Raw genomic sequence first — 55,979 nt, forward strand, 5'->3', positions numbered from 1 at the left:
CCGGCGCGCGCGCGGGTGGCGCCGCGCGGGGCGCGGGCATCGGCCCGGCCCCCCCCCCGGGCCGCGGGCGCTCGCCGACCCCCGGGGGGGGGGCGGGGCGGCGGGGGGGGGGGGCCCCCCGGGGCCCCCCCCCACCACGGTTACGTCCGGAAAGCGTGACCGGTCCCGAAAACAGCGAAGCCGGTCCATCCGAGGATGAACCGACTCACTGGAGGACCGGCATGCCGGTCTGCGCGTCAGCGCGAGACCTTACCGGCCTTGATGCACGAGGTGCAGACGTTGAGCCGCTTCGGCGTCCGCCCAATCACAGCGCGCACCGTCTGGATGTTGGGGTTCCAACGACGGGGGGTACGGCGGTGCGAGAAGGAGATGCTGTTGCCGAAGCCCGGCCCCTTGCCGCAGACGTCGCAGTTGGCAGCCACAGGAGTCACTCCAAGACTTCAGATCAGATACTTTCGAAAACCCCACTCACCCACCGGAGCACTCGCGTGAACCAGACCGGACAAGGGGGTGAGCCTGGACGGTTCCAGGCAACCGGAAGAGCATACAACGCTTGCTTCCGTCCCACGAAACTACCATGAGCGGCCGAGTGATCGCTCCGGTCGCCGGACCGGGCGACCCCGCCCGGCCCCGATAACCTGCCGGTATCACCCCATGCCGCTGCCCGTCAGGCCATATCGGCGTCCCATCCGGAGGAGACCTGGTGCTGCACACGCTCGACGCCCCGGCCGTGCGCACCTGGTGCCAGCTCGCCCTGCGCGCGCTCGGCCAGGCCCGCGAGGAGATCGACGCGCTCAACGTCTATCCGGTCCCGGACGGCGACACCGGCACCAACCTCTACCTGACCGTCGAGTCCGCCGCCGCCGAGGTGGAGAGCCGCTTCGCCGACCCCGCCGCCGGCCCGGCCCCCGGACTGGCCGACGCGGTCCGGGCGATGGCCCGCGGCGCCCTGGTCGGCGCCCGCGGCAACTCCGGGGTGATCCTCGCCCAGTGGCTGCGCGGCACCGCCGAGACGCTCGCCGACGGCGGCGGCGCCGAACAGCTGCGGGCCGCCCTCCAGCGGGCCGCCGACTCCGCCTACCAGGCCGTCGCCGAGCCCGTCGAGGGCACCCTGCTGACCGTCGCCCGGGTCGCCGCCCGGGAGGCCGTCCGGGCCGGGGACGGGCTCGCGCAGGTCGCCGACACCGCCTACCGGGCCGCCCGGGACGCGCTGCGGCACACCCCCGAGCAGCTCGCCGTACTGGCCGAGAACGGGGTGGTGGACGCCGGCGGGCGCGGCCTGGTGGCCGTGCTCGGCGCGCTCGCCGACGCCGTCGCCGGGCAGCAGCCGATGGGGCCGGTCGCGTTGCGCGGGGACGTCCGGGCCGTCGAGAGCTGCGAGGTCCACCTGCGGCCGCCCGGCCCGGGCCACCCCGCCTTCGAGGTCATCTACCTGCTGGACGCCCCCGACCAGGCGCTGCCCGCGCTGCGCGAGCGGCTCGGCGGGCTCGGCGACTCCCTGGTGATCGGCGGCGGCGACGGCCTGTGGAACGTGCACGTCCACGTGGACGACGCGGGCGCCGCCGTGGAGGCCGGCGTCCGGGCCGGGCGCCCGCACCAGATCCGGATCACCCACTTCGCCGAGGCCGCCGCCCGGGCCGGCAGCACCGCCGCCGAGCGCGGCGAGTGCGAGGAGCGGGCCCGTACGGTGCTCTGCGTGGTCTCCGGCGAGGGCCTGGCCGAACTGTGCGAGCAGGCCGGCGCCGTCGCCCTGCACACCGACCCGGACCGCCGTCCGGCCAGCGCCGAACTCGCCGCCGCGGTCCGCCGCTCGGCCGCCCGCGAGGTGGTGCTGCTGCTCAACGACCCCGAACTGCGCGCCGCCGCCGGGGCCGCCGCCGACCAGCTGCGCGAGGAGGGCGTGCGGATCGCCGTCCTGCCCACCCGCTCGCCGGTCCAGGGGCTCGCGGCGCTCGCGGTGCACGAGGGCGGCCGCCGCTTCGACGAGGACGTGGTCGCCATGACCTCCGCCGCCGGGGCCACCCGGTACGCCGAACTCGCCGTCGCCGAGGGGGAGTCCTGGACCATGGCCGGGGTCTGCCAGGCCGGGGACGTGCTCGGCCTGATCGACGGCGACGTCGCGGTGATCGGCGGCGCACTGGCCGAGGTCGGCGAGAGCGTGCTGGACCGGATGCTCGGCGCCGGCGGCGAACTCGTCACCCTGATCCTCGGCGAGGGCGCCGACCGGACGCTCGCCGACCGGCTGGTCGCGCACGTGCGCCACCAGCGGCCGGAGGTGGACGCGGTGGTCTTCCACGGCGGGCAGGAGTCCACGCCCCTGCTCATCGGAGTGGAGTAGGGCCCGGTTTGTCGGTCCCGTGGTGTAAACAGGGGCCTGATGGGCGCTCTCGATGAACCACTGACCAAGCTCGTCGGCGACCGTACCGCGAAGGTGCTCGCCGACAGCCTCAAGCTGCGCACGGTCGGGGACCTGCTGCACCACTATCCCCGCCGGTACGTCGAACGCGGCCAGCTCACCAGCCTGGACGAGCTGGAGATCGACGAGCACGTCACCGTGCTGGCCCGGATCGAGAAGGTCACGCTCATCCCGTTCCGCGGCCGCAAGGGCGACCGCCTGGAGGTCGTGGTCACCGACGGCCGCAGCCGGCTCTCCCTGGTGTTCTTCAACCAGGGCTGGCGGCAGAAGGAGCTCAAGGCCGGCGCCCAGGGCCTGTTCGCGGGGAAGGTCGGCGTCTTCAACCGCACCCGCCAACTGGTCTCGCCCGACTACCAACTGCTCGACGACGCCGCCGGATCCGACGCCGCCCGGCAGTTCGCCGGCCGGCTCATCCCGGTCTACGGCGCCAGCGCCCAGATGCCCAGCTGGAAGCTGTCGATCTGCATCGAGACCGCGCTCACCAAGCACCTCGGCGATGTCGGCGAACCGCTGCCCGCCGAACTGCGCGAGCGGCACGACCTGATCCCGCTGCCCGAGGCGCTGGAGCTGATCCACCGCCCGCTCGGCCAGGCGGACCGCGAGCGCGCCCAGAGCCGGCTGCGCTGGGACGAGGCCTTCGTGCTGCAGGTCGCCCTCGCCCAGCGTCGCGCCGCCGACTCCGCCCTGCCCGCCAAGCCGCGCAAGGCCCGCGAGGGCGGCCTGCTGGACGCCTTCGACGCCCGGCTGCCGTTCACCCTCACCGAGGGCCAGCAGAAGGTGTCCGGCGAGATCGCCGCCGACCTGGCGACCGAGCACCCGATGCACCGCCTGCTCCAGGGCGAGGTCGGCTCCGGGAAGACCCTGGTCGCGCTGCGCGCGATGCTCGCCGTGGTGGACGCGGGCGGCCAGGCCGTCCTGCTCGCGCCCACCGAGGTGCTGGCCCAGCAGCACCACCGCTCGATCGTCGAGATGATGGGAGACCTGGCCGAGGGCGGCATGCTCGGCGGCTCCGACCTCGGCACCCGGGTGGTGCTGCTGACCGGCTCGATGGGCGTTCCCGCCCGTCGGCAGGCGCTGCTCGACATGGCCTGCGGGGACGCCGGGATCGCCATCGGCACCCACGCGCTGATCGAGGACAAGGTCCAGTTCCAGGACCTCGGCCTGGTCGTGGTGGACGAGCAGCACCGCTTCGGCGTCGAGCAGCGGGACGCGCTGCGCGCCAAGGGCGAGCAGCCGCCGCACCTGCTGGTGATGACCGCCACCCCGATCCCGCGCACCGTCGCGATGACCGTCTTCGGCGATCTGGAGACCTCCGTCCTGGACCAGCTCCCGGCCGGGCGCTCGCCGATCTCCACCCACGTCGTCCCCGCGCTGGAGAAGCCCAACTTCCTCACCCGGGCCTGGGAACGGGTCCGCGAGGAGGTCACCAAGGGCCACCAGGCGTACGTGGTCTGCCCCCGGATCGGGGACGAGGAGCCCGCGGCCGCCACCAAGGGCGAGTCGAAGAAGAAGCGCAAGGCGGCCGAGGAGGACTTCGAGGAGGTCGCCGACATCGGCGCCGCCAGTGACGAACGGCGGCCGCCGCTCTCGGTGGTGGAGACCGCCGAGAAGCTCGTCGAGGGCCCGCTGAGCGGCCTGCGGGTGGAGATCCTGCACGGCCGGCTCGCCCCGGAGGCCAAGGACGAGGTGATGCGCCGGTTCGCGGCCGGGGAGGTGGACGTGCTGGTCGCCACCACGGTCATCGAGGTCGGCGTCAACGTCCCCAACTCCACCGTGATGGTCATCATGGACGCGGACCGCTTCGGCGTCTCCCAGCTCCACCAGCTGCGCGGTCGGGTCGGCCGTGGCAGCGCGGCGGGCCTGTGCCTGCTGGTCAGCGACATGCCCGGGGGCAGCGCCGCCCGGGCCCGGCTGGACGCGGTGGCCGGCACCCTGGACGGCTTCGAGCTGTCCCGGATCGACCTCGAACAGCGCCGCGAGGGCGACGTGCTGGGCCAGGCGCAGTCCGGGGTGAAGTCCTCGCTCAAGGTGCTCTCGGTGCTGGAGGACGAGGAGGTCATCCTCACCGCCCGGACCGAGGCCACCCGGCTGGTCGCCGAGGACCCGGACCTCGCCGCCCACCCGGAGCTGCGCACCGCACTGGAGAGCCTGCTCGACGAGGACCGCGCGGCCTACATGGAGAAGGGCTGAGCGGGCCCTCGGGGAGGCCGGACTGTCAGACCCCCGCGAGAGAATGAAGGTGTTCAGGACGCACCCTCAAGGTGCGTACCTGGCGCGACACTTGGGGGTCCTGCCATGGCATTCCGTCATCTCAACGAGCTCCCGCTCGGCGACAAGGTCTTCCGGATCGAACTCGCCAGCGACGACGACCGCGAGGTCACCCTCACCCTGACCGGCTGGCGCGAGGGGGCGGCCGCCGCGCCGCTCGCCTCGGGCAAGCTCCGCCTGCCGGTCGAGGACGTCGCCTCGCTGCGGATCGCGCTCAACCGCGCGCTGCGGGCGCTGGCGATCGTCGCCGACGTCTCCGAGCCCATCCCCGACCGCGACGTGCTGCGCGAGCTGTACCCGGGTCACGGTGCCCCCTGGGTGCCGCAGCACGAGGAGGAGCTGGTCCGGCGCTTCCACGACGGCGAGACCGTCGCCCGGATCGCCGCTCGCTTCGGCCGTACGCCCGACTCCGTCCGGACCAAGCTGCGCGAGCTCGGGCACGACCCGCGCCGCCCCGAGTTCTGCCCGCCCGACGGCTGCCTGTCCTGGTCCCGCTACGCCTCGCCGGCCCTGCTCGGCGCGGCGGTCCCGGCCCAGGGGGCGGGCTCCGAGGCGAGCTGACCGCCCTGGTGTGCGGGTGCGGTCCGTCGGGCCGCACCCGCTCGGCGTGAGCGCGGCGGGGTGACTCGCCACTCGCCGCTCGCCTCCGGGGCGCTCGGATCCGGTGCCGACGGTCGGCGCTCCGGCGCTCCTTCGTCGCTTGTCGCTTCTCCCTTTCGGCACCGGCGCGCCCCTTCGGCTCGGGGCGGGATAGCGTGGTCGGGCAGCGACGAAAGGACCCTTCACCACCATGACCCGCGTGATCGCCGGGTCGGCCGGCGGCCGCCGGCTGGCCGTACCGCCCGGCCGGGGCACTCGCCCGACCTCCGACAAGGCCCGGGAGGCGATGTTCTCCACCCTGGAGGCGTTCCGCGGCACCCTGCACGGGGCCCGGATGCTGGACCTGTTCGGCGGATCGGGCGCGGTCGGCCTGGAGGCCCTGTCGCGCGGGGCCGAGCACGTCCTGCTGGTCGAGGCGGACGGCCAGGCGGCCCGGGTGATCCGGGAGAACGTCCGCACCATCGGGCTGCCGGGCGCCGAGGTGCGGGCCGCCAAGGCGGAGAAGGTGATCGTCGGCCCGCCCCCGCAGACCCCCTACGACCTGGTGTTCCTCGATCCGCCGTACGCCGTGACGGACGGGGAGCTGCGGGAGATGCTGATCACACTGTTGGCTGGGGGCTGGCTCGCGGAGGACGCACTCGTCACCGTGGAGCGCAGCACCCGTGGCGGCGAGTTCGGCTGGCCCGAGGGCTTCGAGGTGCTGCGCTCCCGCCGCTACGGCGAGGGCACGCTCTGGTACGGTCGCGCCGCCGCCGAGGCCAGCGACCACGAGTAGCGGGCCGCGGCCCGCAGCAGCCGTCACCCCACGAGGGAGCACACGCCATGCGCCGAGCCGTCTGTCCCGGTTCGTTCGACCCGATCCACAACGGCCACCTCGACATCATCGAGCGCGCCTCGAAGCTGTACGACGTGGTGCACGTCGCGGTCCTGGTCAACCCGAACAAGCAGGGCATGTTCACCATCGGGGAGCGGATCGGCCTGATCGAGGACGTCACCGCGGAGTTCGGCAACGTGGTGGTCGAGTCGCACCAGGGCCTGCTGGTGGACTACTGCCGGGAGCGCGGGATCCCGGCGATCGTCAAGGGCCTGCGCGCGGTCAGCGACTTCGACTACGAGCTGCAGATGGCGCACATGAACAACGGCCTGACCGGCGTGGAGACGCTGTTCCTGCCGACCTCGCCGACGTACAGCTTCCTCTCCTCGACGCTGGCCAAGGAGGTGGCCTCGTACGGCGGTGACGTCTCGCACCTGCTGCCGGAGACGGTGCACCGCCGGCTGGTCGAGCGGATCGCGGAGCGCAAGGCCGAGCAGTAGTCGACCTTTAGTCCGTTTCTGCCGGTTCGTCATGGATTGTCCAGGGCAGTGGAGGCCGGTTCGGCTCAGGCGTTGTGAGCTCGCCGCGCGGGGGCCGTACAGTCTGTATCCCTGCCCCGCGGTGAGGTACGCCGCACCGGGCCTGCCTCCGCCGGACCGTCGGCGGCACACGGAAAGACGAAGCCCCGTGGACGTGCAGAACAAGGTCGACGAGATCGTGGCGGCGGTCGAGAACGCCCGCTCGATGCCGATGTCGGCCTCCTGCGTGGTGAACCGGGCCGAGCTGATCGGCCTGCTCAACGACCTCAAGGCGGCCCTGCCCGCCGAACTCGCCCAGGCGCAGTCGGTGATGGCCGACCACGAGCAGGTGGTGGCGGACGCCGAGGCCGAGGCCGAGCGGATCATCCAGGGCGCGCACGCCGAGCGCGGCTCGCTCATCTCGGACACCGAGGTGGTCCGCCGGGCGCAGGCCGAGGCGGACCGGATCCTGGCCGAGGCCCGGGGCGAGGTCGAGACCAAGCGGGCCGAGGCGGACGACTACGTGGACAGCAAGCTGGCCAACTTCGAGGTCGTGCTGACCAAGACGCTCGGCGCGGTCGGCCGCGGCCGGACCAAGCTGCGCGGCGACTCCAGCGTCTTCGAGGCTGACCACGAGGGCGAGACCGACGGCGAGGAGTTCCAGCCGCAGCGGATCAGCCCGAGCCCCGAGGTCGACGAGTACGTCGATGTGAAGCTCGCCACGTTGGAGAACGTGCTCGGCGCCACCCTGGAGGCGGTCGGCAAGGGCCGCGACAAGCTCCTCGGCAAGCGGCCGATCGACGAGCTGGGCGCCTACCTGGCCGCCGCCGACGAGGCGCAGCAGGCCAAGGAGCGGGCCGAGGCGGTGGCCGCCGGCTTCGCCGCGGACGCCGACGGCGACGACATCGCCTGGTACCGCGAGGACGTCCCGCAGCAGCAGACCTGGCCCGAGCAGACCCCGGCCGCGGCCGGCTGGCAGGACTCCGGCGCCGACCAGTACGCGGCCGCCGCCCACCAGCAGGGCGGGCAGTACGCCGAGGTGTACGGCGGCGGCTTCGACCCGGCCGGCCAGGGCGACCCGTACAGCGCCCAGTGGGGCCAGCAGCAGGGCGGCTACCCGCAGCAGCAGGGCTACCAGGACCAGCAGGGCGGCGCCTACGGGTATCCCCAGCAGCAGGACGGCTACGGGGCCCAGTCGTACGACGGCTACACCTACCCGCAGCAGCAGGCTCTGCCCCCGGCCGTGCCGCACCACCAGCAGCCCGCCCTGCCCCCGGCGGTGCCGCACCAGCAGCAAGGCCTGGACGAGACCAGCTTCTTCGACACCAGCATGATCGACATGACCCGGCTGCGGGAGCTCGGCGGTCGCTGAGCCGGCCCCCGGTGGGGCTGCCGGGAGTCTCCTGACGGGACCGAAGTTGGGCCTGACGGGAGACTCCGGTAGTCTGACCACTCCGGCATCCCCATGTCCGGCCGTCGGCTTGCCCTCGCAATGCCCGATTCGAATGGGGACACAGAGCATTGATTCCGATGGAAGTCAGGACACCTTGAACCGCCTCGACCACCGCGACCCCCTCGTGTTCGACACGCACGAGCTGGGCCGTCGTGCGGGCGCCATGCGCAAGGTGAGTCGGACCCTGGAGGCCCCCGAGGGCTTCGGGATCATCGACGTGATCGGCGTCCCGGAGAAGAGCCCGATCGAGCTGGAGCTCCGCCTGGAGTCCGTGGTCGAGGGCGTGCTGGTCACCGGCACCGCCGACGCCCACGTCGAGGGTGAGTGCGTCCGGTGCCTGGAGCCCGTCGAGTTCGACATCGACGTGGACTTCCAGGAGCTGTACTACTACCCGGAGTCCGACGAGCGCCACCGCGCCCGGACCACCGGGACCGAGGACCTCGACGAGGACTCGGAGGAAGAGACTTACCGCCTGGAGGGCGACTTCTTCGACCTCCAGCCGGTGCTGCGTGACGCGGTGGTGCTCGCACTGCCGCTGCAGCCGGTGTGCCAGGACGACTGCCTGGGCCTGTGCTCCGAGTGCGGAGCACGCCTGAGCGACGACCCGACGCACCACCACGACGCCGCCGACCCCCGGTGGGCGGCTCTGCAGGGACTCTCCGCCGCCCCCGGCGACGAGGGTGACGGGATCAAGAACAGCGACACCCGTGAGGGTGCCGCCGAGAACCAGGAGAAGTAGCCGTGGCTGTTCCGAAGCGGAAGATGTCGCGCAGCAACACGCGCCACCGCCGTTCCAACTGGAAGGCCGTCGTTCCGGCCCTCGTGGCGTGCGACCGCTGCCACGAGCCGAAGCTCGGCCACATCGCGTGCCCCAGCTGCGGCACGTACAACCGCCGCCAGGTCCTCTCGGTCTGATCGGCGGGGTGTACGGATCGATGTCGGACGGTAACTCCACCCGCAAGGCGTCCTCTGCCTCGAAGGGTTCTTCGGGTAGCGGCAAGGCCGGCGGGCCGGCTTCGACCGAATACGACGTCCTGGAAGGGCGCCTCGGGTACACGCTTGAGCGCGCCCTTCTGGTACGTGCCCTGACCCACCGCTCGTACGCGTACGAGAACGGGGGTCTGCCCACCAACGAGCGCCTGGAGTTCCTCGGCGACTCGGTGCTGGGCCTGGTGGTGACCGACACCCTCTACCGCGTCCACCCGGACGTCCCGGAGGGCACGCTCGCCAAACTGCGCGCCGCGGTCGTCAACTCCCGCGCGCTCGCGGACGTCGGCCGGGGCCTGGACCTCGGCGCGTTCATCCGGCTCGGCAAGGGCGAGGAGGGCACCGGCGGCCGCGACAAGTCGTCGATCCTCGCCGACACGGTCGAGGCCGTGATCGGGGCCGTCTACCTGGACCGCGGTCTGGAGGCGGCGACCGAGTTCGTCCACCGGCTGTTCGACCCGCTGATCGAGGAGTCCTCTCAGCTGGGAGCCGGCCTGGACTGGAAGACCAGCCTCCAGGAGCTCACCGCCTCGGTGGGCATCGGGGTGCCCGAGTACGTGGTCATGGAGTCCGGTCCGGACCACGAGAAGACCTTCACCGCGGCGGCCCGGGTGGCCGGCGAGGACTTCGGCAGCGGCGTCGGCCGCTCCAAGAAGGAAGCCGAGCAGAAGGCCGCCGAGAGCGCCTGGCGCGCGATCAAGGAGAAGTACGCGGACCGGCTGCCCGCCGGGGCGTGACCTCGAAGTAGCCTTCACTCCTGCCGACATCTTCTTCGCAGGAGGCCTGTTCCCGTGCCCGAACTTCCCGAGGTCGAGGTCGTCCGCCGCGGTCTGGCGAACTGGGTCGCCGGGCGGACCGTCGCCGACGTCCAGGTGCTGCACCCGCGCGCGGTGCGCCGCCAGCCGGCCGGCGCGGCCGACTTCACGGCCCGGCTGACCGGCACCACCCTCGGCACCGCGCAGCGGCGCGGCAAGTACCTCTGGCTGCCGCTGACCGGCACCGGCGCGGGTTTCTCGCTGATCGGCCACCTCGGGATGAGCGGCCAGCTCCTCGTCCAGGACCCGTCGACGCCGGACGAGACCCATCTGCGGGTCCGGCTGCGCTTCACCGACGGCGGGCGCGAGCTGCGCTTCGTCGACCAGCGGACCTTCGGCGGCCTGGCGGTCGAGGAGGCCGAGGAGGGCGACCCGGAGGGCACGCCGGTCTCCATCGCGCACATCGCCCGCGACCCGCTCGACCCGCGCTTCGACGACGAGGCCTTCGCGGCCGCGCTCCGGGCCAAGCGCACCACGGTCAAGCGGGCGCTGCTGGACCAGACCCTGATCAGCGGCGTCGGCAACATCTACGCCGACGAGGCGCTGTGGCGCTCCAAGCTGCACTACGACCGCCCGACCGGGACGCTCACCCGCCCCCAGGCCGCCCTGCTGCTGGCCAACGCCCGGGACGTGATGACCGCGGCGCTCGCCGTCGGCGGCACCAGCTTCGACAGCCTGTACGTCAACGTGAACGGCGAGAGCGGCTACTTCTCCCGGGACCTCGACGCCTACGGCCGCGAACAGGAGCCCTGCCGCCGCTGCGGCACCCCGATCCGGCGGGCCGCCTGGATGAACCGTTCCAGCTACTTCTGCCCCCGCTGCCAGCGCGTGCCGCGGACCCGCAGCGGGGGCTGAGCCGCTACTTCCCGGCGAGTTCCGGCTGCCCGGCGGGCTCCTCGGCCGGGGCGCCGTGGGTGTCCTGGCCGAAGTAGGCGACGCCGACCGCGGAAACCACCGCGAGCAGGAAGCCGACCACGCCGAGCCAGCCCAGGCCGGCCTTGGAGGAGTCGCCGAGCCAGAGCACGCCGACCGCGCCGGGCAGCACCGTCTCGCCGACCACCAGCGCGGCGGTCGCGCCGTTCACCGAGCCGATCTGCAGCGCCACGGTGTGCACGTACATGCCGCCGAGGCCGCCGATCAGGATCGCGTACAGCGCCGGGTCGGAGAGCAGCTGCCCGAGGTCGAAGGGCTCCAGGCCGTTGAGGATGCGCACGCCCACGCCCAGGCCGCCGAAGCCGAGGCCGGAGAGCAGACCGGCGACGATCGCGCCCTTGGAGCCCATCCGGCGCACCAGCAGGCCGCCGCCGACCAGCAGCACGGTGGTGATGATCAGCAGCCACCAGTGGAAGGCCATCTCCGCGTGGTGGCCGCCCTCCGGCCCGGCCGAGACGGCCAGCAGCACCAGCGCCGAGCAGAGCACGCCGATCGAGGCCCACTCCAGCTGCTTGAGCCGGATGCCCAGCAGCTTGATGCTGAGCAGCGCGGTGATCACCAGGTTGGCGCTGATGATGGTCTGGGAGAGGAACAGCGGCAGCAGCCGCGCGGCCAGCGCGCCCAGCCCGAAGCCGATCAGGTCGAGCACCGAACCGGTGATGAACTCCCAGGTGACGGCGGCCTTGGCGGTGGAGGACAGACTCGGTCCGCCGTGCTCGGTGGTCGAGGTGGTGGCGCCCTTGGCCGCCTCCTCCTGGGCGGAGCGGCGGGATCCGACGGCCTGCAGGACCGAGCCGGTGCCGTAGCAGGCGGATGCCGCAACGGCTGTGACGAGGCCGATGATCACCGAGCGCTCCGATCGGGAGTTGGGTCAAGAACAGGTAATGGGACCAGCGGTCCGGGACCCACTATGCCCGTTCGCGCGGTACGGTCGGGACGCCCCCCGGGCCGCCGCAGGGCTGCCCCCGCACCACCCCGGGCCCGCCGGGACGTACGTCCGGGCGCCTCCGCTGGTTCCCGTGCCCCACCCGTCTCAGGGGCGACTGGGGGAAATCTCATCCGCGAGAAGGGGTACCGCCCCGGCGGTCGGCGGGGGTCTTGTCATAACCAGTATGCGAAGGGTATGCCGTGCTCTGCCGCTGGTCGCGGTAGCGTCGGGGACATGAGAACCCTTGCACGACGTACCCGGGGCACCGGGCCGCTTGCCCTGGTGGCGGCGCTGCTCGGGCTGATGCTCCTCCTGGCGCCCTCGGCCTCCGCGGCCGGCGGCCTGAGCGACGCCGCCGCCACCCTGAAGAAGGGGCAGGTCTACGTCGCCCCGACGATGCTGGACCGCTTCAGCCAGGCCCAGGCCGACGCCCTGACCAAGAAGATCGAGAAGGCCGACAAGCCGATCTTCATCGCGGTCGTCCCCGACGCCGCCAACAAGGACACCGTCCTCACGGACCTGCGCACCCTGGTGGGCATCGACGGCGTCTACGGCGTCTGGCGGGGCAACAGCGGCTTCCTGGCCCGCGCCGACCGCGGCGCGATGGGCGTCGGCGTCGCGGACCGGATCGGGGGCGCCGTCTCCCGTGCCGACAAGGGTGACATCAACGCGACCCTGAACGACTTCGTCGACCAGGCCGCCCCGCAGACCAAGGGCACCGGGGTCAACCACAGCACCTCGATCGCCTGGGTGGTCATCCCGGTCGTGCTGGTGGTGCTGGCCGGCGCCGGCGTCTTCTTCCTCTTCCGCCGCGCCAAGAAGCGCAAGGAGGAGCAGGCCCGCGCCGAGCTGGAGCAGCTGCGCCGCGTCGTCGACGAGGACATCACCGCCTTCGGCACCGAGCTGGAGCGGCTGGACTTCAGCCCCGGCGCGTCGGACGCCGACGACGCCCAGCGCGCCGACTACAGCCGCGCCCTGGACTCGTACGAGACCTCCAAGCGGCTGATGAACGAGGCCAAGAAGCCGGACGACGTCAAGCAGGTCACCGAGGCGATCGAGGAGGGCCGGTTCGCGCTGGCCACCCTGGCCGCCCGGCGGGAGAAGCGCCCGCTGCCCGAGCGTCGTCCCCCGTGCTTCATGGACCCGCGGCACGGTCCGTCCGTCAAGGACGTCGACTGGGCCCCGGCCGGCGGCGCCGCCCGCTCCGTCCCGGTCTGCCAGGCCGACGCCGACCGGGTCGCGGCCGGCCTCGACCCGGCGGTCCGCACCGTCGACACCGAGTACGGCCCGCAGCCCTACTGGAACGCCGGCCCGGCCTACGCGCCGTACGCGGGCGGGTACTACAGCAGCTTCGGCGGCGGCCTGCTGCCGGGCCTGCTGGTCGGCACCGTGCTCGGCTCGATGATGAGCGAGCCCGCCTACGCCGCGGCGCCGATGATGGAGAGCCACCACGGCTACCAGGACCAGTACGACGGCGGCGACTACACCGGGGCCGACTTCAACGCCGCGGACTTCAGCGGCAGCGACTGGAGCGGTGGCGGCGACTTCGGTGGCGGTGGCGACGACTGGTGACCCGCTGATCCGAGCCTGACCCCACGGCCCCGCCGGTTCTTCCGGCGGGGCCGTTCGCCGTCCTCGGGCGGGGCCGAGCGACGCGGTTTGAGAAGCCAACCCGGTGTGGCAGGCTGGCGCTGTGACCTCCGACACCACCGGCACCGCCGACACCCCTGCGACCGCTCGGGCCGCCGTTCCCGGCCGACCGTGCTCGATGGCGGCGGCGCTCCAGGTGGTGGGCGAGAAGTGGGCGCTGCTGGCGGTGCGCGAGCTGTTCTACGGTAACCACCGCTTCGACCGGATCGCCCGCAACACCGGCGCCCCGCGCGACCGGCTGACCGCGCGGCTGCGGGCGCTGGAGGAGGCCGGGGTGGTCGAGCGCCGCCCGTACAGCGAGCGGCCGCCGCGCTACGAGTACCACCTCACCGAGGCCGGCCGGGACCTCGCCCCGCTCGCCCACGCGCTGCGCGTCTGGGGCGACCGCTGGCTGGGGCCGGATTCCCCGGTGACCTTCGCCCACGAGCCCGAGGGACACCAGTCGCACCCCTTCGACCCGGCCTGGGTCTGCCGCACCTGCGGCCGGGAGGTCCGCCGTGGCGAACTGCACGCCGAGGTGCACACCCCGGGCTGGACGGTCGAGGGCCCCGTGGAGCTGTGACCGGCCGCACCGCCGGTTAGGGTCGGGGCATGCACGGTCGCGACGCCCACAGTGATGAACCGGTCCGGGTGACCGCCTGGGTCCGGGGGAAGGTCCAGGAGGTCGGGTTCCGCTGGTGGACCAGGGCGCGGGCGCTGGAGATCGGCCTGACCGGCTACGCCAGCAACCTCGGCGACGGCCGGGTGCAGGTGGTGGCCGAGGGGCAGGCCGCCGACTGCGAGGAGCTGCTGGCCCTGCTGCGGGGCCCCGACACGCCCGGCGCGGTGAGCGGTGTGACCGAGATCTGGACCGCCGTCGGCGCGGGTTACGAGGGCTTCGAGATCCGCTGAGCCCCCGTTTCCCGGCCTGCTGCCGTCGCGTTCCGGAAATGATCCGCAACCGTCGGTGTCAGACGGTTGCCATTCGGGCAGACTCGTGGTTGACTCCGCATCGAACGATGATCCACGAGCACGTGATGGAACCGGCCCGAGACCCCCAGGCGTGACGACACCGCCAGGCAGGTGACAGGGGCGCGGTAGCGTGCGGTGATCGTGTTGACCCGTACCGTCTTTGGTGAGACGCTTGAAGCCCGCGCACACGATCGCGTATCCCGGCAGGCGCATGCCGTCGTGAGCCCAGCTCACGGTGGTTGTGTCGTAGTGCCCAGCCAGCACTTCCGGTGCGCGCCGCGCGTGCGTCCCCCTTCCCCCTAGACCTGTACCGTTCCGGTTCGGTCACTCAGCGTGGAGGACCATTCATCATGGCAAAGGCGCTTCTCGGGTACGTCGGCGGCCCCGACCCGCGAATGCTCTCCGAGATGCGACGGCTTCAGCAGCGCGTCCAGGACCTTGAAGCCGAGCTCCTTCGGATGCAGGCTGAGAACGACGCGCTCACCGCTGTCGCTGACGAGCACTCGCTGCTCAACAGCATCGATCTGGACCAGCGGGAGCCGGCTCTGACCTGAGCCCCGCCCCGGTCCTCACAGATCGACGCCGCTGTGCACTGAGCCGCCCCGAAAGGGACGCAGCTTTGCAAGGGACGCCCGGATGTGGCGTCCCTTCGTCGTGTCGGACTCCGGATACAGTCGGTTCCCGTCGTGAGCGATTGAGGGGACCGGCCGCGTGCACCTGAAGAGTCTGACGCTGCGCGGGTTCAAGTCCTTCGCCTCCAGCACCACTCTGCGCTTCGAGCCGGGCATCACCTGCGTCGTCGGCCCGAACGGCTCCGGCAAGTCGAACGTGGTCGACGCGCTGTCCTGGGTGATGGGCGAGCAGGGCGCCAAGTCGCTGCGCGGCGGCAAGATGGAGGACGTCATCTTCGCCGGGACCAGCGGGCGCGCCCCGCTCGGCCGCGCCGAGGTCAGCCTCACCATCGACAACGCCGACGGCGCCCTGCCGATCGACTACTCCGAGCTGACGATCACCCGGACCATGTTCCGCAACGGCGGCAGCGAGTACGCGCTCAACGGCGAGACCTGCCGCCTGCTGGACATCCAGGAGCTGCTCTCCGACTCCGGCATCGGCCGCGAGATGCACGTCATCGTCGGCCAGGGCCAGCTCGACTCCGTCCTGCACGCCGACCCGACGGGCCGCCGCGCCTTCATCGAGGAGGCGGCCGGCGTCCTCAAGCACCGCAAGCGCAAGGAGAAGGCGCTGCGGAAGCTGGACGCGATGCAGGCCAACCTCAACCGCGTCCAGGACTTGGTGGCCGAACTGCGCCGCCAACTCGGACCGCTCGGCCGACAGGCCAGGATCGCCCGCCGCGCCGCCGGCATCCAGGCCGACCTGCGCGACGCCCGGCTGCGGCTGCTCGCCGACGACCTGCTCACCCTGCGCCAGGCCGTCGAGGCCGAGATCGCCGACGAACTCGCGCTGCGACTGCGCCGCACCACCGTCGAACAGGAACTGGCCCGCGCCGTGCAGCGCGAACGGGTGCTGGATGCGCAGGTCCAGCAGCTCGGCCCGAGCCTGGAGACCGCCCGGCAGACCTGGTACCGGCTCTCCGCGCTCGCCGAACGCACCCGCGGCACCATCGGACTGGCCGAGGCCCGGGTCCGGCACGCCGCCGCCGGGGGGCAGGCCGAGGAGCGGCGCGGTCGTGACCCGGAGGAACTGGAACGGGAGGCCGAACGGGTCCGCGAGGAGGAGGCCGCCCTCGCCGAGGCACTGGAGGAGGCCCAGTACGCGCTGGCCGAGACAGTCGAGCGCAAGAGCGAGCTGGAACGCGAGCTGGCCGCCGAGGAACGCCGGCTGCGGGACGCCGCCCGGGCCATCGCGGACCGCCGGGAGGGCCTGGCCCGGTTGCAGGGGCAGGCGGTCGCGGCCCGCTCCAAGGCCGCCTCGGCCGAGGCCGAGATCGGCCGCCTCACCGAAGCCCGGGACGAGGCGCTGCTGCGCGCCGAGGCCGCCCAGGGTGAACTGGACGAGCTCCAGCAGCAGGTCGACGGCCTGACCGGGGACGACGAGCAGGCAGAGGCCGGGCACCGGCAGGCCCGGGAACGGCTGGCCGCGGTGGAACGGGAGCTGGCTGCCGCCCGGGAGACGGCCGGGGCCGCCGAGCGCGAACGGGCCGGGCTCACCGCGCGGCACGAGGCGCTCTCGCTCGGACTGCGCCGCAAGGACGGCACCGGCGCGCTGCTGGACGCGGGGGAGCGGCTGACCGGGCTGCTGGGTCCGGCGGCCGCGCTGCTGCGGATCGAGGCCGGGTGCGAGGTACCCGTCGCCGCAGCGCTCGGGGCGGCGGCCGACGCGGTGGCCGTGGACTCGCCGTCCGCCGCCGCCGGGGCGCTGCGGTTGCTGCGCGACCAGGACGCCGGGCGGGCCGCGCTGCTGATCGCCGGGGCCGCGGAAGTTCCGCATCCGGCCGGGGAGTTGCCGGACGGGGCCCGCTGGGCCGGTGAACTGGTGGACGGCCCGGCCGAGTTGCTCGCCGCCGTCCGCAACCTGCTGGCCGGGGTGGCGGTGGTCGCCGACCTGGACTCGGCGCTGCGACTGGTCGCCGAACGCCCCGGACTGTCCGCCGTCACCGCCGAGGGGGACCGGCTGGGCACCGGCTTCGCCCACGGCGGCTCCGGCGGCGCGCCCAGCCTGCTGGAGACCCAGGCGGCCGTGGACGAGGCGGCCCGGGCGATCGGGGAACTCACCCTGCGCTGCACCGAGTCGGCCGAGCGGTTGGCCGAACTCACCGAGCTGCGCCGGGAGTCGGCCACCGAGGTGGAGCAACTCGCCGAGCTGCGGAGGCAGGCGGAGAAGGAGCGGGCCCAGGTGGCCGGTGCGCTCGGCCGCCTCGGCGGACAGGCCCGCGCCGCCGCCGGGGAGGCCGAACGGTTGTCGGCCGCCGCCGCCCGGGCCGAACAGGGCCTGGCCGAACTGCTCGCCACCGCCGAGGAGCTGGCCGAACGGCTCGCCGTGGCCGAGGAGTCGGCGGACGCCGGGGAGGACGAGCCGGACCCCGCCGAGCAGCAGCGACTGGCCGAGGCCGCCTCCGCCGCCCGGCAGGCCGAGCTGGAGGCCCGGCTCGCGGTGCGCACCCACGAGGAGCGGGTCCGCGCCCTGGCCGGCCGGGCCGACCAGCTGGACCGGGCCGCCCGCGCCGAACGGGAGGCGCGCGCCCGGGCCGCCGAGCGCCGTCGCCGCGCCGAGCACGACGCCGGGGTGGCGACGGCCGTCGCTGCGGGCGCCCGGCAGCTGCTGGCCTGCCTGGAGGTGTCGCTGTCCCGCGCGGACGCCGGGCGCGCGGCGGTCGAACAGGCGCGTGCCGAGCGCGAGGACGAACTGCGGGAGCACCGGGAGCACGGCCGCGGCCTCAAGGAGGAGCTGGACAAGCTGGTCGACGCCGGGCACCGGGACGAGGTGCTGCGGGCGGAGAAGCGGCTGCGGATCGAGCAGCTGGAGGCCCGGGCGCTGGAGGAGTTCGGCATCGACGGGGGCGAACTGCTCGCCTCGTACGGGCCGGACCAGCCCGTCCCGCCGTCGACGCCCGAGGAAGGGCAGGATCCGGGGGAGCCGTACCCGTACGTCCGGGCCGAGCAGGAGAGGCGGCTGAAGGCCGCCGAGAAGGCGTACCAGCAGCTCGGCAAGGTCAACCCGCTGGCGCTGGAGGAGTTCGCCGCGCTGGAGGAGCGCCACCAGTTTCTCGGCGAGCAACTGGACGACCTCAAGCGCAGCCGGCGCGACCTGCTGGACATCGTCCGGGACGTGGACCAGCGGGTCGAGCAGCTGTTCACCTCGGCGTACCACGACACCGCGGCCCAGTTCGAGGGCGTCTTCGCCCGGCTCTTCCCGGGCGGCGAGGGACGGCTGGTGCTGACCGACCCGGACAACATGCTCACCACCGGGGTCGAGGTGGAGGCCCGCCCGCCCGGCAAGAAGGTCAAGCGGCTGTCGCTGCTGTCCGGCGGCGAGCGTTCGCTGACCGCGGTGGCGCTGCTGGTGGCGATCTTCAAGGCCCGGCCCAGCCCCTTCTACGTGATGGACGAGGTGGAGGCGGCGCTGGACGAGACCAACCTGCGCCGGCTGATCGGGATCATGGAGGAGCTGCGGGAGAGCTCCCAGTTGATCGTGATCACCCACCAGAAACTGACCATGGAGTCCGCCGACGCCCTGTACGGCGTGACCATGAAGGGCGACGGGATCTCCCAGGTGATCAGCCAGCGGCTGCGGGAGGAGCACAAGGAGCGGCGGCCGGCAGGCGTCCGAACGGTGACGGTCTAGGGCGGCTGCGGTCCATCCGGGCTCCGGTCGCGGATACTGGACGGGTTATGGAATACGTGATCCTTGCCGTAGTCATCGCCGTGATCGCCATCGGCGCGATCGCGGGCCTCGTCGTTTCCGGCAGACGACGCCAGCAGCTGCCCCCGAAGTCGCAGGCGCCGGTCATCACGGCGCCGAAGACCACCCCGCAGGAGCCTCAGGTCGGCGAGGAGGCCGCGCCGCCCACCGAGGCGCCGCGCCGCACCGTCGAGGAGGTTCCGCTTCCCGAGGCCCCCGCGGCCCCCGAAGCCCCCGAGGTCGTCGAGGCCGTCGAGGTCGAGGCTCCCGAAGCGGCCGAGGCGGCGCCCGCCGTCGAGGTCCCCGAGCCCACCGCCGGCCGGCTGGTCCGGCTGCGCTCCCGGCTCTCCCGCTCGCAGAACTCGATCGGCAAGGGCCTGCTCTCGCTGCTCTCCCGCGAGCACCTGGACGAGGACACCTGGGAGGAGATCGAGGACACCCTGCTCACCGCCGACGTCGGTGTCACCCCGACCCAGGAGCTGGTCGAGCGGCTGCGCACCCGGGTGAAGGTGCTCGGCACCCGGACGCCCGACGAGCTGCGCGCGCTGCTGCGCGAGGAACTGGTCGAGCTGATCGGCAAGGACTCCGACCGCACCGTCCGCTCCGTCAAGCACGAGGAGGGCCCGGCCGTGGTCCTGGTCGTCGGCGTCAACGGCGTCGGCAAGACCACCACCACCGGCAAGCTGGCCCGCGTCCTGGTCGCCGACGGCCGCAGGGTGGTGCTCGGCGCCGCCGACACCTTCCGGGCCGCCGCCGCGGACCAGCTGCAGACCTGGGGCGAGCGGGTCGGTGCGCACACCGTGCGCGGCCCGGAGGGCGGGGACCCGGCCTCGATCGCCTTCGACGCGGTCAAGGAGGGCATCGCCGAGGGCGTGGACACCGTGCTGATCGACACGGCCGGCCGACTGCACACCAAGACCGGCCTGATGGACGAGCTGGGCAAGGTCAAGCGGGTCGTCGAGAAGCACGGCCCGGTGGACGAGGTGCTGCTGGTGCTGGACGCCACTACCGGTCAGAACGGCCTGATCCAGGCCCGGGTGTTCGCCGAGGTGGTGGACATCACCGGCATCGTGCTGACCAAGCTGGACGGCACCGCCAAGGGCGGCATCGTGGTCGCGGTGCAGCGCGAGCTGGGCGTGCCGGTCAAGCTGATCGGTCTGGGCGAGGGCGCGGACGACCTGGCGCCGTTCGAGCCGGGTGCGTTCGTGGACGCGTTGATCGGGGACTGACCGGGGCTCCCCGTCGGTCGAAGGGTCCGTTCCTGCGGGAGCGGGCCCTTTCGCGTGCCCCGGGAGGGCCCGCCCCGAGCCGAAGGGGCGCGCCGGTGCCGGAGCGAAGGGCGTCGGCGCCGGGTCAGAGCGCCCCGGAGGCGAACGGGCGAGTCGCGACGAGCGGGCGAGTCACGAGGCGATCCAGGCGGGCTCGGCGGTGCGCTCGCGGCTGCGGTGGCAGGCGTAGGCGAGGGTCCCGAGCAGCAGTCGGGCCTCGGGCGGGCAGCCGGCGTTGTCGCGGGTGGGGCGGCGCAGCCAGCGGACCGGGCCGAGCCCGCCGAGGACGGTGGGCGGGGCGGCGACGTAGCCGCCCTCGCCGTGGCAGGCCAGGTCGAGCGCGGCGTCGTCCCAGCCCATCCGGTAGAGCAGGTCGGGCAGTCGACGGGCGGTCCCGGCGGCGACCAGGAACTGCAGCCGGCCGGTGGGCGGGGCGAGCACCGGGCCGACCTGGGTGCCCATCCGCTCCAGCCGGACCAGCGCCTGCAGGCCGGCCTGTTCGGGGACGTCCAGGACGTCGAAGGCGCGGCCGGTGGGGAACAGGACGGAGCCCTCGGCGCCGACGGCCCGGGCCCGGCTCCCGGTGCCCGGCACGGGGTGCAGGCCGGGCGCGGCGCAGCGGTGGGCGCCGCAGGGACAGCGGGTCGGGGCAGGGGCGCCACCGGCCGATGCGCCGGTGGCCGGGTCGCCGGTGGCGACCGCCCAGCCCCAGCGGCCGGTGTACTCCGCGGCGGCCTGGGACGCGGTGACCTTGGTGCGGCGGCGCGCGCCCAGCGGTGCCAGCCGCAGGTGCCCCAGTCGAAGTTCGCCGAACAGGTTGTCCATGCCTCCCCCAACAGGTTCTCGTTGCCGATGGTTACGGGATGGTGACTGTGTGTTGATTGTCCGTTGCGTGGTGCGTTGTGCGGTGGCGGCGCGCAGCGCTTGGCGTGCGCCTGTTGCGGTGGTGCGCCTCGGGCGCCGCCTTGTGGGGGCGGCGCCGATGCCGGATCGTCGGGTGCGCGAGGCTGTTGCTGTCCCGAGTGGGCGGCGAACTCGCTTGTGACTGCGGTGGATTGCGGGGTCCGCCGGGTCCGTCGGCGTTGGCCGGAGGACTTGGCGGTCCGCATATGCCGGACCGTCGGGCCTATCCAGTGAAGCGTGTGCCCCCTGGCTTCGGTTCACTCCTGGGGGTGGCGAAAGGTGGCGTTTCGCCAGGGCCGCTCCCACGGGTACCTCGCGGGGCACTACGTTCAGCACACGGACGTCGCCATGGAGTCTGCTCCGGGCCGCCGGGGAACGGGAGTTGGGGATCTGATGCACCGTCCGGGGCGATGGCACACCAGTACGACGAGGCGGTACCGCAACACCTCAGGCACGGCACGTCTGGCAAGAGCCCGCAACCGTCGGGCGGTCACGATCGGGGGCCCCGAAGGGGCCGGGCGGGATGGGGACATTACCCATGGCAGAGAAGCAACCCAATGAGAAACTGACCACGTGGTTCGCCCGCAGTGGCTGGTCAAAGGGGGAGTTGGCCCGCCAGGTCAACCGCCGGGCCCGGCAGATCGGCGCCCACCACGTGTCGACCGACACCTCGCGGGTGCGCCGCTGGCTCGACGGCGAGCAGCCCCGCGAGCCGATCCCCAAGATCATGTCGGAGCTGTTCTCCGAGCGCTTCGGCTCCGTGGTCTCGATCGAGGACCTCGGCCTGCGCGCCGCGATCCCGGTCTCCACCGTCGGCGGCGGCGTGGACCTGCCCTGGAGCGCCCCGCAGACCGTCCAGCTGATCAGTGAATACTCCCGCAGCGACCTGATGCTCAACCGCCGGGGCTTCCTCGGCACCTCGCTCGCGCTGACCGCCGGCGCCGCGCTGATCGAGCCGATGCAGCGCTGGCTCGCCCCCGGCCCGACCGGCGTGCCCACCCCGATCCTCACCGCGGCCAACGGCGGCGAGGCGTTCACCGGCCGGCTCTCCGAGCCCGAGCTGGAACTGCTGGAGCAGACCACGGTCATGTTCCGCCAGTGGGACGCCCAGAACGGCGGCGGGCTGCGCCGCAAGGCCGTGGTCGGCCAGCTCCACGAGGTCACCGACCTGCTCCAGGAGACGTACACCGAGAACACCACCAAGCGGCTGTTCCGGCTCACCGCCGAGCTCGCCCACCTGGCCGGCTGGATGTCCTACGACGTCGGGATGCACCCGAGCGCGCAGAAGTACTACGTGCTCGCCCTGCACGCGGCCAAGGAGGCCGGCGACCGCCCGTTCGGCGCCCTGATCCTCACCGACATGAGCCGCCAGATGATCCACCTCAACCGGGGCGAGGACGCCCTGGAACTGATCCACCTGGCGCAGTACGGCAGCCGGGACACGGCCACCCCGCGCCAGCAGTCCCTGCTGTACGCGATGGAGGCGCGCGCCTACGCCACCATCGGCGAGGTGAACCGCTGCGCCAGGGCGATCCGGCTGGCCGAGGACACCTTCACCGACATCCGGGAAGGGGACGGCGATCCGGACTGGCTGAAGTTCTTCTCGCCGGCCGAGCTGAACGCCGAGAACGCGCACTCCTTCCGCGACCTCGCGTACCACTCGGACAACGCCCAGCTGTACGCCTCGCTGTCCGCGCCGGTGATGGAGCGCGCGGTCGACCTGTTCCGGCAGGACGAGGACCACGTGCGCTCGTACGCCTTCAACCTGATCGGCATGGCCAGCGTGCACCTGCTGCAGAAGGAGGCCGAGGAGGCGGTGGTGTACGCCGAGCAGGCGGTGGACATCGCGACCAAGGTGCGCTCGGAGCGGCTGAACTCCCGGGTGCGCAAGACCACGGAGGCCGCCTCCGCCCGGTTCAAGGGCGTGGACGCGGTGAGCCGGCTCAAGGAGCGGGTGGTCCAGGACATCCCGGAGTACGTCTCGGTGGTCTGAGCGACCCCCCGCACCGGACTCCACCGACCGCGACGGCCGCCGCCGCCGCGGTCGGTGGCTTCTGGGCCACCGGTGGTGACGTGCGGCGGCACGGTAGCCCATCCGGCCCTGGGACGGGGCCGCGGTTCACATGCCCGTAACCCGCGCGACGCACGCGTCACGGCCGCGAAACAACCGACCGCACTGGCCGAAACCAGTCTTCGGCACTCTCCTCTTCATCGCCGCCACCCCGGGGGGCACGGGACAGGTGCCCGGGGTGTGGAGCGGCTTTCACGCAGAGGAGACGCCGATGCCGGACGGCTTCAGCGCGGGCGACACCGCCTTCGTGCTCATCAGTGCGGCCCTGGTCATGGTGATGACCCCGGGCCTGGCCTTCTTCTACGGGGGCATGGTCAGGGCCAAGAGCACACTGAACATGCTGGCGATGAGCTTCCTCTCGCTCGGCATCGTCAGCGTGCTCTGGGTCCTCTACGGGTACTCACTCAGCTTCGGGCCCGACTCCTTCGCCGGACTCATCGGCAACCTGGACTTCCTCGGGATGCGCGGGATCGGGTTGAACGAGCTGACCGGGTCCATCCCGGTGACCGCGTTCGCGGTCTTCCAGCTGATGTTCGCGATCATCACCCCGGCGCTGATCAGCGGCGCCATCGCGGACCGGGCCAAGTTCGCCGCCTGGGGCCTGTTCATCGCGCTCTGGGTGACGATCGTCTACTTCCCGGTGGCGCACTGGGTGTTCTTCTTCGACAACGGCCACGGCGGCTGGCTCGGCGACAGAAACGGCGTGATCGACTTCGCCGGCGGGACGGCCGTGCACATCAACGCCGGTGTCGCGGGCCTCGCACTCTGCCTGGTGCTGGGCAAGCGGGTCGGCTTCAAGAAGGACCCGATGCGCCCGCACAGCCTGCCGCTGGTGATGCTCGGCTCCGGGCTGCTGTGGTTCGGCTGGTTCGGCTTCAACGCCGGCTCGGCGCTGGCCGCCAACGGCGTGGCCGCGATGGCGATGGTCAACACCCAGGTCGCCACAGGTGCGGCGCTGGTCGGCTGGCTGATCTACGAGAAGCTCAAGCACGGCGCGTTCACCACGCTGGGCGCCGCCTCCGGCGCGGTGGCCGGACTCGTCGCGATCACCCCGGCCTGCGGCTCGGTCAGCCCGCTCGGCGCCGTGGCGATCGGCCTGATCGCGGGCGCGGCCTGCGCAGCCGCCGTCTCGCTGAAGTACCGCTGGGGCTTCGACGACTCCCTCGACGTGGTGGGCGTACACGCGGTCGGCGGGGCGATCGGCTCGCTGCTGATCGGCCTGTTCGCCACCGGCGGGGTCGGCCAGACCGCCAAGGGCCTGTTCTACGGCGGCGGGCTGGGCCAGCTCGGCAAGCAGGCGATGGGCGTGGCGGTGGTCGCGGCGTACTCGTTCGTGCTGTCCTGGCTGCTGGCGAAGGCGGTCGACAAGCTGGTCGGCTTCCGGGTCACCGAGGAGGTCGAGGTGGCCGGCATCGACCAGGCCGAACACGCCGAGTCCGCCTACGATTTCAGCGCCGTGGGCGCCGGCCTGGCCCGGGCCCTGCCGAGCCTGGGCGGTGTCGCCCCCGAGCCGGTTGCCGTGTCCGTCGAGAAGCCCGTTGAGAAGACCGAGGTCGACGCCTGATGAAGCTCATCACCGCTGTGATCAAGCCGTACCGCCTGGACGAGGTGAAGGCCGCCCTGCAGGCCTTCGGGGTCCACGGCCTGACCGTCACCGAGGCCAGCGGCTACGGCCGCCAGCGCGGCCACACCGAGGTCTACCGGGGCGCCGAGTACACCGTGGACCTGGTGCCGAAGATCCGGATCGAGGTCCTGGTCGAGGACGAGGACGCCGACGGCCTCATCGACGCCCTGGTGAAGGCCGCCCGGACCGGGAAGATCGGCGACGGCAAGGTGTGGAGCATCCCGGTCGACACCGCCGTCCGGGTCCGCACCGGCGAACGCGGGCCGGACGCCCTGTGACGCCCTGACCGATCGGCGGGCCCGCACCCCTCCCGGGGGCGCGGGCCCGCCGACGGCGTACCGGCGCCCGGCCGGGCCGCAGGCCGTACGGCGCCGACGACCGACCGCTCGGCGGCCCACCTGACGGACGGGACCCACGCGCATGACCACCGAGACCAGCCCCTCCGACTCCTCCGACCACGCCGCCGCCCGGGCCCAGCTGCTCGACCGGCCCGGCCTGACCGGCCGCGACCGTCGGGCCGCGCTCGCCCGGCTCACCGACGACTGGCTGGCCGGGCTGCTCGCCGCCGCCGGCGCCCCCGCCTCCGGCGTCGCCCTGGTGGCCGTCGGCGGCTACGGGCGCGGCGAACTGTCCCCGCGCAGCGACCTGGACGTCCTGCTGCTGCACGACGGCCCGATCGCCCGCGAGTTGCCCGAGCGGATCTGGTACCCGGTCTGGGACGCGGGCGCCAAGCTCGACCACTCGGTGCGCACCGTCGCCGAGGCCCGCTCCGTCGCCGCCTCCGACCTCAAGGCCCAGCTCGGCCTGCTGGACGCCCGCCACCTCGCCGGGGACGCGGCGCTCACCGCCGCGCTGCGCTCCGCGGTGCTCACCGACTGGCGCGCCGGTGCCCCCGCGCGCCTGCCCGAGCTGCGCGAGCTGGGCCGGGAGCGGGCCGAACGCCACGGTGAGCTCTCCTTCCTGCTGGAGCCCGACCTCAAGGAGGCCCGCGGCGGGCTGCGCGACCTGGTCGCGCTGGACGCGATCGCCGCCACCTGGCTCGCCGACGCGCCCCGGGACGGCCTGGAGGCCGCCGCGCTGCGGCTCGCCGACGTCCGCGACGCGCTGCACCTGGCCACCGGACGGGCCACCGAGCGGCTCAGCCTCCAGGACCAGGACCAGGTCGCCGAGCGGCTCGGTGTGCTGGACGCCGACACCCTGCTGCGCCAGGTCTACGAGGCCGCCCGGACCATCGCCTACGCGAGCGACGTCACCTGGCGGGCGGTGGACCGGGTCCTGGCCGCCCGCTCCGGCCGGGGCCGCCGGACGGGCCGGCGGGGCTTCCCGTTCACCGGCGTCGGCCGCGGCACCGGTGCGGTGGCCCGCGGCGCGGTCGAGCGCCGCCCGCTCGCCGAGGGCGTGGTCGAGCAGGACGGCGAGGCGGTGCTCGCCCAGGCCGCCCGCCCGGCCACCGACCCGGTGCTGCCGCTGCGCGCCGCGGCCGCCGCCGCCCAGAACGGGCTGACCGTCTCGTACGCGACGGTGCGCCGGCTGGCCGCCGAGTGCCGACCGCTGCCGGTGCCCTGGCCGGACGAGGCACGCGCACAACTGGTCACCCTGCTCGGCGCGGGGGAGGCCGCCGTCCCCGTGTGGGAGGCGCTGGAGGCGGAAGGGCTGGTCACCCGGCTGCTGCCGGACTGGGAGCGGGTGCGCTGCCGTCCGCAGCGCAACGCGGTGCACCGCTGGACGGTGGACCGGCACCTGGTGGAGACGGCGGTGCGGGCCGCCGCGATGACCCGCCGGGTAGCCCGGCCGGACCTGCTGCTGGTCGCCGCGCTGCTGCACGACATCGGCAAGGGCTGGCCCGGTGACCACAGCGAGGCGGGTGAGGTGATCGTCCGCGACGTGGCCGCCCGGATGGGCTTCGGGGCCGAGGACACCGAGACCCTGGCGGTGCTGGTCCGCCACCACCTGACCCTGGTGGACACCGCGACCCGGCGCGACCCGGACGACCCGGCCACCGTCGAAGCGATCACCAAGGCGGTCGGCACCCTGCCGGAGCTGGAACTGCTGCACGCGCTCACCGAGGCGGACGCGCTGGCCACCGGCCCGGCCGCGTGGAGCAGCTGGCGGGCCTCACTGGTGGACGGCCTGGTGGCCCGGGCCGCCGCCCGGCTCGCCGGGGCCGGCGGCGAGCCCGCAGAGGGGGCGCCCACCGCCGGGCAGGAGCGGCTCGCGGTCGAGGCCGCCCGCACCGGCGAGCCGGCGCTGTCGCTGCTGGCCCAGGCCGCGGGGGCGGACCCGGGCACCGAACCGATGGGCGTCGAGCTGACCCTGGCGGTCCCGGACCGCCCGGGGCTGCTCGGCACGGTCGCCGGGGTGCTCGCGCTGCACCGGCTGACGGTCCGCTCGGCCGGCCTGCGCGAACTGGACCCGATCGGCGCGGGCCCGGTGCTGCTGCTGTCCTGGCGGGTGGCCGCCGAGTTCGGCGAGCTGCCGGAGGCCGCCAGGCTGCGCGCCGACCTGCGCCGGGCGCTGGACGGCTCGCTGGACGTCTCCCGCCGCCTCACCGAGCGGGACGCCGCCGCCCCGCGCCGCAAGGGCATCCCCACCCCGCCGCCGCTGGTCGCGGTGGCGCCCGCGGTGGCCTCGGCGACCGCGACCGTGCTGGAGGTCCGCGCGCACGACGCCCCCGGACTGCTGCACCGGATCGGTCGGGCGCTGGACGGGGCGGGGGTGCGGGTGCGCACCGCGCACGTCTCCACGCTGGGCGCGGAGGCCGTCGACTCGTTCTACCTGACCGACGCGGCGGGCCGTCCGCTCACCGCCGAGCGGGCCGGAGAGGTGGCGGCGGCGGTGCGGGCGGCGCTGGACTGAGAACCGGTCGGGGCGGGGGTTTCGGCAGGGGTGGAGACCGTACCCGGGGCGGCCGGATACCCTGGGGGACGACGACCGTACCGATACCGATGCCGCAGAGGACCCGCGCCGACGTGTTCGACACCCTTTCCGATCGCCTCGCAGCGACGTTCAAGAACCTCCGGGGCAAGGGCCGCCTGAGCGAGGCGGACATCGACGCCACCGCCCGCGAGATCCGCATCGCGCTGCTGGAGGCGGACGTCGCGCTGCCGGTCGTCCGGGCCTTCATCAAGCAGGTCAAGGAGCGGGCGCTCGGCGCCGAGGTCTCCGGCGCGCTGAACCCGGCGCAGCAGATCATCAAGATCGTCAACGAGGAGCTCATCGCGATCCTCGGTGGCGAGACCCGCCGGGTGCGGTTCGCCAAGAACGGCCCGACGGTCATCATGCTCGCCGGTCTGCAGGGTGCCGGTAAGACCACCCTCGCGGGCAAGCTCGGCTTCTGGCTGAAGAGCCAGAAGCACACCCCGCTGCTGGTCGCCTGTGACCTCCAGCGCCCCAACGCGGTCAACCAGCTCCAGGTGGTCGCCGAGCGGGCTGGCGTGGCCTTCTACGGCCCGCAGCCGGGCAACGGCGTCGGCGACCCGGTGCAGGTCGCCAAGGACTCGATCGAGTACGCCAAGCAGAAGCAGTACGACGTCGTCATCGTCGACACCGCCGGCCGCCTGGGCATCGATGCCGAGCTGATGCAGCAGGCCGCCGACATCCGCGCCGCGGTCAACCCGGACGAGGTCCTCTTCGTCGTCGACGCGATGATCGGTCAGGACGCGGTCACCACCGCGCAGGCCTTCCTCGACGGCGTCGACTTCACCGGTGTGGTGCTCTCCAAGCTCGACGGCGACGCCCGCGGCGGTGCCGCCCTGTCGGTCGCGCACGTCACCGGCCGGCAGGTCATGTTCGCCTCCAACGGCGAGAAGGTCGACGACTTCGACGCCTTCCACCCGGACCGGATGGCCTCGCGCATCCTGGGCATGGGTGACGTCCTCTCGCTGATCGAGAAGGCCGAGCAGACCTTCTCGCAGGCCGAGGCCGAGAAGATCGCCGCCAAGCTGCGCGGCGGCCCGAAGCAGTTCACCCTGGACGACTTCCTGTCGCAGCTGGAGCAGGTCCAGAAGATGGGCTCGATCTCCAAGCTGCTCGGCATGCTGCCCGGCATGGGCCAGATCCGCGAGCAGATCAACAACATCGACGACAAGGACGTCAACCGGGTCGGCGCGATCATCAAGTCGATGACCCCGGCCGAGCGCGCCGAGCCGGAGCTGATCAACGGCTCGCGCCGGGCCCGCATCGCCAAGGGTTCGGGTGTCCAGGTCGGCGAGGTGAAGAACCTGGTCGAGCGGTTCTTCGACGCCCGCAAGATGATGTCCGCGATGGCCTCCGGCAAGGGCATGCCCGGCATGCCGGGGATCCCGGGCATGGGCGGCGGCGCGAAGAAGTCCGCCAAGAAGGCCCCGCAGGCCAAGGGCAAGCGCAAGAGCGGCAACCCGCTGAAGCGTGCGCAGGAGGAGGCCGCAGCCGCCGAGCGCCGGGCGCTCGGCCCGGGCGCCGGCCAGGGTCCGGCCGACGGCGGCGCGTTCGGCCTCGGTGCGGGCAAGGGCCCGGCCGACTTCGAGCTGCCCAAGGAGTTCAAGGACCTGCTGTAGTCCTCGGCCCTCGGCCCGGCCTGCCCGGCCTGAGCGCTTCTGATCGGCTTCGGTCGGTCCTGAGCCGTTGTGATCGGCCCGTCGTCCGGTGTTCTCCGGACGGCGGGCCGTTCATATGTCCGATGATGCTGCCATGTCCGATGATGTTGGCGTGCGAGTGATGATCAGGGCCCCGAGGGCCGAGGACGAGGTTGTGTACGCCGAGGCGGTCCGTCGGTCCGCCGAGCACATCGGGCGGTGGAACCCGGTCGAGCCGGACGGGCTGCCGGAACTGCTGGAGCGCCAGGGACCGGGCCTGCGCACCTTCCTGATCTTCGACCGGGACTCCGGCGGGCTGGTCGGCAAGGTGAACGTCGCCAACATCGTGATGGGCCGGTTCTGCAACGGCGCGCTGGGCTACGACTCGTACCTGCCGTTCGCCGGCACCGGGCGGATGACCGAGGGCCTGCGGCTGGTCCTGGACCGCTGCTTCGCCCCGCAGTCGGCCGACGGGCTGGGCCTGCACCGGCTGGAGATCAACGTGCAGCCGGAGAACGAGCGCTCGATCGCGATGGCCAAGCGGCTGGGTTTCCGGCACGAGGGCTTCACGCCGCGGATGCTGTTCCTGCAGGGGGACTGGCGCGACCACGAGCGCTTCGCGTTGACCGCCGAGGAATGGCCGGGCACCGCGGCGTAGCCACCGGGAGCGCGGACCCCGGCGCGGCCGTACGGCCGGTGGGGCGCGGCGTTGCGGTTGGCTCGTCCGAGCACCTGTCCGTATCGTCCGGTGGGTGACCGAACCCGCGCCGCCGCGCCAAACCCCCGACCAGCCCTGGCGGTCCGAGGGCGCCCCGCCCCCGCCGCCGCCCCGCCGCCGGATGCCTGGCGGCTGGGCGGGCCTCGTCCTCACCGCACTCGTGGTGTTCCTGATCTCCGACCTGCTGCTGTCGTTCTTCGGCAACGAGGGCACCACCACGATCTCCTACACCGAGTTCAACAACCAGTTGAACAAGGGCAACATCACCAAGATCTACTCCAAGGGCGACGCGATCGAGGGCACCCTCAAGAGCGCCCAGCCCAAACCGGACGGCGGCAAGGGCAGCTACACCGAGTTCGACACCCAGCGCCCCTCCTTCGCGGGTGACAACCTGTGGGCCACCCTGCAGCAGCACGGCGTCGAGGTGACCGCGACCTCGCCGGTGCAGCAGCGCAGCTTCCTCACCAACCTGCTGCTCTCGCTCGCCCCGATGCTGCTGCTGGTCTTCATCTGGGTGCTGCTCGCCCGCCGGATGGCCGGCGGCCTCGGCGCCGGGCCGCTCGGCCGCAAGGCCCCGCCCAAGCCGGTCACCGCCGAGCAGGGCAAGCGAACCACCTTCGCCGACGTGGCCGGCATCGACGAGGTCGAGGCCGAACTCACCGAGGTGGTCGACTACTTGAAGAACCCCGACCGGTACCGCAGGCTCGGCGCCAAGATGCCGCGCGGGGTGCTGCTCAGCGGCCCGCCCGGGACCGGCAAGACCCTGCTGGCCCGGGCCGTGGCCGGCGAGGCGGACGTACCGTTCTTCTCCGCCTCCGCCTCCGAGTTCATCGAGATGATCGTCGGCGTCGGCGCCAGCCGGGTGCGCGAACTGTTCGCCGAGGCCCGCAAGGTCGCCCCGGCGATCATCTTCATCGACGAGATCGACACCATCGGCCGCCAGCGCGGCGCCGGCGGCGGCATGGGCGGGCACGACGAGCGCGAGCAGACGCTCAACCAGATCCTCACCGAGATGGACGGCTTCTCCGGCTCCGAGGGCGTCATCGTGATCGCCGCGACCAACCGGGCGGACGTGCTCGACCCGGCGCTGCTGCGCCCCGGCCGCTTCGACCGGCGGATCACCGTCAGCCCGCCCGACCGGGAGGGCCGCGCCGCCATCCTGCGCATCCACACCCGGACCGTCCCGCTGGCCGGCGGCACCGACCTCACCCAGCTGGCCAAGGTCACCCCCGGGATGACCGGCGCCGAACTCGCCAACCTGGTCAACGAGGCCGCCCTGCTGGCCGTCAAGCGCCAGCAGGACGCGGTCAACGAGCGGGACCTCTCGGACGCCCTGGAGAAGGTCCAACTCGGCGCCGTGCGGCCGCTGGTGATGCCCCAGGAGGAGCGCGAGCGGACGGCGTACCACGAGAGCGGACACGCGCTGCTGGGCATGCTCCAGCCCGGCGCGGACCCGGTCCGCAAGATCACCATCGTGCCGCGCGGCCGCGCGCTCGGCGTGACCCTCTCCACCCCGGAGAACGACCGCTACTCGTACACCGAGCCTTACCTGCGCGGCCGGATCATCGGCGCGCTCGGCGGGATGGCGGCCGAGCAGGTCGTCTACGGCGTGATCACCACCGGCGCGGAGAGCGACCTGGAGCAGGTCACCAGCATCGCGCGGGGGATGGCCGGGCGCTGGGGGATGAGCGAGCGGGTCGGGCGGCTCACCGCCGTGCCCGCGGACGTGCAGGGCGCCGGTGCCTACGGGCTCTCCGCGGCGCCGACCACGCTGGACGCGGTGGACGAGGAGGCCCGGCGGATCGTCGCCGAGTGCTACGAGGACGCGGTGCGGATCCTGACCGAGCAGCGGCACCGGTTGGACGCGCTGGCGGCGGCGCTGCTGGAGGCGGAGACGCTGGACGAGGAGGCGGCGTACCGGGCGGCGGGGGTGCCGCGGGAGGCCTCGGACTCGGAAGCGGAGCCGGGCTCGGGCTCGGCTTCCGCCTCGGGCTCCGCCTCGGGCTCGGGTGGGGACGGGGACGGCGGGTCGGACGGGAAGTCGCTCGACCAGGCGTGAAGTCGGTGCCGGGGGCGCTCGCCGAGATGGCGGGCGCCCCCGGTTTCCGTTGTCCGGCTTCCGTTTCCGATCGGTTCTGTTCGTGCCCGGTGCCGTCTCCGCCTGGTCCTGGCACGGTCGTTCTCTGTGAACGCCCTACCGCGGCCGTTCGGCGACCAGGTAGCGGAAGACGTTCTCCATCCGGACCGTGCCGTCCGGGCGCAGGTACGGCTGCAGCGCCTCCTCCAGCTCCTTGGCCACCAGCGAGGCGCCGGAGAACTCCTCGGCCGCCTCGAACAGCCCGGTGGAGAGCAGGCCGCGGACCGCGCTGTCGAGGTCCGGGTAGGCGAACGGGCAGCTCACCCGGCCGCTGCCGGCCGGGCGCAGGCCGGCCGGGGCGAGCAGGTCCTCCAGCGTGCCGGGCGCGCTCAGCTCGAACGGGTCGCGCGCGGTGGTCCGGCCCGCCCTCCGGCGGGCCACGTCCAGCACCGGGGCGCTCTGGCAGCGCTCCGGCGGGCCCCAGGCGGCGAGCACCACGTGCCCGCCCGGAAGGGTGAGCCCGGCCGCCTCGGCGACCACCGCGCGGGGCTCGGCGGCGCCGGGCAGCTGCTCGAAAACGGTCACCAGGGAATGGGCCGAGCGGGGGACGGCCGCGGTCGGCCGGGCCCCGGCGCACACCCGCAGTCGACGGTTGCGGGCCAGCTCACGCAGCTCGTCCCGCGGCTCCTGCCCGGCGACCTGGGCGCCCCGTCCGGCCGCCAGCAGCAGGGCCAGTCCGGACCGGCAGCCCAGTCCCAGCACGCTGCTGGCCGGGCCGACCTCCAGGCGGTCGTACACCGCCTCGTAGAGGGGTACCAGCATGCGTTCCTGGATCTCCGCCCAGTCGCGCGCCCGCGCGGGCGCGGCGGCCCCGGGCTGCGGGTGGTGCGATCGTGCGCCTGTTGGTCGTACGGTCGTGCCGGTCGTCCGAGCTGAAGCCATCGCGGCCTCCCATCCGGTCCTTCGGTGTGCTGCTACGGCTCCCCCAAAGTCCCGCCCCACTCCAGCGAACAGCGGGTCGGGCCCGGCGTCCAGAGGGGTGCAGGGTGGTGCGCGCGTGTCGCGGTCGTGCGCCCCCTGCGGGGGCCGTAACCACTGCCGCGGGTGCGATACCGATTCGAAACCGGAGGGCCGCGCCCCGTACGATTCGGCCATGGCTAAGGCACCCGTTCTCACCCCCCAGGCGGAAGACTTCCCCCGCTGGTACCAGGACCTCATCAACAAGGCCGAGCTGGCCGACAACGGTCCGGTGCGCGGCACCATGGTCATCCGACCGTACGGCTACGGCCTGTGGGAGCGGATGCAGCAGGAGATGGACGCGCGCATCAAGAAGGCGGGCGCGCAGAACGCCTACTTCCCGATGTTCATCCCGCAGTCCTACCTGACCAAGGAAGCCGAGCACGTCGAGGGCTTCGCGCCCGAGCTCGCGGTGGTCACCCACGGTGGCGGCAAGCAGCTGGAGGAGCCGGTCGTCGTCCGGCCGACTTCCGAGACGATCATCAACGAGTACTTCTCCAAGTGGGTGCAGAGCCACCGCGACCTGCCGCTGCTGATCAACCAGTGGGCCAACGTGGTCCGCTGGGAGCTGCGTCCGCGTGTCTTCCTGCGCACCACCGAGTTCCTCTGGCAGGAGGGCCACACCGCCCACGCCACCTACGAGGACGCCCGTGAGTACGCGTCGATGATCCACACCCAGGTCTACGGCGACTTCATGACCAATGTGCTCGGCATCGACGTCGTGCTCGGCCGCAAGACCGCCAAGGAGCGCTTCGCCGGCGCCATCAACACCCTCACCCTGGAGGGCATGATGGGCGACGGCAAGGCCCTGCAGATGGGCACCAGCCACGAGCTGGGCCAGAACTTCGCCAAGGCGTTCAACACCACCTACCAGCTGCAGGGCGCCGAGCGCGAGCACGTCTGGCAGACCTCCTGGGGCGTCTCGACCCGCATGGTCGGCGGCCTGATCATGTCCCACGGCGACGACAACGGCCTGCGGGTGCCCCCGCGCCTGGCCGCGGTCCAGGCCGTCGTGCTGGCCATCAAGGGCGACGACGCCGTCATTGCCAAGGTCCGCGAGATCGGCGCCGCGCTGGAGGCGGCCGGCATCCGGACCGTCGTCGACGACCGCACCGACACCCCGTTCGGCCGCCGCGCCGTCGACTGGGAGCTCAAGGGCGTTCCGCTGCGCATCGAGGTCGGCCCGCGCGACCTGGAGAACGGCACCGCGATGCTGGCCCGCCGCATCCCGGGCGGCAAGGAGCCGGTCTCCATCGACGCCCTGGCCGCGCTGCTGCCGGGCATCCTGGAGGAGGACCAGGCGCTGCTGCTGCGCCAGTCCCGCGAGCGTCGCGAGGCCCGCACCGTCGACGTCAAGACCCTCGACGAGGCCGTCGAGGCCGCCGCGACCGGCTGGGGCCGGATCTCCTGGGCCGACCTCGGCCCGGAGGGCGAGGCCAAGCTGTCCGAGCAGGGCGTCACGGTGCGCTGCATCGTCGCGGCCGACGGTTCGGTGCCGCAGTCGGACGACCAGGACGGCAATATCGCGATCGTCGCGCGTGCGTACTGATGCCTGTTACCCGCAGGCGATGACCGTTAGCGGCGACATTCGCCCGGAATGCGGGTTGGTAAGAATCCGGTAACTCTCTCGGGGGACTACCGACACCCGACATCCCTACTGGCCGGTCAACTGCCGGTATTAACGGAATAGCGGTACGGTGTACGGCCCGTGGCCCTGTCAACTTCGGCGGGTCCACGGGCCGTACGTCCCTGGGGCGACAGCCCGTCCCTCGGACGGAATTCACGAGGCCCGCCGACTCTGCGACGGGCCGAAACCGGCAGGGGGTTGGTCTTGCGTCAGATCCGGAACGCGCAATTCGCGCACAGTCGCGCATTCCTGGGAGTTCCCTGGGAATTCCCGGAGAACGGGAACATGCGGAACATCGGCTCGCCCTGCATCGTTGGTCTAGCGTGAGCACGACACAGCCCCTCGTCCTCGCGGCCGAACTGGCCGCCGCCTGGAGTGACATCCAGGCCTACCACCAGGACCTCCCGGACCTGGCCTCGCCCGAGGCCCTGATCGGCGAGTCCTCCTCGGCCTGTGGCACGCGGCTCGGTTTCGAGCGGCTCCTCCACGAGGCTGCCCACGGTCTGGCCGCGGCCCGGGACATCCGGGACACCTCGCGCGCGGGCCGCTACCACAACCGGCGCTTCCTGATGCTCGCCTCCGAGCTGGGCCTGGCGCACCCGGTCGAGCCGCACGCGAGCAGCGGCTTCTCCCAGGTGACCATGCTCAAGGAGACGCAGGAGCGCTACGCCGAAACCATCGAGCGCCTGGACCGCGCCCTTGGCGCGCACCAGGAAGCGGTGGCCGGCGACGGCACCAACCGAGCCTTCCGCGGCCCGGCCGCCCGGCACGGGTCCTCCGGCGGCGGCGTTCGGGTCAAGGCGGTCTGCGGCTGCGGACGCAACGTCCGGGTCGTGCCGTCCGTGCTGGCGCAGGCGTCCATCGTCTGCGGCGCGTGCCAGCAGCCGTTCAAGATCGCGTAACCGGTCGTCCGGGACCGGTCGGCGACTGTGCGGGCAGTCGGCGCGACCGGGGTGATCGGACGATCGGAGTCGGTGAGTCTGTGGGCTGACCGGGAGCGGGGGCTCCCGGTCGAGCCCTGAACCGTGTGTTCCGGGCCTTGGGCGCCGCGGTCCCCGGCGGTCTGAGCAGCTCGGTCCGCAGAGGTCGGGTGAAGGCCGTCCTCGCCGGTATGGCAGAATGGACAGCTGAGTACTCGGCAGCCGAGCAGGACCCCTCTCTCCTACGGCTGGCGTGTCCCTTGAACGCCCCGCCCCGCAACCCCACGCGGATGGCGAGGACGCTCACCCACGTCAACACCAGGAGAATCCACTCCCGTGGCAGTCAAGATCAAGCTGAAGCGTCTCGGCAAGATTCGCTCCCCGCACTACCGCATCGTCGTCGCCGACGCCCGCACCAAGCGTGACGGTCGCGCGATCGAGGAGATCGGCATCTACCAGCCGACCTACAACCCCTCGAAGATCGAGGTCGACAGCGACCGCGCCCAGTACTGGCTGTCCGTCGGCGCCCAGCCGACCGAGCCGGTGCTCGCCATCCTGAAGCTGACCGGCGACTGGCAGAAGTTCAAGGGCCTGCCGGCTCCGGCGCCGCTGAAGGTCGCCGAGCCGAAGGTCGAGGACTTCTCGCACCTGTTCGCCAAGGCCGTCGCCGGCTTCGAGGACGCCACCACCGGTGTCGCCATCACCCCGAAGGCCAAGAAGTCGGACAAGGCCGAGGCCGACGCCGACGCCGCCGCCGAGGCCTGATCGTGATCGAGGACGCCCTCGACCACTTGGTGAAGGGCATCGTCGAGCACCCCGACGAGGTGCAGGTGCGCTCGCGCAACCTGCGTCGGGGCAACACCATCGAGGTGCGAGTGCACCCCGATGACCTCGGCAAGGTGATCGGCCGGGGCGGCCGCACGGCGCGCGCTCTGCGCACCGTGGTCGGCGCCCTCGGCGGTCGCAACGTCCGGGTCGACCTGGTCGACGTGGACAACATTCGCTGACGCAGCTGCTCGTTCAGCCGTCGGGCTTGAGGCCGACCGGGACGCATGTCGTCCCGGTCGGCCTTTTTTTGCTGGCTCCCGCGGCGCGTGTGCCACGCGCCGCCACGTGCCGGCTGCTCTGCTTACCTGTCTCTGCCCTCTCGCTCAGCAACTCCAGGAGAACGATCACCGTGCAGCTCGTCGTCGGCAGGATCGGCCGCGCCCACGGCATCAGGGGGGACGTCAGTGTCGAGGTCCGCACCGACGAGCCGGAACTCCGGCTCGGCCCCGGTGCCGTCCTGCTCACCGACCCGGCCTCGGCCGGACCGCTGACCATCGAGTCCGGCCGGGTGCACAGCGGCCGACTGCTGCTGCGCTTCGCCGGCGTCAAGGACCGCAACGCGGCCGAGGCGCTGCGGGGCACCCTGCTCATCTCCGAGGTCGACCCGGAGGAGCGGCCCGAGGACCCGGAGGAGTACTACGACCACCAGCTGATCGGCCTCGACGTGGTGCTGCTCGACGGCACCCCGGTCGGCGAGCTGACCGAGGTGGTCCACCTCCCGTACCAGGACCTGCTCACGGTGAAGAAGGCCGACGGGACGGAGGTGCTGGTGCCCTTCGTCAGCCAGATCGTGCCGACCATCGACCTGGAGAACCAGCGTGCCGTGATCACCCCGCCGGCCGGGCTGATCGACCCCGAGCAGGCCGAGGTCGCCGGTGCGGCGGGCGGGGCCGGCGAGTCCGGTGAGTCCGGTGATTCGGCGAAGTCGGGGGAGTCGGCGTGACCGCTGAGCAGACCCCCCAGGTCGACGGTCCGGGTGTCGTTCCCGATGCCGGTCCGGGCGTCGGTCCGGCCGTCGGCCGGGATGCCGCCGCGGGCGTCCAGTCCGGGATGCGGATCGACGTCGTCACGATCTTCCCCGAGTACCTGGAGCCGCTGAACATCTCGCTGGTCGGCAAGGCCCGCGCCCGCGGCCAGCTGGACGTGCACGTCCACGACCTGCGCGAGTGGACCCACGACGTGCACCGCACGGTGGACGACAGCCCGTACGGCGGCGGCCCCGGCATGGTGATGAAGCCCGAACCGTGGGGCGAGGCGCTGGACGCGGTCGTCGCCGGCGGACCCGAGGGCGAGCTGCCCACGCTCGTCGTGCCCACTCCGAGCGGGCGCCCGTTCACCCAGGAGCTCGCCCAGGAGCTGGCCGGCCGCCCCTGGCTGGCGTTCACCCCCGCGCGGTACGAGGGCATCGACCGCCGGGTGATCGAGGAGGCGGCCACCCGGATGCCGGTGGTCGAGGCCTCGATCGGTGACTACGTGCTGGCCGGCGGCGAGGTCGCGGTGCTGGTGATGGTCGAGGCGATCGCCCGGCTGCTGCCCGGCGTGCTCGGCAACGCCGAGTCCCACCGGGACGACTCCTTCGCCCCCGGCGCGATGGCCGACCTGCTGGAGGGCCCGGTCTTCACCAAGCCCGCCGAGTGGCGCGGCCGGACCGTGCCGGACGTGCTGCTCAGCGGCAACCACGGCAAGATCGCCCGCTGGCGCCGGGAGCAGGCCTTCGCCCGCACCCTGGCCAACCGGCCCGACCTGGTCGAGCGCTGGCAGTACGGCGCCTTCGACAAGAAGGACCGCCAGGCGCTCAGCGTCCTGGGCCTGGCCTGGGACGAGGAGCTCGGCCGATTTCGGTCCGTGGCCGGTGGTGTGGAAGAATAGGCGGCTGCTGTCTGTCGCTGGTCCCCTCCCGTAGGGGGCACGTGGACCGGCGCCCCCGCCACGGGGGGATCGCCGTCAGCCGACGCGGCCCGCAGCAGACCCCATTGTGACGAACTTCCGTGGGCGGCCCGTGGCGCCTGCGATGGAGAGCAACATGAGCAACAAGCTCGCTGCTGTCGACGCGGCCTCGCTGCGTAGCGACATTCCGGCCTTCCGCGCCGGTGACACCCTGAAGGTTCACGTCCGGGTCATCGAGGGCAACCGCTCCCGTGTCCAGGTCTTCCAGGGCGTCGTCATCCGCCGCCACGGCGCCGGCGTCGGTGAGACCTTCACCGTCCGCAAGGTCAGCTTCAACGTCGGCGTGGAGCGCACCTTCCCGGTGCACACCCCGGTCGTCGAGAAGATCGAGGTCGTGACCCGCGGTGCGGTTCGCCGCGCCAAGCTGTACTACCTGCGTGACCTCCGCGGCAAGGCCGCGAAGATCAAGGAGAAGCGCGACCGCTGATCCACCGGCCCCCGGCCACGCCGGGGGATCGGAGCGCTCTGAAGGGCCGGGCGGCCGCAAGGTAAGCTCAGCCCCCGATGAGCACGCACGAACCACCCGCGGACCGCGACAGCAGTCCCGCACCCTTCGGTGCGGACTCGCTGTCGCGGTCCGCGGCCGTTTCTGGGGGTGTTTCGGGGGAGGGTTCCGCGGCAGTTTCTGCTGCGGGTGCGGATGTCGGTGCGGATGTCGGTGCCGGCGTGGGTGCCGGTGTCCTCGCTGAGGAGCTGCGCGACGGCGAGGAGCCGCACGAGGGTGCGGAGCCGAGCGAAGGCGAGGGCGAGGAGCCGGACGAGGGGTCCGGGCACTCGCGGTCGCGGGACCTGTTGCTGTTGGTCGGGACCTGCCTGGCGGCCGTGCTCCTGGTGAACGCCTTCGTCGCCCGTCCGTTCACGGTGCCCTCCGGCTCGATGGAGGACACCCTGCGGCCCGGCGACCGGCTGATCGCCAACCAACTCGCCTACGCCTTCGGTGGCCACCCCCAGCGGGGCGATGTCGTGGTCTTCGACGGGACGGGCTCCTTCCTCCCCGAGTCGGCCGAGCAGCCGGGCTTCTGGGACAACCTTCGTTCGCTCGGCCGGGACCTCGGGCTCGCCCCGGCCGGGGACACGGTCTACGTCAAGCGCGTGATCGGAGTCGGCGGGGACCGGGTGACCAGCACCGGCCCGGGCAAGTCGATCACCGTCAACGGCGTGCCGGTCGACGAGACCTCCTACCTGGACCCGGGCGACCAACCGTCCGGCGTGGCCTTCGACATCGTGGTGCCGGCCGGCAAGCTGTTCGTGCTGGGCGACCACCGGAGCGCCTCCCGGGACTCCCGCGACCACCTCGGCGAGCCCGGCGGCGGCTTCGTGCCCGAGGACAAGGTGATCGGCCGGGCGGACTGGCTGGTCTACCCGTTCTCGCGCTGGACCGGTCTGGACCGGCCTGCGGCCTTCGCCGCGATTGCGGGGACGGGTGGTCATGGGGACCAGAGGTAGGGGACGGGTCGCCGACCACCCGGCCACGGAGCCGGGTGACACCGGACCGGGCGGCGCCGCGCCCGACCCTGCCCTGCCGGTTCGCGGCCGCGCCGAGCGCCGCCGCAGCGCCCGGCGCGCGGCCCGTCGGCGCAAGCGCTCGCTGCTGCGCGAGTTCCCGCTGATCATCCTGGTGGCGCTGCTGGTGGCGCTGGTGATGAAGACCTTCCTGATCCAGGTGTTCGTGATCCCCTCGGGCTCGATGGAGCAGACCATCCAGGTCGGGGACCGGGTGCTGGTGGACAAGTTGACCCCCTGGTTCGGCAGTGAGCCGCAGCGCGGCGATGTGGTGGTGTTCAAGGACCCGGGCGGCTGGCTGGAGAACGATCACAAGCCGTCTGACGACGGTCCGGTGCTGGGCGCGGCCAAACACGTGCTGACCTTCGTCGGGCTGCTGCCGTCCGACAACGAGCAGGACCTGATCAAGCGCGTCATCGGTGTCGGCGGGGACACCGTCGAGTGCTGCGACCCGCAGGGTCGGCTCAGCGTCAACGGCCGCGCGGTTGCGGAGCCATACCTCGCGTCGGGTAACCCGCCGTCCCGGCAGCCCTTCAAGGTGACGGTGCCGAAGGGCCGCCTGTGGGTCATGGGTGACCACCGCGACGTCTCCGCCGACTCCCGCTTCCACATGGGCAATCCGGGGCAGGGGACCATCCCGCTGAGCGGTGTGGTCGGTCGCGCGTTCGTGATCGCCTGGCCACTGGACCGCTTCCATCAACTCGATGAGCCGAGTTCACTCTCCTCTCTCGCCGGGGCTTCACCGCCCGGCGGAACTGCGCCGAAATCGATGGGCGTTGGGCCGGTTCCTATGCAACCTCCGCTCGTTATGGGTTTGTTGGGCATCCTGCCGCTCGTCATTCGCCGACCGGGGCGGCCTCCCGAGTGAGTCGCTCCGGCCGTTGAACGGCCGGGCCGCGCGTGTGGAACCGTGAGCCGGATGCCTTGGAGTGATAGAGAAGTGCAGGTGCGGCCGGGATCCCGGCTGTGCGCCGAGGCCGCGTTGGTGTCAGGGGAGCCCGTTGTGGGCAGCCCTGATGCGTTCATGGTCGTGGCGAGCGTGGTGCCCGCTGTGCGGCACTCTGAGCGCGGGCGCGCGGGCGTCCGCACAGCAGGGAGGAGACGTTGTGGGGGATTTGGTGATCGGTGCCCGTTCGGGCGCCGGGGAACCCGAGCGCCCGGGCGGTGGCCGGGTGACCCGGTCCGCCGATTCCTCGGCGCCCTCGGCCGCGGTCGATGACACGACTGCTCAGACAGCTGACGAGCACGGCACCGGACCGGAGGACTCATCGGAGCCCCTGCGGCGGGGGGCCGAGCCGGCGGAGGAGTCGGAGTCGGAGGCTCCGGCCAAGCCACACAAGCAGCGGTCCTTCCTGAAGGAGCTGCCGATCCTGATCGGCATCGCGCTGATCCTCGCGCTGGTGATCAAGACCTTCTTCGTCCAGGCGTTCTCCATTCCGTCGGAGTCGATGCAGAACACGCTGCAGGTCGGCGACCGCGTCCTGGTGGACAAGCTGACCCCCTGGTTCGGGGCCGAGCCCGAGCGCGGTGAGGTCGTGGTGTTCCACGACCCGGGCGGCTGGCTGAACGACGAGCCGTCCCAGCGGAGCAGCAACTCCTTCGTCCGGGGCTTCCAGGACGTGCTCAGCTTCATCGGCCTGATGCCCTCCACCAATGAGAAGGACCTGATCAAGCGCGTCATCGCGGTCGGCGGCGACACCGTCGAGTGCAAGGGCGACGGGCCGGTCATGGTGAACGGCGTCGCGCTCGACGAGCCGTACATCTACCAGGGCAACACCCCCTGCGGGACTCAGCCCTTCGGCCCGGTGAGGGTGCCGAGCGGCCGGATCTGGGTGATGGGAGACCACCGCGCGGACTCGCTGGACTCCCGTTTCCACATGGACCAGCCGGGCGGCGGGGCCGTGCCGGTGGACAACGTGATCGGGCGTGCCTTCGTGGTGGCCTGGCCGATCGGCCACTGGTCCACGCTGCCGGTGCCGGACACCTTCGACCAGAAGGACTTGGCGGAGACCCTGCCGATGGCGCCTCCCGCGGCCGGTGTGGTGGGTGCCGTCGCCCTGCTTCCGGTGGTGCGTCGGGTCCGGGCCCGGGCGGACCGCCGGAAGGAGTCCTGAGCTCCACCGGGTCGTCTCCAGCTCTTGCGCGGGCCGTGGTACCGACGAGTAATCTGCTCGGACGTGCCACGGCCCGTCGGCGTTCGCGCCCGAGCCACCGGCGTGCCAGTGGTGTTCTCCGGTCGGCCTGAGGTGGACGGTGTCGATGAGCAGTGTCGTGGAACAGCCGGCCGACTGTCCGGCCACTGACGCCCCTCCGCGGCGCGGGCCCGCCGCAGTGCTGCAGGGCATCGCGCTCGCGCTCGGGCTGGTGCTGATGATCGGCGGCTTCGCCCTCATCGCGATCGACTACCGGCCGTACAAGGTCCCCACCGCCTCGATGTCCCCGGCCCTCCAAGCCGGGGACACCGTGCTCGCCCGGAAGGTGGGCGGCGGTGCCATCGGCCGGGGCGACGTGGTGGTCTTCCGCGACCAGGCCTGGGGAGGGGAACTCATGGTCAAGCGGGTGGTCGCGGTCGGCGGGGACACCGTCGCCACCACTGACAGTGACCACAGGCTGACGGTCAACGGCCGGCCGGTGGAGGAGCCCTACCTCGCGACCCAGGGCCGCCAGGGCGAGTCGTTCAGTGCGACGGTGCCGCAGGGACGGCTGTTCCTGCTCGGCGACAACCGGGTCGGCTCGCTCGACTCCCGCACCCACCTGGAGGTCGAGGGCGGGACCGTCCCGACCACCGAGGTCGAGGCCAGGGTCGAGGCCATCCTGCAACCTTTCGGCCGGATGGGCCTGCTCGACCGCACCACGGCCTTCGACTCCTTCGCGGGCCCCGGGGCCGGCGAGCCCGGGCCGCTGGAGCCGGCCGCCTACGCCAGCGTTGCGGGCGCGGCGCTGATCGTCGTGACCTCGGCGGTGGGCGGGGTGGCGGGCCTGGCCCGCAGGCTTCGCCGGGGGCGCAGCTCCTGAGCGCGGCCGTCGCCGGCGGGGCCGCTCTGTCGAACATCGCCCCGGACGTACGCGTCGGGTGGCAGGATCGATAGCGCCACCGATGCGTACGGAAGGAGTGTGGAGCGCTGCCATGACAGCACAGCGTCGCCGGGCGGCGCGGATCCTGCTGCTGGACGGGCTGGACCGCATCCTCCTCTTCCTGGGCGCCGATCCGGCCGTGCCCGGGGAGACGTGGTGGTTCACGCCCGGGGGCGGCTTGGAGCCGGGGGAGGACGTGCGCGAGGCGGCCGAACGGGAGCTCGCGGAGGAGACCGGCTTGCGGGGTGTGGACCTGGGGCCCTTGGTGGCGTACGGCACGGTGTCGTTCTCCTTTCAGGGACAGCGCTACGAGCAGGAACAGTGGTTCCACCTGGCCCGGACCACGGAGACGGGTCTGGACCACTCGGGTATGGGCGGGGACGAACACGCCCAGCTGCTCGCGGCGCGCTGGTGGACGGTCGAGGAACTGCGGGGGACCGCCGAGACGGTCTATCCGGCCGGACTGGTGGACTTCCTCGGGCGGCTGCTGGCAGAGGGCCCGCCGGTCGATCCGGTACGGCTCTGAGCGTGGGTGCGGTGGTCCACAATGGGTGGACGTGACAAGTTGAGGGGACGCCTGGATGAGTGCCGAAGATCTCGAGAAGTACGAGACCGAGATGGAGCTCAAGCTCTACCGGGAGTACCGGGACGTCGTCGGCCTGTTCAAGTACGTGATCGAGACCGAGCGACGGTTCTACCTCACCAATGACTACGAGCTGCAGGTGCACTCGGTCCAGGGCGAGGTGTTCTTCGAGGTGTCGATGGCGGATGCGTGGGTCTGGGACATGTACCGGCCGGCCCGGTTCGTCCGCAAGGTCCGGGTGCTGACCTTCAAGGACGTGAACATCGAGGAACTCGCGAAGAGCGATCTGGAGCTGCCCTCGGACGAGTCCGGCTTCGGGAACTGACGTTGGACGACTCCGTCCCGCGTTGTCCAGCCGAATTTCGCGCGACGGGGGCTTCTCACCCCTGCGGGTGACAAAAGTTATCCACAGGGCCGAGTTATCCACAGGGTCGGGGAATTCCCCGGCTTCGCCGCGCACGGTGGTACAGCCTCCTCGGCGGAGGTGGTCACCGTGCAGAACACCGTCGTGCAGGACCAGGCCGTACCGAACGCGGCCGCAGCCGGGGCAGGCACCGGGAAGAGCCCGGACCGCAACACCAAGAACGGGCTCGGCCGCTACGGGGAGCGGGTCGCCGCCCGCCGCCTCGCGGAGGCCGGGCTCCGCATCCTGGACCGCAACTGGCGCTGTGTCGAGGGCGAGCTGGACATCGTCGCCCTCGACGGCGACACCGTCGCGGTCTGCGAGGTGAAGACCCGCTCCGAGCGGGGCTTCCAACAACCCAGCGAGGCCATCGGCCGGGCCAAGGCCGCCCGGCTGCAACGCCTGGCCGAGCGCTGGATGGCCGAACGCTGGCCGGGCCACTTCGCGCGGCTCGCCGGGCCCGGGTACGACCCCGGGCCGGCCGATCCGCAATGGCCGCCCGCTCCACCGGGCGGGGTGCGGATCGACCTGGTGGCCGTGGTCAACCGGGCGCGGGGTGCGGCCCTGGTCGACCACCTGCGGGGGGTGGTCTGAGATGGCCTTCGCCCGAACCTGTTCCGTCGCGCTGGTCGGGGTCGACGGAGTGATCGTCGAGGTCCAGGCCGATCTGGAGCCCGGGGTGGCCGCGTTCACCCTGGTCGGCCTGCCCGACAAGGCACTCACCGAGGCCCGCGACAGAGTCCGCGCCGCGGTCTGCAACAGCGGGGAGGCCTGGCCGCAGCGCAAGCTGACCGTCGGCCTCAGCCCCGCCTCGGTGCCCAAGAGCGGCAGCGGTTTCGACCTCGCGGTGGCCTGCGCCGTGCTGGCCGCCGCCGAGCGGCTCGACCCGTCCTCCATCGCCGATCTGCTGCTCATCGGCGAGCTGGGGCTGGACGGCCGGGTGCGGCCGGTCCGCGGGGTGCTGCCGTCGGTGCTGGCTGCCGCCGACGCCGGGTACGAGCGGGTGGTGGTCGCCGAGCAGACCGCGCCCGAGGCCTCGCTCGTCCCCGGGGTGACGGTGATCGGCGTCCGCAGCCTGCGCCAGCTGGTCGCCGTCCTGACCGGGGCGACGGCACCGGAGGAGCCGCCCGACCCGATCGGCGGCCGGCCGGATCCGCTGATGGCCGGCCTGATGCTGCCCAGCGCCTGCGTGCGGGGCCTGCCCGACGCGCGGGCGTTCCGCCTCGACATGGCCGACGTGGCCGGCCAGTACGAGGCCCGGCGGGCGCTGGAGATCGCCGCCGCCGGGGGACACCACCTCTACTTGAAGGGGCCTCCGGGTGCCGGCAAGACGATGCTGGCGGAGCGGCTGCCCTCGCTGCTCCCGCCGCTGACCCAGAAGGAGGCGTTGGAGGTCACCGCCGTCCACTCGGTGGCGGGCCTGCTCCCGGCCGGGCGCCCACTGATCGACACCGCGCCCTACTGCGCCCCGCACCACTCCACCACGATGCCCGCGATCGTCGGCGGCGGCAGCGGCCTGCCGAGACCGGGGGCGGTCTCGCTGGCGCATCGGGGCGTGCTCTTCCTGGACGAGGCACCGGAGTTCCCGGTGCGGGTGCTCGACGCGCTGCGCCAGCCGCTGGAGTCGGGCGAGGTGGTGATCGCCCGCTCGGCCGGATCGCTCCGGCTCCCGGCCCGGTTCCTCCTCTGCCTGGCCGCCAACCCCTGCCCGTGCGGCCGGCATTCACGGCGGGGCGAGGGCTGCGAGTGCACGCCCGCGATGGTCAGCCGCTACCAAGGGCGGCTCTCCGGCCCGCTGTTGGACCGGGTCGACCTCCAGGTCCAGGTCGCTCCGGTGACGAGGGTCGAGCTGATGGAGCGGGACGTCACGGCGGAGAGCACCGAGACCGTCGCGGCCCGGGTGCTGGCCGCGCGGGAGCGGGCGGCGGCCCGGCTGGAGCACACCCCGTGGCGGACCAACGCGGAGGTGCCGGGCCATGAACTGCGCACCCGTTGGCAGCTCGCGCCCGGCGCACTCAACGACGCCGCGCACCAGCTGGAGCGCGGCCTGCTGACCGCCCGGGGCCTGGACCGGGTACTCCGGGTCGCCTGGACGGTCGCCGATCTGGCCGGCCGTGACCGGCCGGACCAGCGGGACGTGCGCACCGCCCTGGTCATGCGCACCGGGGTCGAGCAGGGCCTGCCGCTGACCGAACGCCCCTTCGGCCGGCTCCGGGGCATCCCGGCCCAGCGCCGGAGCGGCCCGGACGACGACAGGCCGCAGGAGCGGGAGCAACCCCCGGCGAAGGAGGAGGGAGCGGCATGAACCGGCTGTTGAGGACCCCTCAAGCGCCCCGCACGGCCGAGGCCGGCAACGGAGCCGTGCCGGAGGCCGTGGCAGCGCCGGGGGCCGGAGCCGCGCTGGACACCGCAGCCGTGGTTGGCACCGCAGCGGAGCCCGACACCACTGCCGTCCCCGAGCCGGAGCGTCTCGCCCGCGTCCTGCTCAACCGGCTGAGCGAACCGGGGGACGCGGTGGTCGGTCGCTGGCTCGGCCAGCTCTCCGCCGTGGAGGTGGTGCGGGCGATCCGGGCGGGTACCGTCCCCGACCACCCCGGGCTGGACGCGGCCCGGCTGGCCGCCTACCAGGCTCGGCTGCCTGGCCTCGACCCGGTGGGCGACCTGAAACGGGTACGAGCCGTCGGTGGACGCTTCATCATTCCGGGGGACACGGAATGGCCCAGTCAACTGGACGACCTCGGCGACGGACGCCCGATCGGGCTGTGGACCAGCGGCACCGGATCACTGCGACTGCTCGCCCTGCGCTCGGTGGCGGTGGTGGGCTCCCGGGCCTGCACGGCCTACGGCGCCCACGTCGCGGGGGAGCTGTCGGCCCAACTGGCGGAGCGCGGGTGGGTGGTGGTCTCCGGAGCCGCCTACGGGATCGACGCGGCCGCCCACCGAGGGGCGCTCGCCGTCGGTGGGATGACGATCGCCGTGCTCGCCTGCGGGGTCGACGTGGCCTACCCGAAGGGGAACGCCGAGCTGATCCGGCGGATCGGCGTCCAGGGGCTGCTGGTCAGCGAACTCCCGCCGGGGGAGCACCCGAACCGGTTCCGCTTCGTGCTCCGCAACCGGGTCATCGCGGCGCTCACCCGGGGCACCGTGGTGGTCGAGGCGGCCGTGCGCAGCGGAGCCCTCAGTACGGCCAGACGGGCGCGGGACCTCAACCGCCACACCATGGGCGTGGCCGGCCCGGTCACCTCGGAGCTCTCCGCCGGGGTGCACGCCCTGATCCGCAGCGGCAGCGCCACCCTGGTCACCGACGCGGCCGAGATCACCGAGCTGATCGGGGCGATCGGGGACGACCTGGCGCCGCAGCGCAGCGGTCCGGTGCTGCCACGGGACCTGCTGGATCCCGCGGTGGCCAGGGTGCTGGAGGCCGTCCCGGCCACGGCGCAGGGTGCCCCGGTCGAGCGGCTGGCCCGTCAGTCCGGACTCTCGCCGGACGAAGTCCTCCAGCGGCTCTACGAGTTGACCTCGCTCGGTTTCGTGGAGCGGCACGGTGCGCACTGGCGCTTGGTGCGGAGAAGGGGGTGACCGTCGGGAAGGAGAACGCACGTGCGCCTTGGGGGGCGCGCCGGGACGGCCCGGCTGACCTGCTGATCCGGTTCTTCCGCTCGTGTGGCCGGATCCGGTGGGCGAGTGCCACCGGATCGGGGGACCACCGAGTGGCGGTAGCGCTTTGCAGTGAGTCGGTCACGCTACGCTCCACCTGCCTTCCCTATCAGCACATGACTCGGCAGAACGGCGCAGACCAACGTATGCCCACACACATTCCCGGACACAGAGTGACCGGTGGCGCTCGGTCCTCGGGAGGGCCGCGGACCGAGCGGCGACCGGCGACCGAGTTCCCGCCCAAGTCGGCGGGGACGATGGGAGGACTGTCGCGCCAGGGCGGCCGGCCGACGGTGGTGCCGGGCCAGCCCGCGGACGCGGCCCGCGACACCGAACCGGCCCACGCCAACAGGGCGGCCGGTGAGGAGGGCGCGCCAAGCGGCGCGCCCTCCGACCGCGCGTCCCGCCCGCCCGGCAGCGCCCCCACCCCGGACGCCACCTCCCCACCGGGCGCCGCCTCCTCGTCCGGCACCCCGGGGCGCAGCGCGCTCGAAGAGCTCTGGCGCTGCTACAAGGAGACCGGCGATCAGCGGCTGCGCGAGCAGCTGATCCTGCACTACTCACCACTCGTCAAGTACGTCGCGGGCAGGGTCGGGGTCGGTCTGCCCTCCAATGTCGAGCAGGCCGACTTCGTCTCCTCCGGGGTCTTCGGGCTGATCGACGCGATCGAGAAGTTCGACATCGACCGCGCCATCAAGTTCGAGACCTACGCGATCAGCCGCATCCGCGGCGCGATCATCGACGAGCTGCGCGCCCTCGACTGGATCCCCCGCTCCGTGCGGCAGAAGGCGAAGGCCGTCGAACGGACGTACGCGACGCTGGAGGCCCGGCTGCGCCGGACGCCGCACGATCCCGAAGTCGCGGCCGAAATGGGCATCGCGATCGAGGACCTGCACGCGATCTTCAGCCAGCTGTCGCTCGCCAACGTGGTGGCCCTGGACGAGCTGCTGCACCCGGTCGGCGAGGGCGGTGACCGACTGAGCCTGATGGACACCCTGGAGGACCACGGCGCGGACGACCCGGTCGAGGTGGCCGAGGACCGCGAGCTGCGCAGGCTGCTGGCCCAGGCGGTCAACACCCTCCCCGAGCGGGAGAAGACCGTGGTGACCCTCTACTACTACGAGGGACTCACCCTCGCCGAGATCGGACAGGTGCTGGGGGTTACGGAGAGCCGGGTGAGCCAGATCCACACCAAGTCCGTCCTCCAGCTGCGCGCCAAGCTCTCGGACGTCCGGTAGCGCACGCCGGATCCACCCGGCGGGCCGGCACCTCGTCCGAACGCGCGGCACCGTATCGGCCGAAGGTATGGCTCCGTACAGTGGGGGCGTGCCGAAGATCCGAGCGGCCACGGTGGCCGAGCATCGCCAGCTGCAGCGGGCAGCCCTCCTCGACGCTGCCCGCGCCCTGCTCACCGAGGGCGGCATGGAGGCCCTGACCTTCCCCGCGCTCGCGGCGCGCACCGGGCTGGCGCGCTCCTCGGTCTACGAGTACTTCCGCTCCCGCGCCGCCGTGGTCGAGGCGCTCTGCGAGGTGGACTTCCCGCTCTGGGCGGCCGAGATCGAGGCCGGGATGGAGAGCTGCGACACCGCGGCCGAGCGGATCGAGGCGTATGTCCGGGGCCAGCTGGCGCTGGCCGCAGACCCGAGGCACCGCGCGGTCGTGGCGATCTCGGCGCTGGAGCTCGACGAGGCCGCGCGCGAGCGCATCCGGGCGGCGCACGGCCGACTGGTCGGCCTGGTCGTCCAGGCGCTGGAGGACCTCGGCCACGAACAGCCCCGGCTTGCGGCTGCCCTGCTCCAGGGGGTCGTGGAGGCGGCCGTCCGCCGGGCCGAGCAGCTGGCGGCCGGGGACCGCGTGGGCTGCCAGGCCGAGACCCCCGAGGCGATCGCCGACGCCGCCGTCGCCCTGGCGCTGCACGGTCTCGCCCGCGCCTGAGCCGCCACGTACGTCTGAACCATCACTGACGCCGGGGCCACCAGTCACGACAGGGTCACCACCCACGACGGGGCCCCCACCCACGACAGGGCCGCCCGCAGTGGGCCCGTGCAACCCAGAGCCATCCGCCCGCCCGGCCCCGCCCAGCGGCAGCAGTCGCGCCGCGCCGACGCCGAGCAGAGCCAGCGGATCGAGGTAGCGGTTGCCGCGCAGCAGACCCCAGTGCAGGCAGTCCCGTGCGCCGCAGTGTCGCCCACCCGGGGCGAGCTGCCCGATGACCTGCCCGGCGGCCACCGCGGTGCCGACCGGGACGGTGCCGGTGATGGGCAGGTAGGTGGTCCGCAGCGGCGGAGTCCCCGAGCCCGGGTGGGTGACGGTCAGCACCGGCCGCCCGGCCACCAGCCCGGAGAACGCGACCACCCCGTCGGCCGCAGCCCGTACCTCCGACCCGGGCACGGCGGCGAGGTCCACTCCCCGGTGCCCGGCCGCCCAGGGCTTCGCCGGCGGCTCGAACCGCCCCAGCACCCCACCGGGCCCGCCCGTCGGCCAGGCCCGCGCCTCCGCGCCGCGACCGGCCTCCGCACCGCGACCGGCCGCGAGACCCGGGCCGTCCGCCGCAGGCGTGGCGGCAGCCGCCCCCGCACTGCCCGGCCACCCGAGCACCAGTGCCGCCACCACGGCCAGCACCAGCACCACCCCGCCGAACACGGCAAGCGCGGTGAACGCGGCGGACACCCTTCGAACCCCACTGAGCCCAGTCATGCCCCGAGGCTGATCCCGCCCCCGCCCCCGCACCACCCCGTTCCGGATTCCTGTGGACAAACCGCCCCCGCCCCCGACCGCCGTCCCCCCAACGGGTGTACGGGCGCTGCCATCCGGTGTACAAACGGCATGCGAGCACCGAACCGCGGGCAGGCAGCCGACCGAAGCGCCCCCGGCCCGCCGCACTGCTCTCCCGCCGCCGCGGACCCGCCGGTCGCAGCCGGTCCCAGGCTTCTCCCAGGCCCTCCACGGGCCCTCCGTCGCTCGCGAAGTCGCTCGCTCCTCGGCGCTTCCCGTACACTTCACACGCGACCCGGTCCACCGGGTCGACTTCGCACGCCCCGCCACCGGTGGTCGCACGCGGTTCTTCCGCGGCCCCGCCAGGTGCGAGTGCCGCTCGGTCCGCCGAGCCCGACCGGTCCCCGGACCGAGCGGGTGGAAGCGGCTCGGCACGATCGGGGCGTCAGGCGTGGCTGTCACCTGGCCGCCACGGACAAAACCGAGCCTGACCTGGCCGCAGGCGGTTGCCCGACGGGAAAACCTCGCGGGAACGCCGCAGCCGGGCCGTAACACCTGAGGAGCACGGCAATGGCCGTCGTCACGATGCGGGAGCTGCTGGAGAGCGGCGTCCACTTCGGTCACCAGACCCGCCGCTGGAACCCGAAGATGAAGCGCTTCATCATCACCGAGCGCAACGGCATCTACATCATCGACCTGCTGCAGTCGCTGAACTACATCGACCGCGCCTTCGAGTTCATCAAGGAGACCGTTGCCCACGGCGGCAGCGTCCTCTTCGTCGGCACGAAGAAGCAGGCCCAGGAGGCCATCGCCGAGCAGGCCACCCGCGTGGGCATGCCCTACGTGAACCAGCGCTGGCTCGGCGGCATGCTGACCAACTTCTCGACCGTCTACAAGCGTCTGCAGCGCCTGAAGGAGCTCGGCGAGCTGGACTTCTCGGACGTGGCCGGCTCCGGCCTGACCAAGAAGGAGCTCCTGGTCCTCCAGCGCGAGCACGACAAGCTGGAGAAGACCCTCGGCGGTATCCGCGACATGCAGCGCGTTCCCAGCGCTGTCTGGATCGTGGACACCAAGAAGGAGCACATCGCGGTCGGCGAGGCCCGCAAGCTCAACATCCCGGTCGTCGCCATCCTCGACACCAACTGTGACCCGGACGAGGTCGACTACAAGATCCCGGGCAACGACGACGCGATCCGCTCCGTCACCCTGCTGACCCGTGTGATCGCCGACGCCGTGGCCGAGGGCCTGAAGTCCCGCGCCGGTGTCGCCAAGGGCGACGCCAAGGCCGAGCCGGGTGCCGACCAGCCGCTGGCCGACTGGGAGAAGGACCTCATCGAGGGCGAGAAGAAGGCCGAGGAGGCCCCCGCCGCCGCCGAGGCCCCCGCCGCCGAGGCTCCGGCCGCCGAGGCTCCGGCCGCTGAGGCTCCGGCCGAGCAGGCCTGACGCACCAAGGGTGAGGGGTACCTACCGGTGCGACACCGGTAGGTGCCCCTCTCTCCCGCGCCGGGGCCGAACCATCGGTCCCGGCGCATCCCCACGCAGACACGCGAGACGCGAGAAGAGATTCACACCATGGCGAACTTCACCGCCGCGGACGTCAAGAAGCTCCGTGAGCTCACCGGCGCCGGCATGATGGACTGCAAGAAGGCCCTGGACGAGGCCGAGGGCAACGTCGAGAAGGCTGTCGAGCTCCTGCGCATCAAGGGCCAGAAGGGTGTTGCCAAGCGCGAGGGCCGTGACGCCTCCAACGGCGCCGTCGCCGCGCTGATCGCCGAGGACAAGAAGTCCGGCGTTCTGGTCGAGCTGAACTGCGAGACCGACTTCGTCGCCAAGGGTGACAACTTCGTCCGGGTCGCCGACGCGATCGCCGCCCACGTGGCCAAGACCGCCCCGGCCGACCTGGACGCCGCCCTGGCTTCCGAGATCGAGGCCGGCAAGACCGTCCAGCAGTTCGTGGACGAGGCCAACGCGACCCTGGGCGAGAAGATCGTCTTCCGTCGCTTCGCCCAGTTCGACGGTGACGGCTTCGTCGCGGTCTACCTGCACAAGACCAGCCCCGACCTGCCGCCGGCCGTCGGCGTCCTGGTCGAGCTGGACAAGGAGAACGCCGAGGTCGCCAAGGACGTCGCGCAGCACATCGCCGCGTTCGCGCCGAAGTTCCTCTCCCGCGAGGACATCCCGGCCGAGGAGCTCGAGAACGAGCGCCGCGTCGCCGAGGCCACCGCTCGCGAGGAGGGCAAGCCGGAGGCCGCCCTGCCGAAGATCGTCGAGGGTCGCGTCACCGGCTTCGTGAAGGAGAACTCCGTCCTGGAGCAGGCCTTCGCGAAGGACAACAAGAAGACCGTCGCCAAGGTCCTCGAGGAGAACGGCGTCGCCCTCAAGCGCTTCGCCCGCTTCCGCGTCGGCGCCTGAGCCACGTTCCACCTGGTCCCAGCCCCCTTTAGGCTGGGAACCGCCCCCGCCCGCTGACCAGGGCGGGCGGAACGCCGAACGGGCTCACCCAGCGCCAACCGTCCATGGGCGGGCCGCTTCGGCACCATGAACGACGAGGAGGCCATTGCCGTGCAGGACACCGAACCGGTTCCCGCGGCAGTGGCCTCCTCGCGTGTACGCGCAGGCCGGGTATCCGCACACCCAGGCCTGTGAGCCAGCAGGTGCAAAAAGGAGAAGTCCATGCAGGAGACGCAGGAGACCGCGCAGGACCCCAAGGCGGGCTCGCGCCGCCGGGTGCTGCTCAAGCTGTCCGGTGAAGCCTTCGCCGGTGGCGGCGGGCTCGGCGTCGACCCGGACGTCGTGCACGCGATCGCCCGGGAGATCGCCACGGTCGTCCGCGCCGGTACCGAGGTCGCGGTGGTCATCGGCGGCGGCAACTTCTTCCGGGGTGCCGAGCTGCAGGTCCGCGGGATGGACCGGGCCCGTTCGGACTACATGGGCATGCTCGGCACCGTGATGAACTGCCTGGCGCTGCAGGACTTCCTGGTCAAGGAGGGCATCGAGACCCGGGTCCAGACCGCCATCACCATGGGCCAGGTGGCCGAGCCGTACCTGCCACTGCGGGCCGTCCGGCACCTGGAGAAGGGCCGTGTGGTGATCTTCGGTGCCGGTATGGGCATGCCGTACTTCTCGACCGACACCACGGCCGTCCAGCGCGCCCTGGAGATCCACGCCGACGTCCTGCTGATGGGCAAGAACGGCGTGGACGGTGTCTACGACTCCGACCCGCGGACCAACCCGGACGCGGTGAAGTTCGACGCGCTGGAGTACTCCGAGGTCATTGCGCGCGACCTCAAGGTCGCCGACCTCACCGCGATCACGCTGTGCAAGGACAACAACCTCCCGATGCTGGTCTTCGAACTGCTGGCGGAGGGCAATATCGCGCGTGCGGTGAAGAGTGAGAAGATCGGCACACTCATCAGCCAGGATTCCGTCCGGGCCTGAGCAGCAACCAGCCGTACGGGACGGCGTCCGCCGCGACCGGCCCCGATGCCGACACCGGTCGGGACAACAGCAGATGAACCGGACAGGGAGACCACAGTGATCGACGAGATCATCCTCGAGGCCGAGGAGAAGATGGAGAAGGCCGTCAACGTCGCCAAGGACGACCTTGCGGCCATTCGAACCGGCCGTGCTCACCCGGCGATGTTCGCCAAGATCGTCGCCGAGTACTACGGCGCCGTGACGCCGATCAACCAGCTGGCCTCGTTCTCGGTGCCGGAGCCCCGGATGGCGGTCGTCTCGCCGTTCGACAAGACCGCGCTGAAGGCCATCGAGCAGGCGATCCGCGACTCCGACCTGGGCGTCAACCCGTCGAACGACGGCTCCATCATCCGAGTGGTGCTGCCCGAGCTCACCGAGGAGCGCCGCCGGGAGTTCATCAAGATCGCCCGCACCAAGGGCGAGGACGCCAAGGTCTCGATCCGTTCGGTGCGCCGCAAGGCCAAGGACGGGATCGACAAGCTGGTGAAGGACGGCGAGGTCGGCGAGGACGACGGCCGCCGCGGCGAGAAGGAGCTCGACGACCTCACGGCCAAGTACGTGGCCCAGGTCGACGTGCTGCTGAAGCACAAGGAATCCGAGCTGCTCGAGGTCTGATGAACGACGCCCCTGACGCCCCTGGCTACTGGGGCCCGTCCGACCAGCAGTTCCAGCCCTACCGCCCGGCGCCGCAGCCGCAGGCACCCCGGCTGTCGGCCCAGCCGACGCCGGGGTACGGCGAGCACCCGGCGCCGGTCCAGGGACAGCCCGTCCCGGGGCATGCCGTCCCCGGGCACCCCGCCCAGGGACACCCCGGCCAGGCCGCCCACCAGGGCGGGCCGGGCGCTGTCCCGGGTGGCCCCGCCCTCCGTTCGGATCAGTCGCAGCAGCCTCCGGTGTACTGGGGCGCAGACGCGGAGGACACTCAGGTCATGCCTCCCGTACCGGCGGATCCCGGCCCGCACTCCGGCGTGCCCGACCACGGCCCCGCCCAGGGCCGGCCGGCACCGCACCACGGGCGGGCGACCCCCGGTCAGCACGCGGCGTACGGTCAGCCGGCGGTCCCCGGCCAGCCGGCCGACCCCGGCGCGGGCCCGGCCCGGGAGGCCGGCCGGCTGAGCGGCGGCCCGTTGTTCCGGGACGGGCAGCCCGAGACGGCGCCGCCTGGTGTGACGGAGACGGTCGTGCTGCGCGCGATAACCGACGACGTCATCCCCGCCCCCGGTCCCGGCGCCCAGCCGTACCCGGGGGCTCCGGTGCATCCCGCGCCGCCGCAGAGCCACCGGGCGGCCGGGCAGCCCCACTTCGTGCCGTCGTCCCACCCAGGGCAGGAGACACCCGTGGCCGCCCAGCCCGCCCCGCAACCGGAGCCGCGCAAGCAGCGCGGTGGCCGCAACCTCCAGGCCGCCATAGGCGTGGGGGTGGGCCTCGGCGCGGTGATCGTCGCCTCGCTGTTCGTGGTCAAGGCGCTGTTCCTCGTGGTCGTGATGGCCGCGGTGGTGGTCGGCAGCTGGGAGCTGACGTCCCGGCTCGCCGAGCGCAAGCAGATCAAGGTGCCGCTGGTCCCGCTGGTGGTGGGCGGCGTTGCGATGGTCGCCACCGGCTACTGGGCCGGGGTCGAGTGGGCCGCCGCCTCGCTGGCGCTGACCGGGCTGGCGGTGATGGTCTGGCGGATGGCCGCACCGCCGGAGAACTACCTGCGGGACATAACGGCGGGTGTGTTCACCGCCTTCTACGTGCCGTTCCTGGCCACCTTCGTGGCGATGATGCTGGCGGCCGACGACGGCCCCCAGCGGATCGTGCTCTTCCTGATCGTCACGATCTGTAGTGACACCGGCGCCTACGCCGTGGGCTACAAGTTCGGCAAGAACAAGCTGGCTCCGACGATCAGCCCCGGCAAGACCCGCGAGGGCCTGGCCGGCGGCATCGGCCTGTCGATGCTGGCGGGCGCCCTGCTGATGCAGCTGATCATCGACGACGGCAGCTGGTGGCAGGGCCTGATCCTGGGCGGCTGCGCGGCGGTCACCGCGACCCTGGGCGACCTGGGCGAGTCGATGATCAAGCGCGACCTCGGGATCAAGGACATGGGCACCCTGCTGCCCGGCCACGGCGGCATCATGGACCGGCTGGACTCGCTCCTGCCGACCGCCCCGGTGGTCTGGCTGCTGCTCGCCGCCTTCGTCGGCAGCTAGCGCGACGACTCAGCGCGACGCTCAGCGCGGGGGGGGGGGGCGCCCCCCCCCCCGGGGGGCCCCCCCCCCCCGCCCCCCCCGAAAACAACCCACAACACACACGACCCCCCAAAGGAGACGCGCGCCGGCGCG

The 55,979-nt window shown here is 72.6% G+C and carries 50 protein-coding genes and 1 pseudogene; 46 read left to right on the forward strand and 5 right to left on the reverse strand.

What is annotated here, in order from left to right:
- Window positions 1–236 precede the first annotated feature (236 nt).
- On the reverse strand, window positions 237–422 hold the full coding sequence (gene rpmB, locus ACIRYZ_RS32800) for a 50S ribosomal protein L28 (RefSeq protein ID WP_280718460.1): 186 nt from the start codon (window positions 420–422) through the stop codon (window positions 237–239).
- 281 nt (window positions 423–703) lie between these two features.
- On the opposite strand from rpmB, the gene ACIRYZ_RS32805 reads away from it, so the two are divergent.
- The 10 genes from ACIRYZ_RS32805 (at window position 704) to mutM (ending at window position 10,726) form a co-directional block, all read left to right on the forward strand.
- Window positions 704–2,338, forward strand: a complete 1,635-nt coding sequence (locus ACIRYZ_RS32805) for a DAK2 domain-containing protein (protein ID WP_402951419.1) — start codon at window positions 704–706, stop codon at window positions 2,336–2,338.
- A 39-nt stretch (window positions 2,339–2,377) separates the two neighbouring features.
- Window positions 2,378–4,606: an ATP-dependent DNA helicase RecG gene (gene recG / locus ACIRYZ_RS32810; protein ID WP_402951421.1), complete on the forward strand. Its 2,229-nt coding sequence runs from the start codon at window positions 2,378–2,380 to the stop codon at window positions 4,604–4,606.
- A gap of 105 nt (window positions 4,607–4,711) precedes the next feature.
- Window positions 4,712–5,245 (forward strand): hypothetical protein, encoded by a 534-nt coding sequence (locus tag ACIRYZ_RS32815; protein WP_393034630.1) that lies wholly within the window; start codon window positions 4,712–4,714, stop codon window positions 5,243–5,245.
- A 229-nt stretch (window positions 5,246–5,474) separates the two neighbouring features.
- Window positions 5,475–6,059, forward strand: a complete 585-nt coding sequence (gene rsmD / locus ACIRYZ_RS32820) for a 16S rRNA (guanine(966)-N(2))-methyltransferase RsmD (RefSeq protein WP_387622242.1) — start codon at window positions 5,475–5,477, stop codon at window positions 6,057–6,059.
- A 47-nt stretch (window positions 6,060–6,106) separates the two neighbouring features.
- Window positions 6,107–6,598 carry a pantetheine-phosphate adenylyltransferase gene (gene coaD / locus ACIRYZ_RS32825; protein ID WP_393034633.1) on the forward strand — a complete coding sequence of 164 codons (492 nt, stop codon included), beginning with the start codon at window positions 6,107–6,109 and terminating at the stop codon, window positions 6,596–6,598.
- A gap of 187 nt (window positions 6,599–6,785) precedes the next feature.
- Complete coding sequence (locus tag ACIRYZ_RS32830; protein ID WP_402951426.1) at window positions 6,786–7,988, forward strand: ATP synthase F0 subunit B; 1,203 nt, start codon at window positions 6,786–6,788, stop codon at window positions 7,986–7,988.
- A gap of 133 nt (window positions 7,989–8,121) precedes the next feature.
- Window positions 8,122–8,808: a YceD family protein gene (locus tag ACIRYZ_RS32835; protein ID WP_402951428.1), complete on the forward strand. Its 687-nt coding sequence runs from the start codon at window positions 8,122–8,124 to the stop codon at window positions 8,806–8,808.
- A 2-nt stretch (window positions 8,809–8,810) separates the two neighbouring features.
- Complete coding sequence (gene rpmF, locus ACIRYZ_RS32840; RefSeq protein ID WP_030056747.1) at window positions 8,811–8,984, forward strand: 50S ribosomal protein L32; 174 nt, start codon at window positions 8,811–8,813, stop codon at window positions 8,982–8,984.
- 20 nt (window positions 8,985–9,004) lie between these two features.
- Window positions 9,005–9,793: a ribonuclease III gene (gene rnc, locus ACIRYZ_RS32845; RefSeq protein ID WP_380612671.1), complete on the forward strand. Its 789-nt coding sequence runs from the start codon at window positions 9,005–9,007 to the stop codon at window positions 9,791–9,793.
- A gap of 54 nt (window positions 9,794–9,847) precedes the next feature.
- On the forward strand, window positions 9,848–10,726 hold the full coding sequence (mutM, locus tag ACIRYZ_RS32850; RefSeq protein WP_393034645.1) for a bifunctional DNA-formamidopyrimidine glycosylase/DNA-(apurinic or apyrimidinic site) lyase: 879 nt from the start codon (window positions 9,848–9,850) through the stop codon (window positions 10,724–10,726).
- 4 nt (window positions 10,727–10,730) lie between these two features.
- Here the strand turns inward: mutM and ACIRYZ_RS32855 are convergent, their stop codons facing one another.
- Window positions 10,731–11,651: a hypothetical protein gene (locus ACIRYZ_RS32855; RefSeq protein ID WP_402951432.1), complete on the reverse strand. Its 921-nt coding sequence runs from the start codon at window positions 11,649–11,651 to the stop codon at window positions 10,731–10,733.
- Window positions 11,652–11,966: 315 nt separating this feature from the next.
- Between ACIRYZ_RS32855 and ACIRYZ_RS32860 the strand changes: the two genes are divergently transcribed.
- The 6 genes from ACIRYZ_RS32860 (at window position 11,967) to ftsY (ending at window position 19,921) form a co-directional block, all read left to right on the forward strand.
- Window positions 11,967–13,304, forward strand: coding sequence for a hypothetical protein (locus tag ACIRYZ_RS32860; protein WP_402951435.1), 1,338 nt, complete (start codon window positions 11,967–11,969; stop codon window positions 13,302–13,304).
- Window positions 13,305–13,425: 121 nt separating this feature from the next.
- Window positions 13,426–13,944, forward strand: a complete 519-nt coding sequence (locus ACIRYZ_RS32865) for a winged helix-turn-helix transcriptional regulator (RefSeq protein WP_402951437.1) — start codon at window positions 13,426–13,428, stop codon at window positions 13,942–13,944.
- Between the two features lie 29 nt (window positions 13,945–13,973).
- Complete coding sequence (locus ACIRYZ_RS32870) at window positions 13,974–14,273, forward strand: acylphosphatase (protein WP_402951440.1); 300 nt, start codon at window positions 13,974–13,976, stop codon at window positions 14,271–14,273.
- Window positions 14,274–14,683: 410 nt separating this feature from the next.
- On the forward strand, window positions 14,684–14,887 hold the full coding sequence (locus ACIRYZ_RS32875) for a hypothetical protein (protein ID WP_045702518.1): 204 nt from the start codon (window positions 14,684–14,686) through the stop codon (window positions 14,885–14,887).
- A gap of 157 nt (window positions 14,888–15,044) precedes the next feature.
- On the forward strand, window positions 15,045–18,635 hold the full coding sequence (gene smc, locus ACIRYZ_RS32880) for a chromosome segregation protein SMC (protein WP_402951442.1): 3,591 nt from the start codon (window positions 15,045–15,047) through the stop codon (window positions 18,633–18,635).
- Window positions 18,636–18,682: 47 nt separating this feature from the next.
- Window positions 18,683–19,921, forward strand: a complete 1,239-nt coding sequence (gene ftsY / locus ACIRYZ_RS32885; RefSeq protein ID WP_402951445.1) for a signal recognition particle-docking protein FtsY — start codon at window positions 18,683–18,685, stop codon at window positions 19,919–19,921.
- Window positions 19,922–20,092: 171 nt separating this feature from the next.
- Here the strand turns inward: ftsY and ACIRYZ_RS32890 are convergent, their stop codons facing one another.
- The gene (locus tag ACIRYZ_RS32890; protein ID WP_402951448.1) at window positions 20,093–20,785 is read right to left on the reverse strand and encodes a bifunctional DNA primase/polymerase; all 693 of its coding nucleotides are present in this window, start codon (window positions 20,783–20,785) and stop codon (window positions 20,093–20,095) included.
- 616 nt (window positions 20,786–21,401) lie between these two features.
- Between ACIRYZ_RS32890 and ACIRYZ_RS32895 the strand changes: the two genes are divergently transcribed.
- From ACIRYZ_RS32895 to ftsH, 7 genes are all read left to right on the forward strand, one after another.
- A complete protein-coding gene (locus ACIRYZ_RS32895; RefSeq protein WP_393034669.1) occupies window positions 21,402–22,856 on the forward strand; it encodes a hypothetical protein in 1,455 nt (484 codons plus the stop codon).
- Window positions 22,857–23,145: 289 nt separating this feature from the next.
- Window positions 23,146–24,498 carry an ammonium transporter gene (locus ACIRYZ_RS32900; RefSeq protein WP_402951451.1) on the forward strand — a complete coding sequence of 451 codons (1,353 nt, stop codon included), beginning with the start codon at window positions 23,146–23,148 and terminating at the stop codon, window positions 24,496–24,498.
- Window positions 24,498–24,836, forward strand: coding sequence for a P-II family nitrogen regulator (locus ACIRYZ_RS32905; RefSeq protein WP_380612682.1), 339 nt, complete (start codon window positions 24,498–24,500; stop codon window positions 24,834–24,836). The genes ACIRYZ_RS32900 and ACIRYZ_RS32905 overlap by 1 nt, the downstream gene beginning before the upstream one ends.
- A gap of 142 nt (window positions 24,837–24,978) precedes the next feature.
- The gene (locus ACIRYZ_RS32910) at window positions 24,979–27,414 is read left to right on the forward strand and encodes a [protein-PII] uridylyltransferase (protein ID WP_402951454.1); all 2,436 of its coding nucleotides are present in this window, start codon (window positions 24,979–24,981) and stop codon (window positions 27,412–27,414) included.
- A 113-nt stretch (window positions 27,415–27,527) separates the two neighbouring features.
- A complete protein-coding gene (gene ffh, locus ACIRYZ_RS32915) occupies window positions 27,528–29,093 on the forward strand; it encodes a signal recognition particle protein (RefSeq protein ID WP_402951544.1) in 1,566 nt (521 codons plus the stop codon).
- A gap of 133 nt (window positions 29,094–29,226) precedes the next feature.
- On the forward strand, window positions 29,227–29,769 hold the full coding sequence (locus ACIRYZ_RS32920) for a GNAT family N-acetyltransferase (protein WP_387622283.1): 543 nt from the start codon (window positions 29,227–29,229) through the stop codon (window positions 29,767–29,769).
- A 94-nt stretch (window positions 29,770–29,863) separates the two neighbouring features.
- On the forward strand, window positions 29,864–31,888 hold the full coding sequence (gene ftsH / locus ACIRYZ_RS32925) for an ATP-dependent zinc metalloprotease FtsH (RefSeq protein ID WP_402951457.1): 2,025 nt from the start codon (window positions 29,864–29,866) through the stop codon (window positions 31,886–31,888).
- Window positions 31,889–32,023: 135 nt separating this feature from the next.
- On the opposite strand, the gene ACIRYZ_RS32930 is transcribed toward ftsH, so the two are convergent.
- Window positions 32,024–32,848, reverse strand: coding sequence for a class I SAM-dependent methyltransferase (locus tag ACIRYZ_RS32930; protein ID WP_402951460.1), 825 nt, complete (start codon window positions 32,846–32,848; stop codon window positions 32,024–32,026).
- Between the two features lie 211 nt (window positions 32,849–33,059).
- Between ACIRYZ_RS32930 and proS the strand changes: the two genes are divergently transcribed.
- From proS to ACIRYZ_RS33020, 18 genes are all read left to right on the forward strand, one after another.
- Window positions 33,060–34,472 carry a proline--tRNA ligase gene (gene proS, locus ACIRYZ_RS32935; protein WP_380612687.1) on the forward strand — a complete coding sequence of 471 codons (1,413 nt, stop codon included), beginning with the start codon at window positions 33,060–33,062 and terminating at the stop codon, window positions 34,470–34,472.
- Window positions 34,473–34,873: 401 nt separating this feature from the next.
- A complete protein-coding gene (locus ACIRYZ_RS32940; protein WP_188307074.1) occupies window positions 34,874–35,452 on the forward strand; it encodes a hypothetical protein in 579 nt (192 codons plus the stop codon).
- 354 nt (window positions 35,453–35,806) lie between these two features.
- Window positions 35,807–36,235: a 30S ribosomal protein S16 gene (gene rpsP / locus ACIRYZ_RS32945; RefSeq protein ID WP_402951464.1), complete on the forward strand. Its 429-nt coding sequence runs from the start codon at window positions 35,807–35,809 to the stop codon at window positions 36,233–36,235.
- Between the two features lie 2 nt (window positions 36,236–36,237).
- Window positions 36,238–36,477: an RNA-binding protein gene (locus ACIRYZ_RS32950; RefSeq protein WP_030056773.1), complete on the forward strand. Its 240-nt coding sequence runs from the start codon at window positions 36,238–36,240 to the stop codon at window positions 36,475–36,477.
- 170 nt (window positions 36,478–36,647) lie between these two features.
- Entirely contained in the window at window positions 36,648–37,241 is a 594-nt protein-coding gene (gene rimM / locus ACIRYZ_RS32955; protein WP_402951467.1) for a ribosome maturation factor RimM, read from the forward strand.
- A 107-nt stretch (window positions 37,242–37,348) separates the two neighbouring features.
- Window positions 37,349–38,167, forward strand: coding sequence for a tRNA (guanosine(37)-N1)-methyltransferase TrmD (gene trmD, locus ACIRYZ_RS32960; RefSeq protein WP_393034715.1), 819 nt, complete (start codon window positions 37,349–37,351; stop codon window positions 38,165–38,167).
- Window positions 38,168–38,321: 154 nt separating this feature from the next.
- Complete coding sequence (gene rplS / locus ACIRYZ_RS32965) at window positions 38,322–38,672, forward strand: 50S ribosomal protein L19 (protein WP_063347674.1); 351 nt, start codon at window positions 38,322–38,324, stop codon at window positions 38,670–38,672.
- A 239-nt stretch (window positions 38,673–38,911) separates the two neighbouring features.
- Complete coding sequence (gene lepB / locus ACIRYZ_RS32970) at window positions 38,912–39,691, forward strand: signal peptidase I (RefSeq protein ID WP_402951470.1); 780 nt, start codon at window positions 38,912–38,914, stop codon at window positions 39,689–39,691.
- 172 nt (window positions 39,692–39,863) lie between these two features.
- Window positions 39,864–40,616, forward strand: a complete 753-nt coding sequence (gene lepB / locus ACIRYZ_RS32975; protein WP_402951473.1) for a signal peptidase I — start codon at window positions 39,864–39,866, stop codon at window positions 40,614–40,616.
- Between the two features lie 238 nt (window positions 40,617–40,854).
- Window positions 40,855–41,862 (forward strand): signal peptidase I, encoded by a 1,008-nt coding sequence (gene lepB, locus ACIRYZ_RS32980; RefSeq protein WP_402951475.1) that lies wholly within the window; start codon window positions 40,855–40,857, stop codon window positions 41,860–41,862.
- A 145-nt stretch (window positions 41,863–42,007) separates the two neighbouring features.
- Complete coding sequence (gene lepB, locus ACIRYZ_RS32985; protein WP_402951478.1) at window positions 42,008–42,763, forward strand: signal peptidase I; 756 nt, start codon at window positions 42,008–42,010, stop codon at window positions 42,761–42,763.
- Window positions 42,764–42,875: 112 nt separating this feature from the next.
- Window positions 42,876–43,349, forward strand: coding sequence for an NUDIX hydrolase (locus tag ACIRYZ_RS32990; protein ID WP_402951480.1), 474 nt, complete (start codon window positions 42,876–42,878; stop codon window positions 43,347–43,349).
- Between the two features lie 55 nt (window positions 43,350–43,404).
- Window positions 43,405–43,731 carry a DUF2469 domain-containing protein gene (locus ACIRYZ_RS32995; RefSeq protein WP_030056781.1) on the forward strand — a complete coding sequence of 109 codons (327 nt, stop codon included), beginning with the start codon at window positions 43,405–43,407 and terminating at the stop codon, window positions 43,729–43,731.
- A 168-nt stretch (window positions 43,732–43,899) separates the two neighbouring features.
- A complete protein-coding gene (locus ACIRYZ_RS33000) occupies window positions 43,900–44,403 on the forward strand; it encodes a YraN family protein (protein WP_402951483.1) in 504 nt (167 codons plus the stop codon).
- A gap of 1 nt (window position 44,404) precedes the next feature.
- Complete coding sequence (locus ACIRYZ_RS33005) at window positions 44,405–46,114, forward strand: YifB family Mg chelatase-like AAA ATPase (protein WP_402951486.1); 1,710 nt, start codon at window positions 44,405–44,407, stop codon at window positions 46,112–46,114.
- On the forward strand, window positions 46,111–47,388 hold the full coding sequence (gene dprA / locus ACIRYZ_RS33010) for a DNA-processing protein DprA (protein WP_402951488.1): 1,278 nt from the start codon (window positions 46,111–46,113) through the stop codon (window positions 47,386–47,388). The genes ACIRYZ_RS33005 and dprA overlap by 4 nt, the downstream gene beginning before the upstream one ends.
- Window positions 47,389–47,723: 335 nt before the next feature.
- Window positions 47,724–48,704: an RNA polymerase sigma factor WhiG gene (gene whiG / locus ACIRYZ_RS33015; RefSeq protein WP_402951491.1), complete on the forward strand. Its 981-nt coding sequence runs from the start codon at window positions 47,724–47,726 to the stop codon at window positions 48,702–48,704.
- 112 nt (window positions 48,705–48,816) lie between these two features.
- Window positions 48,817–49,401: a TetR/AcrR family transcriptional regulator gene (locus ACIRYZ_RS33020; protein WP_402951547.1), complete on the forward strand. Its 585-nt coding sequence runs from the start codon at window positions 48,817–48,819 to the stop codon at window positions 49,399–49,401.
- A 198-nt stretch (window positions 49,402–49,599) separates the two neighbouring features.
- On the opposite strand, the pseudogene ACIRYZ_RS33025 reads toward ACIRYZ_RS33020, so the two are convergent.
- A pseudogene (locus ACIRYZ_RS33025) lies at window positions 49,600–50,163 on the reverse strand (peptidoglycan DD-metalloendopeptidase family protein); the annotation flags it as partial.
- Window positions 50,164–50,751: 588 nt separating this feature from the next.
- Between ACIRYZ_RS33025 and rpsB the strand changes: the two are divergent.
- From rpsB to ACIRYZ_RS33050, 5 genes are all read left to right on the forward strand, one after another.
- A complete protein-coding gene (rpsB, locus tag ACIRYZ_RS33030) occupies window positions 50,752–51,624 on the forward strand; it encodes a 30S ribosomal protein S2 (protein ID WP_402951494.1) in 873 nt (290 codons plus the stop codon).
- 129 nt (window positions 51,625–51,753) lie between these two features.
- The gene (gene tsf, locus ACIRYZ_RS33035) at window positions 51,754–52,593 is read left to right on the forward strand and encodes a translation elongation factor Ts (RefSeq protein WP_402951497.1); all 840 of its coding nucleotides are present in this window, start codon (window positions 51,754–51,756) and stop codon (window positions 52,591–52,593) included.
- Window positions 52,594–52,854: 261 nt separating this feature from the next.
- On the forward strand, window positions 52,855–53,619 hold the full coding sequence (gene pyrH / locus ACIRYZ_RS33040; RefSeq protein ID WP_030056790.1) for a UMP kinase: 765 nt from the start codon (window positions 52,855–52,857) through the stop codon (window positions 53,617–53,619).
- Between the two features lie 96 nt (window positions 53,620–53,715).
- Window positions 53,716–54,273, forward strand: a complete 558-nt coding sequence (gene frr, locus ACIRYZ_RS33045; RefSeq protein WP_402951500.1) for a ribosome recycling factor — start codon at window positions 53,716–53,718, stop codon at window positions 54,271–54,273.
- 314 nt (window positions 54,274–54,587) lie between these two features.
- Window positions 54,588–55,847: a phosphatidate cytidylyltransferase gene (locus ACIRYZ_RS33050; protein WP_402951550.1), complete on the forward strand. Its 1,260-nt coding sequence runs from the start codon at window positions 54,588–54,590 to the stop codon at window positions 55,845–55,847.
- Window positions 55,848–55,979: the final 132 nt, after the last annotated feature.

Origin of the sequence: Kitasatospora sp. NPDC101155, from assembly GCF_044768305.1 — a bacterium.
GTDB lineage: Bacteria > Actinomycetota > Actinomycetes > Streptomycetales > Streptomycetaceae > Kitasatospora.

Excerpts from the sequence above, each read along its gene's own strand:
- recG (WP_402951421.1), top strand. The coding sequence starts at position 2,378 with ATGGGCGCTCTCGATGAACCACTGACCAAGCTCGTCGGCGACCGTACC.
- ACIRYZ_RS32815 (WP_393034630.1), top strand. The coding sequence starts at position 4,712 with ATGGCATTCCGTCATCTCAACGAGCTCCCGCTCGGCGACAAGGTCTTC.
- rsmD (WP_387622242.1), top strand. The coding sequence starts at position 5,475 with ATGACCCGCGTGATCGCCGGGTCGGCCGGCGGCCGCCGGCTGGCCGTA.
- coaD (WP_393034633.1), top strand. The coding sequence starts at position 6,107 with ATGCGCCGAGCCGTCTGTCCCGGTTCGTTCGACCCGATCCACAACGGC.
- ACIRYZ_RS32835 (WP_402951428.1), top strand. The coding sequence starts at position 8,122 with ATGGGGACACAGAGCATTGATTCCGATGGAAGTCAGGACACCTTGAAC.
- rnc (WP_380612671.1), top strand. The coding sequence starts at position 9,005 with ATGTCGGACGGTAACTCCACCCGCAAGGCGTCCTCTGCCTCGAAGGGT.
- ACIRYZ_RS32860 (WP_402951435.1), top strand. The coding sequence starts at position 11,967 with ATGAGAACCCTTGCACGACGTACCCGGGGCACCGGGCCGCTTGCCCTG.
- ACIRYZ_RS32870 (WP_402951440.1), top strand. The coding sequence starts at position 13,974 with ATGCACGGTCGCGACGCCCACAGTGATGAACCGGTCCGGGTGACCGCC.
- ACIRYZ_RS32875 (WP_045702518.1), top strand. The coding sequence starts at position 14,684 with ATGGCAAAGGCGCTTCTCGGGTACGTCGGCGGCCCCGACCCGCGAATG.
- ftsY (WP_402951445.1), top strand. The coding sequence starts at position 18,683 with ATGGAATACGTGATCCTTGCCGTAGTCATCGCCGTGATCGCCATCGGC.
- ACIRYZ_RS32890 (WP_402951448.1), bottom strand. The coding sequence starts at position 20,785 with ATGGACAACCTGTTCGGCGAACTTCGACTGGGGCACCTGCGGCTGGCA.
- ACIRYZ_RS32895 (WP_393034669.1), top strand. The coding sequence starts at position 21,402 with ATGGCAGAGAAGCAACCCAATGAGAAACTGACCACGTGGTTCGCCCGC.
- ACIRYZ_RS32900 (WP_402951451.1), top strand. The coding sequence starts at position 23,146 with ATGCCGGACGGCTTCAGCGCGGGCGACACCGCCTTCGTGCTCATCAGT.
- ACIRYZ_RS32905 (WP_380612682.1), top strand. The coding sequence starts at position 24,498 with ATGAAGCTCATCACCGCTGTGATCAAGCCGTACCGCCTGGACGAGGTG.
- ACIRYZ_RS32910 (WP_402951454.1), top strand. The coding sequence starts at position 24,979 with ATGACCACCGAGACCAGCCCCTCCGACTCCTCCGACCACGCCGCCGCC.
- ACIRYZ_RS32920 (WP_387622283.1), top strand. The coding sequence starts at position 29,227 with ATGTCCGATGATGTTGGCGTGCGAGTGATGATCAGGGCCCCGAGGGCC.
- ACIRYZ_RS32930 (WP_402951460.1), bottom strand. The coding sequence starts at position 32,848 with ATGGCTTCAGCTCGGACGACCGGCACGACCGTACGACCAACAGGCGCA.
- proS (WP_380612687.1), top strand. The coding sequence starts at position 33,060 with ATGGCTAAGGCACCCGTTCTCACCCCCCAGGCGGAAGACTTCCCCCGC.
- trmD (WP_393034715.1), top strand. The coding sequence starts at position 37,349 with ATGCGGATCGACGTCGTCACGATCTTCCCCGAGTACCTGGAGCCGCTG.
- rplS (WP_063347674.1), top strand. The coding sequence starts at position 38,322 with ATGAGCAACAAGCTCGCTGCTGTCGACGCGGCCTCGCTGCGTAGCGAC.
- lepB (WP_402951478.1), top strand. The coding sequence starts at position 42,008 with ATGAGCAGTGTCGTGGAACAGCCGGCCGACTGTCCGGCCACTGACGCC.
- ACIRYZ_RS32990 (WP_402951480.1), top strand. The coding sequence starts at position 42,876 with ATGACAGCACAGCGTCGCCGGGCGGCGCGGATCCTGCTGCTGGACGGG.
- ACIRYZ_RS32995 (WP_030056781.1), top strand. The coding sequence starts at position 43,405 with ATGAGTGCCGAAGATCTCGAGAAGTACGAGACCGAGATGGAGCTCAAG.
- ACIRYZ_RS33005 (WP_402951486.1), top strand. The coding sequence starts at position 44,405 with ATGGCCTTCGCCCGAACCTGTTCCGTCGCGCTGGTCGGGGTCGACGGA.
- dprA (WP_402951488.1), top strand. The coding sequence starts at position 46,111 with ATGAACCGGCTGTTGAGGACCCCTCAAGCGCCCCGCACGGCCGAGGCC.
- whiG (WP_402951491.1), top strand. The coding sequence starts at position 47,724 with ATGGGAGGACTGTCGCGCCAGGGCGGCCGGCCGACGGTGGTGCCGGGC.
- rpsB (WP_402951494.1), top strand. The coding sequence starts at position 50,752 with ATGGCCGTCGTCACGATGCGGGAGCTGCTGGAGAGCGGCGTCCACTTC.
- tsf (WP_402951497.1), top strand. The coding sequence starts at position 51,754 with ATGGCGAACTTCACCGCCGCGGACGTCAAGAAGCTCCGTGAGCTCACC.
- pyrH (WP_030056790.1), top strand. The coding sequence starts at position 52,855 with ATGCAGGAGACGCAGGAGACCGCGCAGGACCCCAAGGCGGGCTCGCGC.
- ACIRYZ_RS33050 (WP_402951550.1), top strand. The coding sequence starts at position 54,588 with ATGCCTCCCGTACCGGCGGATCCCGGCCCGCACTCCGGCGTGCCCGAC.